This is a genomic window from Bacillus sp. EU63, from assembly GCF_038592915.1.
Taxonomy (GTDB): Bacteria; Bacillota; Bacilli; order Bacillales; family Bacillaceae; genus Bacillus; species Bacillus velezensis.
On the sequence record NZ_CP151944.1, the window covers coordinates 2,126,832 to 2,181,538 of the forward strand.

Here is a 54,707-nt window from a genome sequence, read left to right on the forward strand (position 1 = left end):
CTTTTTTAAAAAACATGAGCCACCATCCCTTTCCTTATTTTTATAAGCGATCCTAAATGAAAAGCCGGACAGTCACCTCCTTCCCGCTTGAATGAATACGCTTTCAAAATTACTGATAAAAAGCCGGCTTCACACAACGGTGAAGCCTTCCCTTTTTACACCTTTAGGATACATATGAGCCGTTTGTTTCAATCACTTTTTTATACCATTCAAATGAGTCTTTCTTAAGCCGCCTCATTGAACCGTTGCCTTCATTATCCCGATCAACATAAATCATGCCGTAGCGTTTTTTCATTTCTCCGGTTGTAAATGACACGATATCAATAATTCCCCATGGTGTATAGCCCATTACATCCACACCATCATATGTAATTGCTTTTTTCAAAGCTTTTATATGTGACGATAAATATTCAATTCTTGAAGTGTCATGAATTGAACCGTCCTCTTCTAATGTGTCAATGGCGCCAAATCCGTTTTCCACGATAAATAATGGAATCTGGTAGCGGTCGTATAAGCGGTTTAATGTGTACCGTAAACCGGTCGGGTCAATCGCCCAGCCCCAATCACTCGCTGTAATATAAGGATTTTCCACGCCGTTTGGCAATCCTCCGTTTACGACATCTCCGGTATTATCGTTTGATACATCACTTTTTACGGTTGTAGACATGTAATAGCTGAATCCGAGGTAGTCCACCCGGCCGTTTTTCAAAATCTCTTCATCACCGTCTTCAAAGTGTATCTGATAGCCTTCTCTTTCAAATTCTTTTAACGCATAGCTTGGATAATATCCGCGAACCTGCACGTCCGGGAAGAAAAAACGCTGTCTCATCGTTTCTTCAGCCAGCATCACATCATCGGGGTGAGATGAGTACGGGTAAATCGGAACATGTGATACCATCGCGCCGATCCTGAACTCGGGATTGATTTCTCTTCCCTTCGAAACAGCCAATGCGCTTGCCAGCAGTTCGTGTGATGGCCGGCCTGATACATGACTTCTTTTGCGTTTTCGTTTTCTTTGACGGCGACGCCCGAGTTCGTCCATAAAAAGATCGGATTATTCACATCCATCTTATTATTGATTTCGTTAAACGTCATCCAATACTTCACCTTATGTTTATAGCGTTCAAAACACACTTCAGCGAATTTCACAAAAAATCCGACTGTTTTTCTGTTTCTGAAACCGCCGTATTCCCTCGCCAAATGCAGCGGCATCTCAAAATGTGACAGCGTGATTACCGGTTCAATCCCATGTTTCAGCAATTCATCAAACACCCGGTCGTAAAAAGCCAATCCTTCCTCATTGGGCTCCGCTTCATCACCTTTAGGAAAAATTCTGCTCCAGCCGATGGACGTTCTTAAACATTTCAGACCCAGCTCGCTGAATAATGCGATGTCCTCTTTATAACGATGATAAAAATCGATCGCTTCATGATTCGGATAAAATTCCCGCTCTTCAATTGTATCTGTTATTTTCCGGGGCACACCATGCGCGCCTGCCGTCATGACGTCCACTACACTCGGCCCCTTGCCGCCTTTATTCCATCCCCCTTCAAATTGGTGGGCGGCGAGAGCGCCTCCCCATAAAAAATCTTTTGGCAATGTCCCCATCGTTTATATCCTCCTTTATTTGACTGCCGCTTGCAAGCCGAATAAATGCACTGCATCCGCTTCGATAGTGTAGAAGAATTCCTGCCTTTATTTTCATATTATACGTTTACATTATAATTGTACCGGTATAATTTATCAATGCATAAACAATTATAGTTAATTTACGAAATGGCTTTTAAAAACGATTATGCTATAATTCTGAAAGAAGCGGGACAATAAATGAATGAGGAATGTATATGTTAAAATACCAGCAAATCGCGATAGATATTGAAAAATACATAGAAGAACATCAGCTGCAGCAAGGGGATAAACTGCCTGTGCTGCAAACCTTAATGACCCGGTTTAACGTGAGCAAAAGCACGATCACCAAGTCCTTGGATTTATTAGAAAAAAAGGGGATTGTGTTTCAAGTGAGGGGAAGCGGCATTTTTGTCAGACGGAATAAAAGAAAAGGGTATATCAGTCTGCTTTCTAATCAGGGATTTAAAGAATCACTTGAAGATTTTAATGTCACTTCCAAATTATTAGCTCTGGAAGTGAGAAAACCCACGCCTGAGGCTGCCCAAAATCTGAATATGCCGCCTGACGGCGACGTGTATTATGTTAAGCGAATCAGATATATTGACGGGCTGACATTGTGTATCGAAGAGTCATTTTACAACAAATCGATTATTACGTATTTGAATAAAGAGATCGTGGCAGAATCAATATTTGATTATATTAGAGAAGGTCTCGGGTTAAAGCGCGGTTTTTCAGATTTATATCTGTACGCGGGGATGTTAAATGAGGAAGAAGCGGAGTACTTAGGTCTGTTTACAGGAGCGCCTAAGCTTTGCGTTGAAACGATTTTTCATTTAACCAACGGCCAGCCGTTTGACTACTCAAAAGTCACCTATCACTATGAGCAATCACAGTTTTTCATTCAGGCGAACAGCCACCTTTTTGAACAGGAAACGACATAAGACGGGCTTTTCGCAAACAAAAAACACCCAATGCGCGAGCGACGCATCGGGTGTTTTTTACTATTTCATATTCTTATTTAATGTTTCAACGGCTTTTTTCATTTGTGTATCGTTGTCCGCAAGCTGTTTTTGCAGATCCGTCATCAATTTTGCCGTTGTGTCTCCCGTTACAATGCCTGTTTGTTTCAGTTTCTCTTTTGCTTGGAATTGTTTAACGGCTTGTTCAAATGCTTTATCATACGTGCCGTTTACTTTCACGCTGTACCCCAGCGCTTTCATCATTTTTTGCGCATTGGTGACGGTGGCTCCGGAATCCCCGTATTTGTATGTTTTTTTCGCATCTAAATACGGCAGGTTCGCATATTCAGGAAGCTTAACCTGATATTGCGGTTTGATGCCTTTTTTATGAATCCACTCTCCGTCCGCTGTCAGCCATTTAGCGATTGTCAGTTTAACGGTAGAACCGTCGCTGTAATCTTTTGCCGTCTGCACGGTTCCTTTTCCGAACGTTTTCTCGCCGATCAGCGGAATGCCCGATGATTCATGCAGCGCAGCCGACATGATTTCCGCGGCGCTCGCGGTGCCGTCATTGACGAGGACGACTGTCGGTTTTGTCACTTTGCGCTCTTTCGTCGCTTTCATGACCTCTTTCGTGCCGTCTTTGTATTCGACCTGCATGATATTTTTCCCTTTATCGATAAACATGTTGCTCATTTTGATGGCTTCATCCATCAGTCCGCCCGGGTTGCCCCTTAAATCGAGAATGTATCCTTTCGCTCCTTGTTTTTCGAGGCTGTCAATGGCTGAATTCAGCTCTTTTGCCGTCGATTCGGAGAAGGATGTGATTTGGATTTCGCCGATGTCTCCTTTTTTCATTTCAGAGTACACCGTTTCAACCGGGATGGTGTCACGTTTGATCGACAGGTTCAGATCGCCGACACCCGCTCTGTGCAGCACGAGCTTGACGTTTGTTCCCTTTTTGCCGCGGATTAATGCGACGGCTTCGTTTACATTAAGGCCTTTAACGCTTTTGCCGTTGACCTTCAAGATCTGGTCATTCGGTTTAACCCCCGCTTTTTCCGCGGGTGACCCTTTAATCGGCGATACGATCAGGATGCTGCCGTCCTTTTCTTCCACTTGTGCGCCGATGCCTTCAAACGAAGCGGAAATTGTTTCTTCAAAAGACTTTCCTTCCTGCGGGTCCATATAAGAAGAATATGGATCATCCAGGGAACTGATCATGCCTTTTATCGCTCCGTCTACTAATTTGCTGTCATCTGTTTTTTGATAGTAATCACTTTTAATCTGCTCGTAGGCTTTATTGAATTTCTCAAATTTGCTGTTCGTCAAAGCAGCCGAGCCTTGTCCGAAAATGGTCGTATTGCCCGTGATAAACAGCGTAAGCGCCGAGGCTGCGACCGCGGTGATCAATATAATAAAAAACAGTTTAAATTGCCGCTTCAAGAAAACACCACCTTTTTATTCTTACATTATTATCATAGACGAACGCTCATTCGTCAACTTCAAACGTGAGGCGCCCTTCTTTCCCGTTTACCCAAACCTATGCTTTTCTCTCAACATATGCTGAGGAAAAAAGGAGGATTCGGCCTTTGAGCAAATATTTAGATATGCTGTCCTTATTCGGAGTCGGAGGGGCTCACCCCGGCGGACTCGCTTTTTCCAAAGCCGTTCTCACAAAAGCGGCTCCTCCTCCTGGCGAACCGATTCTTGACGCCGGCTGCGGAACGGGACAGACGGCCGCTTATCTCGGCCACCTGCTGTATCCCGTCACCTGTGTTGATAAGGACCCCCTTATGCTTGAAAAAGCAGCAAAACGATTTGCCGCTGAAGGCTTAACCATTCCGGGCTATTTGGCGGAGCTTGAGCGGCTTCCGTTTGCTGAAAATCAATTTTCCGCCGTTCTTTCCGAATCAGTTCTCACCTTTTCAAATCTTGATTCATCGCTGTCTGAAATCCTGCGGGTCCTTAAACCCGGGGGTATGCTGATCGGCATTGAAGCTGCTTTACAAAAGCCCATGCCGGAAAACGCCATCACGCAGATAAAAGACTTCTACGGTTTTACCGTATTGCAGGATGAAACGGCATGGAAACAGAGATTGCTTCAGCAAGGCTTTCAGAAAGCGGATTTCATTCCCGCTGTCTATGAAAACAATGCGCAGGAGCCGACTACAGAAATGGATTTATCGCCCGTTATTCAGCCGGTTCACTACGATACGCTGACGGCTCATTACGAGCTTATGCAGACGTACCGTGAATATATGGGACACTGCGCTTTTGTCGCTTACAAGTAAAACGGCGATTGTCCTCCTGTTTTCGTCCAACCTTTTTACCGCACTCTATCATAAGCTGACATAGAAAGATAGGTTGGATAGGAGGAGAAAAGATGCAAAACTATTATCATCTTTGCCGGCAGCACCAGGGAAAAGTAGCAAGAATTACAGAACGAAACGGCAGAGTCCACGTCGGAAGAATCGTACGGGTGACTAACAGCAAAGTGTATATCGCCCCTGTCGGCGGCCGTCACAGAGGATACGGGTTCGGCTATTGGGGAGGCTGGGGAGGCTGGGGAGCAGCCTACGGTATCGGCCTTGGTTTAATTACCGGATTTGCGCTTGGAGGTTTACTCTTCTGGTAATAAAGAAAGCCCGCTTTCTATTTTTCAAGCGGGCTTCTTCTCATTACACTTTCTTTACTTCATTAAAATATTCTTCAAGCGTTAATTGATGGTCATGGATGGCTTTTGCCGCTTTTTTGCCTACATAGCGTAAATGCCATGGTTCATACTCATACTTTGTGACATTTTCTTTGCCTTTAGGATAGCGGATGATAAAGCCGTATTCATACGCATGGTCTTTCACCCATTTGCCGTCCGCCGTGTTTCCGAACGCTTCATTCAGCTCATATCCGTTGCTTTTGCTGGAAATGTCCATGGCAAGCCCCGTCTGGTGTTCGCTTTGCCCCGGATATGCGACGGCTTCTTTCGCCTTTTTTTCACCTTTCAGACTGACTTCATTATCGAAAATAACTTTCTGTCTGTCATAAGAGCGGTATCCTGAAACGGCAACCAGGTCATAACCTTCTTTTTTCCCGGCGCTGAATAGTTCCGCCAAAGCATCGGCGGCAGGTTTGCGGATATATCGTTTCTCGATTTTCTCAGTAAAAGAAAATTCGACTTTCGGGATCACGAGATCATTCGGTTTATAATCTCCCGGCAGCGTGTATGTCTTATTCACGAGCGCAAGTGTATTTGTCGGGTTTTGAATGGTCTCAAGCCCGTTCACTTCTTTAACATCATTAAAATATTTGCTCTCCAATACAAAATCGCTGTTTTCTGTCTTCGTTGTTTTTTTGCTTGATGTGTCATCGGATTGTTTTGTTTCAGCTGCTGTTTTTGTGTCCTTGTGGCTGTCGCCGCCTGAAATGCTGCAGCCGGTTCCCACGATTGCGGTTACGCTGAGAGCGGCAGCGAGCGAGAACCATTTAGTGGATTTCTTCATTTTACCCTTACCTTTCTTTTTTTGAATCAGGGCGATGCATAAAGAAGAGGGCTGCTTTAATCAGCATAACCCTCATCTCAAGTTTACGATACAGTATGCAGCGCCAGTTTAATCATATCATGAAAAGTCGTTTGACGCTCTTCTGCCGTTGTTTCTTCTCCCGTTAATACGTGATCGCTTACAGTCAGGATAGACAGCGCTTTTTTGCCGTATTTAGCGGCAAGCGTATATAAAGCAGTCGTTTCCATCTCTACGCCGAGCACGCCGTATCTGGCAAGCTTTTCGATTTGGGAGTCTTCATTGTAAAACTGATCGGCGGTGAATACGCTCCCGACCGCTACGGGAAGATTGTTTTTTTGCGCTTCCTGGTACGCTTTATGAAGCAGTTCGAAGTCTGCGCAAGGAGCATAATCTACACTGCCGAAGGCGACACGGTTCATCTGTGAATCCGTTGAAGACGTCATAGCCAAAATCACGTCACGCACCTTCACGTCATTACGGATGGCTCCGCATGAGCCGACTCTGATTAAGTTTTGAACATCATAGCTTTGAATCAGTTCATTCACATAAATAGAGATAGACGGAACACCCATGCCTGTGCCTTGGACTGATACTTTTTTGCCGTTATATGTACCCGTAAATCCGTACATTCCTCTGACTTCATTATAGCATTCCACATTTTCAAGATAAGTTTCCGCAATAAATTTCGCTCGGAGCGGATCTCCCGGCAAAAGCACTGTATCCGCAATTTGGCCTTTTTCTGCGTTTATATGTACACTCATTTCCTTTTCCTCCTGCCTATTCAAACTCCCACCCATTGTACACTGAATAACGGTAAGAGACAATCATCAGCATGATCAGGGCGATCTTGGGCAGAATATGCGGGATGACAAGCCTAAAGAAAAAGGAGTGAACATAATGGGCAAAAAACAGCGCAACCGGGTGACCGGCCAGAAAAAAAACAATCATGTGCCCGTTTCAGACGTCATTGCAGCTGATGAAGCGCATGGAAAAGAGCATTCCGCCGCTAAACGGAAGCCTTAACACTGTCTTTCCCAGACAATACGGAAGCCGGCTGAAGATTCAGCCGGCCCCGTCTTACCTCGGCTGGACGAGCAGCCGGTTAATTTTGCTCCATCCCGCAGGGTTAAGCCTGTAATAGGTCTTTCCTTTTCTTCCTTCGTCTATGAGTATGACATCTCCGGTCGCTATGAATCTGGCTTGATAGTCGTTTGGGACCGTATCAGGCACATTAAAAACAGAAAATGCCCTTTCCAGTGCGTCTTGATGATTGTCAGCGGCCAGCTCTGTCCGATAGACGACCCTGTATCCCTTTTTCTCGCCGTAGCGGGGTGTTTGAAAAATCGTCACATCATAGGCGCAAGTCTTTTTTTTAAACACGGGCAGCGATAACAGCATCAAGATCCCTCCCTCTTATTTCTTAATAGTATTAGCGTTTTTTCTCATTTTTCCTGTCTCTATTTTTGTCGAAACGGATGATACTTTTCGTCAAAGAGCGCAAAAAGCGAAACGAGGCAAAGTCCGAGACTGAATCCGGCAAGGACATCCGTCGGAAAATGCGCGCCTAAATAAATTCTGCTGAGTCCGATCAGAATGACGAGAACTCCGGTAAAGACGGTGACGGCCCGTTTTCTTTTCGTAAAAAACGGAACATGCTTAATCAAAAAGTAAGCGATGACGGGATACATCACTGCCGAATTCATGGAGTGGCCGCTCGGAAAACTGTATGAGGTTTCATGGACGAGCGGTTCAAAAGCGGGTCTGGCTCTTTCAATCAATTCTTTTATTTTTATGTTTACAATCCGTTCAATGAGAAAGAGAAGCGGCAAAAAAACAACATCCGGCGTTTTTTTGTACATATACAGAGCCGCGCCTGTCAAAAGAAGAAGCGGTAAAAGCACCGCGGTCGTGCCGAGCTCCGTTATCCATAACATCAATTCATTCAGCCAGGCAGCCCTGATCCTGACAGCCGCTTCTATCACACGCTCATCAAAAGCCCGGACGGCTTCTATCCGGATCGCTGCTGCGAGCAGAATAAACAATGCGAAAAGACTTGCTGGCTTGTACAACGTTTTCCCCCCATGTTTCATTCTCCCGAGCCGATTGAAAAAACCGAAGCTTTTTCACTTCGGTTCCGCAGTTTCAGTCTTCATCAAGCTCTTCGTCTATCATACATTTTTCTAATAAATAATCAAAGGTGATGTCGGCTATTTCGAAGATTTCCTCTTCACTCGGTATGTACCCGCGCATAGCAAGCTGACTGTAAAAATAATCAGCTATTTCTTCTGTGTCAATCACAAGATCTATTTCTTTCATGCAAACACCGCCTCCTTTTTTATGTTTTATGAAAAAACCGTTCAAATTATACCCGAAAGTTCTAAACGTTTTGTCCGCTCATATACTTTTAAAAAACAAGCCCCGGAGGGAGAAAAGATGATGACGAAAATGATGGCTTTTTTGGACGGAGATGGATTTGATATCGTATTGGAAAAAGTGCTGAAAGGAATGTCGTTTGTAATCTTTGCCGGCTGTCTGCCCTGGTTTTTATATGTCACCGTCCGTTTTTTTGCCGGCTAGCTGAAATGCTCCCGCAGGCTTTCCAACACAAAATTCATCATATCTTTATATTCTTCGTCACCGAACAAATGATAAAGAATCTTATAATCGTTATAAATATCAAGCAGCTCATCTACAATCGATACCGCCAGCACATGCAGGGTATCGGGATCATCAGCATCGCCTTCAAACTGAAGAAGAGCAGACGCGACGGTATCCTCGCCGATCTCATGAGATGCTTCCCCAACATAGTGGACAAACAGCAGCTGATGCACAAACTGATCCATTTCATATTTTCTCAGAACCAGCGTGAGATCCTCTTCCTCCGTTTCAAGCCACTCTCCGTCTTTCAGCCGAGTCAGCTCATAAATAATATCCTCCCAGCCATCCTCTAAATATCTCCATATTTCAGTTCTGTGGCCGATGACACGGAATAATTCCTTTCCGTAGTCCTTTACATATACGACGTCGCCGATCAGAAATTCATATTCAATATCCAATTTCTCCATATCGACGATCACGCCCTCATAATCTTTATAAAGCTGGATGGACGATTCAAAATAAAGCACTTCATTATGATTGACTTCGTAAAGATAATGTTTATCAATTTGATGAACCTTCGTAATGGTGCCGACGGTTCCGTACATCACGACGACCACGATGTCTCCCACTTGAAATTTCGGTTTATCTGGCTTCATGCTGTCTCCCCCTTGCCGCGGACTGTCATACGCTATCGTATGCCGGCCGCCATAATTTCGCATGGGCATGAAAACCACAGGAAATATCTATTTCTGCACCTGTTCAAAATGTCAAAAACCGCAACATGCTTGTGCGTTTTTTCACTTATCGTAAACAGAAGCGTCCGATGACATTCCGCTCTCGATCGAATGAGCAGTAACAATGCTGAGACAAAAAGCTTCTATTTTTTATGAGTTTTTGTTTTTTTCTCTATGACGCAAAGGAAAATACCCGGCCCGAAGGCATGTTGACACACCGCCGTGATGTTCAAGATTCGTAGGAGTATGGAACTCCCATTCCGGCTGCATATTTGCAATGGCTTGTGTATCATGAAGAACCAAACTCATTTCGGCTTTCAATGAAGGCACAACTTCAATCCGCTTCAACCTTGTCACATAAAATCCCTTTTCCGTCCAAACGTCAGTGGCTCATCAGTCTTACCTAATCACTTCATTTAAATGTTTGATTATTTCTCCGTGAAAAGAGGCTCCTTACACGGGACCCCACCGGCAGCAGGCCTGATCCGGTGAACTCTGCAGCTATACATTCTACTGCCTTAAGATACGTGCCGTCAGGAAGATTTGTTTACGTGCTGATCAAAACGGACGGCGTTGCGGGATTTGATCATACGGCACCTCATAAGCGAGTGATTTCAACAGAAAAAAACCGCACAATGTGCGGTTTTTCGTCAGGCGTGATGCACCTCGGTCTCATATTTTTCCCAAGCTTCATCAAATGTCGCCATCGTTTCTAAATAGTCGGCGCTCAGTTCTAAATAAGAACTGAGCTCGTGATAATCGCTTGACGTTTTCGGAAAGCCGTGATCTTCGTATGCCTGATTCGCAAACCGGCTGATTGCGTCCTGCGGTTTGGGATGCCTGTATTTCATCAAATAGTGATAAAAGGATTTCATGGGTTTCCCCTCCTGATGACTGTCTTTTGTTGTACTATTATACAATTCAAGTGTGAAATTACAACAAAAGAAGACTAGGAGAAGTCAAAATAATTCCGTTTCAAGATCCGTTCTGTCTCCATCAGCTCTTGATATGTGAGTGTTTCCGGTAATTTTTTTGCATTGACTAAAAAGAGCTGATTTTCGATTTCTGCTATGACCGCTTCCTCCTGATAAGTCATACCGCAGGAGGAACAGGCGAATGCAGGTGTTTCTGTAATTTCTATGGCCCTCGTACCGTCAGGAAGCTCCCAGTACACAGCCGCCTGACAAGCTGACGCCTTCTGATTGCCGCACCACTCGCATGGCTTCACGGCGATTCACCTCCGACTTCCGATCCTGCTTTTTGCTCTTTCTTTTGCTGTGCAATAAATTTCTTTTCTTTCAATTCATCTCTCTTTTCCCTGCGGTCTTTCAGCGTTTCATGATCAGGGTTTGATGTAAACGTTTTCCTCCTGTCGATCCTCGATACATTTTCCGGTGTGAACGAAACCTCTTTGTCCGCGAAAATGGCGCTCAGTCCGACCGGCTCTTGTTTGGCCATCGTTCCCGGAAAAACAGATTCAAAATAGTCGTCGGCTTGATTCGGGATATAGTTTTCCGGCTCGGGATAAGATGTAATCACCCCTTCGAAGTTTCTGATCACAACTTTCTCCGGACTTTGGGAGAGCAAGTAGTTCGGCTGCAGGGCGATTTTACCGCCTCCGCCCGGGGCGTCGACGACAAAGGTCGGCACGGCAAAGCCCGTTGTGTGGCCCCTCAGTCCTTCAATGATTTCCAGCCCTTTCGACACAGGCGCTCTGAAATGGCCGATTCCCTCTGACAAATCACATTGGTAAATATAATACGGACGCACGCGGATTTTCACTAAATCATGCATGAGTTTTTTCATAATCGGCACCGAATCGTTAATGCCTGCTAAAATAACGGCCTGGTTACCGACCGGAACACCTGCGTTAACGAGCTTTTCACACGCCGCAACCGATTCTTCCGTCAGTTCGATGCTCGTATTAAAATGAGTGTTCAGCCAGACCGGATGATATTTTTTCAAAATCTGACAAAGGTTATCCGTTATCCGCTGCGGAAATACGACGGGCGCTCTCGTTCCGATCCGGATAATTTCAAGGTGGGGAATGTCACGCAGGTTTTTCAAAATATATTCCAGAATCTGATCGTTGATTAAAAGCCCGTCTCCGCCGGAAATCAGGCAGTCACGGATTTCCGGCGTTTCCCGGATGTAAGCGATTGCCGCATCAAGCTGTTTTTTCGGCACCCCCATTCCGATCTGTCCGGAAAAACGCCTTCTTGTGCAGTATCGGCAATACATCGAGCATTGATTTGTCACCAGAAAAAGAACGCGGTCGGGATAGCGGTGCGTAAGACCGGGAACCGGTGAATCTTCATCTTCAAACAGCGGATCTTCAAGGTCATATTTCGTTTTGTGCATTTCTTCTGACAGCGGCACGGACTGCATGCGGATCGGACATCTCGGGTTATCGGGATCCATTAAAGAAGCATAATAAGGCGTAATGTTCAGGGGAATGGTTTTTACAGACATCCTGACGCCTTCTTCTTCCTCTTCGGTCAAATGAATGACTTTTTTCAGGTCATCGACGGTTCTTACAGTATGGGTGAGCTGCCACAGCCAATCATTCCACTTTTCTTCCGGCACATCTTTCCACAATTCAATCTCCTTCCAATGACGCTTTGGCTGAAACCATTTGTTTGTCAAACGAATTCCTCCTTATGAATGGCCAAACGTAAAGTCTTGCACCATATATTCATATTTTCGAGCCCTTCTGAAATGCGGCAGTTGTTCACAAGCCTGCCTCTGTAGCCGTATCCCGCATGGTACAAAACGGCATTCATCCCGTAAGACGCTGCACGGGCCAAGGAAAAAAGATGAATGATTCCCCGGCCAGCGAGTTCCTGCTCCAACGCTTTAAACAAGTGTGCTGTTACGGAGTTCCCCCTGTAATCTGACAGAACCGCGCAATCGGTCATTTCAGCGTGCCCCAATACCGGATTGATATCTGCGCTTGCCGCCCCAATGAGACGATCCTGATCAAATGCGGCATAATAGATGGTGTTTTCTCTCATTGTTTTTTTAATATAAAGGGGATTAAAGACAGGAGTCGGATAGGTAAGAAAAACATGTTTATATAAGTGCGATAAGCGGTCTGCATCATCTTCGTCCGCTTTTCTGAACATTAGCGCGCTTTCAGTCTGAGTCAGTCCCCGCTGCGGTGTCTCATATAAACGGTCAACAGTCGAATCTTCTGATACATATGAATCTGACCGTCTCCGTTCCTCTGATAAATAGCGCACCATCACAACAGCCTCATGCCCGTTGTAATACCCGTCTATGACACCCTCAACAATAAAAAGATGCTTGACAAATTCCGGCTCATCGCCGCGCTTAGCAAAGAAAATTACCTTTTGGGCTCCTTCTTGCTTTGCTTCTGCCAAAACGGCCGGAATAAGCGCCGTAATCTGCCCGTCATAACGAATGACTCTGAGCCGCTCATTGAAACGGTCTGCATCAATCTCAGCCGCCCCCTTTTCAGCCCTCAGTTCCTTTATCAGCTCCGTCACCCCCATCTGCCACCCCGCACCATTCCATCATAAAAAGAGAAATGATTTTGACGGCATCGATTAACGCCCGGATTTCAATGTATTCATTCGCCTGATGCGCCGCCTTGACTTCTCCCGGACCGAAGACGATGACCGGCGTCTGTCCCGCGTGCTGCAAAAGCCCTCCGTCCGTTCCCCACGGGGACGCTTCACGAACCGGTTTTGCCCCTTTCATTTTCTCAAAAGAAGATTCCAGAGCGGAAATCAGCGGATGCTCATCCGGGAGATCATTCGGAAGCCACTGAGCCCCAAACCATTCTATTTCCGCCGGGTGGTGTTTAAACCATTCATCCCGGTACTCCAAATCTTTCAGCCAGCTTGCCAATTCTTCTTTTACTGCTTCCGGCGTTTCATTCGGCGCTATTCCGCACCTGCCTTCTATCACCACACGGTCAGCTACCGATGATGGCCACGTTCCCCCTTGGACGGTGCCGATATTAATGGGAACCGGAATCGGAACGTCCCGATAAAGCGGGTCTGTGATACGGGCGTTGCGGACGTGTTCAAGCTCTTTAAGGGCTGTGATGACATGCAGGCTTTTTTCAATGGCGCTCACCCCTTCATAGCGGGTGCCGCCGTGTGCGGACAATCCTCTTACCGTAATGCGGAACCACATAGATCCTTGCTGCTTAACAAACAGCTTTAAATTAGTCGGTTCCGGAATAAGCGCCCCGTCAGCCTTGTAGCCCCTCATAACAGCCGACAGCGTTCCCGCGCCGCCGCACTCTTCATCTACGACACTTTGAAACAGAACATCTCCTTTTAACGTAATCCCGCAGGCTTCAAGCGCTTCTAACGCAAACAAGAGGGCTGTATTGCCGCCCTTCATATCCGTTGAACCGCGGCCGTAAACTTTGCCGTCTTTTTCAACAGCGGTAAACGGTTCATACGTCCATGCGGCGGGATTTCCTTCCGGGACAACATCAATATGTCCGTTCAGTATCAGTGATCTTCCGCCCCCGGCCCCTTTTTTTACGGCTGTGATATTCGGGCTTTCATGGAAATTTTCGCGTTCCGATACAAAATAAGGATGCTCTTTCAAATGTTTGACACTCGGCTCCCATACATCAATATCCATGTCAAACTGTCTCAGTTTTTCTAAAACGACTGCCTGTGCGTTAAATTCATGGCCGAACGTGCTTTTTTCCCCGATCAGCCGTTTCAGCAAGCTTACCGCTTTTGCTGTGTTTTCTTCCGCCCACTCAGTGACTTTCTTTTCTAATTGATCCATGGACAGACCCCCTTTTAAGAAAACATTCTCCCAATCTGATTTCGGCATCCGTTGTTTGAATGACATCGTCTATGGTCGTGCCATTCAGCAGTTCCTCAAGAACAAAAGCCCCATCATCTATGCTGATGACGGCTTTCTCTGTAATGATGAGATCTGCACAGCTCGCTGCTGTAAGCGGCAACGAACAGCTTTCGACCAGCTTCGGCCGGCCTTTCTGATCGGTGTGGCTCATGACGACAACCACTTTTTTCGCGCCTTGGGCAAGCTCCATCGCCCCGCCCATTCCGGGCACTTTTTTCCCCGGCACGAGCCAATTGGCGAGATCACCTGTCCTGCTGACTTGGAGCGCGCCTAAAATGGTAATATCTATCAGCCCTTTTCTGATCATGGCAAAAGACAGAGCTGAATCAAAATAGGAAGCACCCTTAACTGTACTGACAGGAAATCCGGCCGCATTGCATAAAAGCTCATCCTCTTCTCCGCGCTCCGGACTTCCGCCGATCCCCAGGACGCCGTTTTCCGCCTGCAGCATTACCTCCATGCCGTCCGGCAGAAAATTCGGCACTAAAGAAGGAATGCCGATCCCCAAGTTGACGATCATTCCTGAGGTAACTTCACTGGCGGCCCGCCTCGCAATACTCTCTCTTCCCGCTATTCCCAAGCCCATCTCCACTTCACTCCTTCACTTTGCACGACACCCTCCACGAAAACGCCCGGCGTTACAATATGCTCGCTGTCAAGTTCGCCGGCAGGCACAATCTCTGCAGCCTCAGCAAATGTTCTTTCGGCCGCCGCAGCCATCAGAGGGTTCATGTTGCGCGCCGTTTTGTCAAACGTCAGATTCCCAAATTCATCAGCAGTATGTGCGGACACAAAAGCGAAATCAGCCGTCAGCGCTTTTTCAACTAAATAGGACTTTCCGTCAATCGTTACGGTTTCTTTGTTTTCACAAACGGTTGCGTTATCAATGCCGATATCAGTTAAAATACCGCCTAGCCCCGCTCCGCCTGCGCGAATCCGTTCAGCAAGCGTCCCTTGCGGCGAAAATTCCACCTCAAGCGCTCCGTCAGTCATTTGCCTGCCCGCGACAGGATTTGAGCCGATATGGGAAGCGATCAGCCTTTTTACCCGTTTATGAACGATAAGCGGGCCGATGCCGATTTCCGGAAATCCGGCATCATTGCAGATGACGGTCAGCTCTTTAACGCCGCTTTCCAAAATCGCTTCGATTAATGACGGAGGTGAACCCACTCCCCCAAAACCGCCGAACATGATGACAGATTCGTCCTTGACATCGGCAATTGCTTCATGAATATCGGTTTTTTTATGAAAAATAGACATATCAGCTCAATCCTTCTTCATCATTTTTTCAACTTCTTCTGCGGCCTGGGAAAATAGATCTGACAGCTCATCCAGCTCAGCATATGAAATCGTGAACGGCGGGGCGATGATGACGGCGTCTCCTTCCCCGCTGTCAATACCGGGCTTTGCAGGGTAAATAAGCAGGCCCCGTTTTTTTGCCGCTTTAATGATTTTTTCGGTGAAGGCCTGTTTTTTCGAAAAAACGTCCTTCGTCGTTTTATCCTTAACGAATTCAACCCCGATCAGGAGGCCTTTACCGCGGACATCCCCAATCACCCCGCTGCGCTCTTTGATTTCTTCTAATTTCCGTTTCAGCATTACGCCTTTCTCCTCTGACTGCCGAAGCAGCTCGTATTTCTTAACATAGCGAAGCACTTCAAGCGCCGCTCTTGCACAGTATGGGTTGGCACTGTACGTATGTCCGCTCATAATGACCCCGGAGCCCCGCTTGATCGTTTCAACGATGTCATCAGACGCAACAGCTGCCGCTATCGGAGCGTAACCGGCGCCTAACCCTTTTCCGAGCACCGCGATATCAGGTGCGATCCTCCAATGCTCAGAAGCAAGCATCCGCCCTGTTCTCCCGAGCCCCGTCATGACTTCATCCGCGATAAACAAAATACCGTGCCTGCGGCAGACATCCTCAAGCGCTTCATAATAATCTGCCGGCGGAGTGATGGCCGCCCCGGCTGCTCCGACAATCGGTTCTGCGACAAATCCCGCGATAAATGAGGAACCGACCCGCTGAACAGCCGTTTCCAGTTCAGCCGCCGCAGCCTTCACAAATTCCTCTCCCTGCAGCTCAGAACGATACATATTAGGCGCTGAAACGGCCGGAAACCGTTCAAGCAGTTGGGTGAAGCGGTATCTCCGTTCGTAGAATCCTGATAATGAAAGCGCTCCCAAAGTAATACCGTGATAACTGCCCCATCTTGATAGAAAGACGGATTTTTGGTATTGCCCTTTTTCCTGCCAATATTGAACGGCTATTTTCATCGCTGTTTCGACTGCCTCTGAGCCGCTGTTTACAAAAAATGACCAATTCAGCCCGCCCGGCAGATGATCGGCCAGGAATAAAGCCAGTTCTTCTGCCGGAGTACTGGTGAATTGCGAGCGATACACAAACGAAACGGAGTCAAGCTGCTCTTTTAAAGCTTGTATAATATCCTCCGTGCCGTGGCCGATATTGCAAGTGACCGCCCCCGATGCTCCGTCAAGATACTTGTTCCCCTCCTGATCATACACATATGATCCCTTTCCATGACTGACTGACGGATAATTCCCGTCAAGCTCCGGTTTGATTAAATAGCTCCCCATATCTTTCCACCTCGAAAACCCATTTGCTTCATTGTATGAACAGATGAATAACCGCATTCTTATCCTTCAGAAAGTTTTTTGCAGAAAATACCTTTCTGTAAAACAGGCTGCCGGAGATGTCCGACAGCCTGAAGAGCGTTCTGGAAATTCTATTCCTATTGTTGATTTTATTCTTTGCTCAGCTCATCATCACATCATTTTTGATCTGAATCAGTATAAGCAGAAAGCGGAAAATTCCCGTCTTCTTTACTGTATGGGAATCAATATTTCACACAAATGATGATTCACCTTTTGTAAAGTATACCTTTCGATAATGGGCTGTTCTCTGATTGATAAATTATTTTTTTCGATCTCAGAAAAAACAGTGTTCCAAAATCCGCTGACTTCCTCTTTTGTATGACTAAGCAAGAAAACAGCGTACTTCCCTCCGGAAAATGTACCGATCCGGGCTGGTTCAGGCACATGGTCTTGATTGGTAACAAGACAAACATCATAGCGGCATTTCTCTTTAGGAATACGATTCGGATGATTTTGCGGAATTCCTAAAATGACAGAATGATCAAGCAGGCCATTCAATTGTGTCCAGTTTTTAAATGACTCCATCAGTTCTTTGTTTTGCTTTCCGCCATACTCTCCGACGTTTCGGAAATAAGCAATTCTTGATTCAGGTAATTCTTCAATCGTTATGTCCACATTTTCGCCCCCTCCTCCAGAAAGGTAATATGTATTAAAATGTTTTTCAAGCTGATTTTTCAGCATGGAAATAACAAAAAGCCTGCAGAAAGTGATGTTCTCTGCAGGCTGATTTTCATTATAGGATTTTTTTCAGTCTAACAAATAAAAGCCGCACCGACGATGATTAATAAAATAAACAATACCACAATCAGCACAAAAGTGCTGGTTCCGCCTCCGCAGCCGCCGTGCCCGTAACCATAGCCAAAACTGCCGCAGCCGTAGCCATATCCGTATCCGTACATACGCAGATCATCCTTTCTTCTTACGATATACGGCATTGTATGCGGGCCAACTCCCAATTGGTTTATGCGAATGCCCAACTATGTAAGAAAATAATGAAAAATTGTATGCACGCGCCGAAATCTTTTGAAGCCGAGTTTTTCATAAAAGCGGTTTACACCGTCCATCCCGGACGTCACAAGGTATACGGTTTCCATGCCGTTCAGCTTTGCCGCCGCCATCAGCTCATTCATCAATATCGATCCGTAGCCTTTTCGTTGGAATTGATCCAGAATTGCGACTTCTTCTATTTTTGCGGTTTTATCTGCTTTGTTGATGAAAAGCTCTCCGCAGCCGATCGGAATCGTTTGTGAGGCATCGCTGTAGCACACGACAAGCATAACCGTTCCGTCCTTATACAAAGGATATTTCCGCTCAAGCTTTTGTTCGGCCGCCGCCTCGCCAATGTAAAGGGCATCATAGATGTTCATAATAGACGACCCGTCGGCGAGGCTTTTTTCCGTTCCCCAAGCAGTGAGCGGGTGTCCGGCCTGCAGGTCCCCATTTTCCAGTTTCCTTGCAAAAAACAGCTCATCTTCCACTACGCAGCCCTGCTTTACCAGAGTTTGTTTCAGAAGAAGCGGAAACGTGTGCTCCGGAGCCGCTTTCACATGAATATAATTGGCTTGAAGCATGCCCGGAACGGACGAAAAAAACGGCAGGAGTTTGTCTAACGGAAATGTATGGTGCAGCTGAATAAAGTTATGCGAAAAAATCTGCGGCAAAAAAGGGTCCGTATATACACTGAAATGCTCGAACCTCTGAATGCCGGAAGTAAGCTCTATATACTGCTTCTCGGTTTTATCAAATTGATCGGTCATAAAAGCTCTCCTTTTCCTTACACATCCAACTGCATCTCTCAACCTTTTGTTATATTGAGATTTCTCATAATTTCATCGTACACCGGATAGAACGGCATTCCAATTGGTAATTGTTTAATTTGCTGAAAGGAAATGGGTATCGCCTTCTGATTCGCAAAAAAGCGTTTCGCTACGTCATGACTGATCGGATGGAGAACCCCTCTCAAATAAACATAAAATTCCCGTTCAATGCGAAACAGCATTCTCCCGGGCAGATGTTGAATACAGCCCGATGTCCCCCGGCTGATCGGCGGACCGTCCGGAAACGCTTGTATTTCGTCCCGTTCTAAAGCCGGGATGTCATGCCGTTTAAATCGGTAAAAGCGAAATGCGCTATGATCAACCAGCCTTTTCTCCCCGTCTTCTATAAAATAAACATGAAACTGATCCCTGACGAGCTGAAAATTCGGAATACTGACGGAGTTCTCTTCCTCATATTGAAATAAAAACGGATCCGGAATGACGACGGTTCGCCCTTCATATAACGTATGCCAGCGCTCGTTTACAGGCTTCCTTTTATTTCGGTCAAGCTGATATACTTTCTGATCCGTCCCCTTTACAAAGGACCCGTCGATCAGGACAGACGGAAGCGATTGATACGTGTTCTGAAATGAGTGGGGTGTTTTATAGGTCGTATCCAACACTTCTTTTATCGGCAGAAATGATGTAAATGTGTTGAGCCTGCTCCAAAAAACAGAGTCTCCGTGATTCCAATGCATAACATCTTCGTCCCAAAAGCTGCCGAACTTCTCTTTCACACGCTCAAGCAATGATCTCCGGTGCATCACCGAACAGTGATCAACGAGAAAAGCGGCCTGATCAAGCACCTCTTCAGCAAAACGATAGAAGTGGAATTGTTCTGTTCCGCGCCCGTTTACATGTATCACCTTCTGGCTGGAATAGACGGCATCAAACCCGCTGCATTGATTAAGAACTTCCGCCATGCGGCTGAGCCTATCCGGATGAAATACGGTGTCGTCTGTCAAATAAGTGATGTATTCGCCTTTAGCCCGTGAAAGCGCATCATTAATCAAAACGGCATACCGGGTCGACTTCAGCCGTTCGGCAGGATTGATAAAACTGTTGTCATAATATATGCGAGGATCTTTTATATACGTACTGATGGCAGCCGAAGTTTCTTCATTTGAATGATCATCCATCACAAACAGCTCCCAATTGCTGTAGGTCTGATGCAAAACACTTTCAATCGCCTGTTTCACAAGATCCGGTTTGTTGTAACTCGTTAAGATAATTGAGATCTTCTTTTCCATCCCATCACCCCTTCTGTAAAACGTAAAAAACGGCTCCGAAAGAGACAGAGCCTGATATCCGTTATTAAAAAGCACCCCAGCTGACGATGCTTGAAATCGCGACGTTTGATCTCGTATTATTGAGCGGATTTTGAAAAACGGCCAAATCTGACAGCACTTCTTTGACAATTACGTTTTGCAGTGTGCTGCCGTTAATCAGATTGACGCGTGATACAGGAACCCCAAGCTCTTTTGCCATTACAAGCTGACGCCGCAAATCTGAATGATCTCCGGACGGCTGACGGGATAACAAAAGAAGAAGAAGCAGTACGAGCTGAAATTCCTCCTCAAAACCCCCGTGTTTTACAGTTTCTTCTGAATCCAAAGTATTCCTCTCCTTCATTTTTTAATCTATACAACGTATGTCATTCTCTTACAATCCGCATAGGCAAACAAAGCCTGATTCGAAAATTCAGCTGTTTGATTAAATATTGAAAAAAACACAAGCAAAACGGCATTCGACTTATACCAATCTCTTCAATCAGGAATATGAATAAACGTGAGGTTGAAATTGTTAAAGGAGGTGTATGTCCGCATGAGCGAGGATCGTTTGGAGCTTAAAAAGAACTTATTGAAAACTCTTTTAGCCCCTGTATTTGACAACAGCGCTTTATCTGGCGGCACAGATGGAGGAGATAACGTGAAAAACAGCGTAAAAGAATTATTGGAATCGGCAATTGATGCAAAAGTAGATGAAGCAGCGGCGAAAGACAGTCTCAGCGCACAATCAGTATTGGGAAGCGGTATTTCATTAGCGGCGAGATGGATTTTTGCAAGAATTCAGCCCGGCACTGTCATCAGCATTGTATTGGATTCAGGAGACATGATCGGCCCGGTTCAATTTGTTTCCTTTGACGAAATTCACGGAATCGTTTTTGTTACGCAGGAAAATTCCGTTACACCGGCAGGCTCTGCTACAACATTGCTTGACGTCGACAAAGTTGAAAGTGTCACGTTCACTTCGTAACAGCATATGAACGTTTTATATATCCGTTCAGGATATAAAGGCATATACACGTATTTTGACCGCTGGATCGAGGAAGGCTTTTTACGGTCTTCCGTCCGCTTTTTTTCTGTTTCTGAGTTTGAGGAAGATACCATCCGCAGTATACGGGCATTCAAACCAGACATCAGTCTGATGATGACGGGAGACCGTATTCCGTCTGAATGGCTTCAATGGCTGAAGACAGAACAGATTCCCGTTTATCTATGGATGACGGAGGATCCTTTTTATTTCGATGTGAGCATGACAATCGCCCCGCTTGCCGATGCCGTTTTAACGATAGAACAAAACGCGCTTGATGCTTACCGGCAAATGGGCTTACAGCACGTATATTATGTCCCGATCCCCGTTAATCAGCGGCTTTTTAAGAAACAACCTGCTGAAGCCTCTCTTCACACAAATCTGCTTCTGATCGGATACCCGTATCCGAACCGCGTTGAACTGGTGAAAGCAGCGGCGAAGCTTCCGTATACGCTTCGTATTATCGGGAAGGGATGGCGCAGACATCTGCCTAAAAAAATCGCCAGGCAGCAAAATGTGCTCGTAATGGATGAATGGATTGAACCCGAACATGCCGCATTATATTACAACAGCGCAGACGTGGTCTTAAACCCTCACCGTTCTTATCGGTTTGCGCTCAATCAGAACGGACGCGGCATCGAAAATACCAGTTTAAATACGAGAAGCTTAGACATTGCGGCTTGTCAGGCCTTTCAGCTGACAGACCTTTCTCCCGCGCCCCCGTTTTCATCATTTGTTTCTTACAGCGGGTTTGCGGATTTTGCGGATAAGATCCATTTTTATATGACAAACCCGGGTGAACGTAAACAAATCGCGGCGCTTAATTACCAAGAGACAGTACCGGCGTACACGTATGACCGGCTGCCGGCTGTGCTTGCGGCTATCCGTTCCAGGACTTTCTCATGAAACGCTCTTCACATCAAAAAAAGCAGCTTTGATAAGCTGCTTTTTTCATGTTTATTTTCCGCTTCTGTCAGTCAGTTTTCTCGGGTCAACCTGTTTATTGACCTGCGGGTGAAAGCCGATTTTATCAGCGATTCTTTCCCAAGGCACCATTTTAAAATTTTGATTCACTTTTTGGCCGTGATCTATATTTTCTCCATCTTGTGCGACAAAAAGGCCGAACGGATATTCAGGCCCCAGCCCGAAACCCAGAACGTCAATTCCGTCTGTATCGCTTGTGCCGTCTGTTTCAGGCCCGTCTGTTATCTGAAAGTCCGCAACATATTTGTTCTGTCCCTGTCTTTCATAAATCGCATAGCTGCTGTTACCCTGGCTTGAGGCAAGCAGATAACCTTTCCCGTCAGCAGCGTAGTAAATCGTCAGTCCTTCAATATCAGGGGTTAAATGCCTGCCGTCGGCACGATCGATCACCGTTCCGTTACTGCCGCCGTCCGGCTCAGCGCTGAACTTCCAGATGGCCTCATCTTCTTCTGCGATATAAAGACTGCCGTATTCATCGTCTGCTGCCATCCCTTCTGTCTGAGAATTCATTTTAAACGCCCTTACCTTTTTGCCGGATATGTATCCATTTTTATCCGCATTTAATTCGTATTGTTCAAATTCGCCTTCTTTCCCTGTCACCATCGCGTAATATTTTCCTGTTTTTTGACTGTGGTACAAGCTGAAACCGTATACTTCATCAATTGCTGATGCAATCGGGCGGTCTGGATCTGTAATGCTTTGTAATGTGCCGTTTTTCCCGTCAATGGCGTAAATCTCAATGGTATTCTTTCCTTCAGACCGATTGGATGCCGCCGCAATATCGACTTTTTTTCCGTTCAACGGAAAATCATAGCGGATATCAACATTGTTCAGCTTCCCGGTATGATAGGAATGAAGCGTCTTTCCCTCTAGGCTGTACACGACTAAGCCTGATTTTTTATTGGTTGTGATCAATTTGCTGTTCTGAGGATTCTTGGGGTCCAGCCAAATCGCAGGATCATCAGCTGCATCACCGGCTGTATCAACCGGCTCCGTTTCCGCCGCCGCATTCACGGTAAAGTGATAAGGATCAGACAGCTTATGCTTGGCCTGGGAAGAAACCGCACCGCATGTGAGCATCAATCCGGCTGCCGCGGTTAACAAAAGTGTTTTTGAATGATTCATTTTCCTTCCTCCTTTTAATGAACGTTCACTTTAATTGTAAAATACATACAGGAAGTTCAGTGTTAAGTTTTTGTGAAGATTGTCCGCATGTGAGAATTTATGGAGAGAAAAAATTGACATGAGCAAATATTTAAAATGAATATTTAGTACAATGTTTTATTTGTATTTCTATTCTATTAATCGGATAAAGCGATATGAAAGCGCATCAGATTAATGTTTTTCTCTAATTTTTGATTTATTGGTTTCTTTCATTAACTCGCTGAAATTGTTCAACATATGATGCATGGTAGAGAAACGAGAGTTGGAGGATAAGCCATGCCTAAACAGCAAGCAGTAGAGCTACAACCGTTTTTTCACGATAAAACTGTTCTCGTCACCGGCGGGACAGGGTCAATCGGAAGCCAAATTGTAAAACGCCTTTTGCTCTTAACCCCTAAAGAAGTCATTGTGTTCAGTAAAGATGACAGCAAACAATATGTGATGAAACAAAAATACGCGGATGAACAAAGACTGTCGTTTGTGCTCGGCGATGTTCGTGACTACAGAAGAGTCAACCAAGTGATGAAAGGTGTTGATATTGTCTTTCACACAGCTGCGCTGAAGCAGGTTCCGACATGTGAGGATAATCCCTTTGAAGCCATTCAAACCAACCTTATCGGCGGACAAAATGTCGCAGAAGCCGCTTTGCTGCAAGAGGTGACGCATGTGATTAATATCAGTACCGATAAAGCCGTTTCCCCGGTAAACACAATGGGAGCTACGAAGCTGTTGTCCGAAAAGCTGTTTCATCAGGCAAATCATCATGTTCAAAACCGCGGTACGGTGTTTTGTTCGGTCCGCTTCGGCAATGTGCTCGGTTCACGCGGTTCCGTTATTCCTATTTTATTTGAGCAGTTGATGGCAGGCGGTCCGCTCACCATTACGGATAAAAACATGACGAGGTTTTTTATGTCGATTGATGACGCCGCAACGCTCACCCTGCAATCTGCGGCGATCACAAAGGGCGGAGAAACGTTTATTTTTAAAATGGAGTCCCTGAGGCTCGAAGAACTGCTTCACGGGTTTGAAGAATATGCGTTCCGGCACGGGCTGCCGCGCCCCGCCGCTGTTGAAGTGGGAAAACGCCCCGGTGAGAAGCTTCATGAAGAACTGACCTCTCCTCATGAGACGGAATCTTTATATGAATGGGGCAATCTGTACGCAATATTGCCGGAACCCGCCAAACATCCGGAATTTCGGAAGGTCAATCTCCCCAGATATCAATCCGATCAGGCGCCGCTCATCACAAAAGACACAATCGTAAAGATTATTGAACGATTACATGAAGAAAAAAAAACATAGAAAAAAGGCCTGTCTGATAGGCAGGCCTCATTGCTGAGCTCTATTTTTCAAATAAATGCAGACAGGCTTCATAGCCCTCTTCCTTCAGCTTGTCTTTCGGAATAAACCGGAGTGCCGCAGAGTTAATGCAATAACGGAGACCGCTTGGCCCCGGACCGTCATTAAATACGTGGCCTAAGTGGGAATCAGCTGTTTTGCTTCTCACTTCCGTCCGGATCATCCCGTGGCTTGTGTCCAGTTTTTCGTCAACCTCTTCTTCTTCAATTGGTTTTGTAAAACTGGGCCAGCCGCAATGAGAATCGAATTTATCCAGAGAAGTAAACAAGGGCTTTCCCGATACGATATCAACATACAGCCCCTCTTCTTTGTGATCCCAGAATTCATTTTGAAACGGCGGCTCCGTTCCGTTATTTTGCGTGACTTCATATTGCATGCGGTTTAATGATTTGATTTTTTCTTCTTTATTAAAAGCCATCTTATCTGTCCCTCCAATGCTCATCCAGAAAGCCTTGACGTCCGGAACCTACACGGTAGCGCCCGTAGTGATCAGGATTTTTCTTATAAAAGTGCTGATGATAGCCTTCCGCTTCATAAAAAGGCTCAGCCTTTAAAATGTCTGTCACGATCGGCTTTTTAAATATGCCGCTTTCTTCAAGCTGTTTTTTTGAGGCTTCAGCGATTTGTTTTTGTTCATCGTTATGGTAATATATCGCCGCCCGATATGAACTTCCGCGGTCTGCAAACTGGCCGCCTGCATCAGTCGGGTCGATCTGCTGCCAAAACAGCTCGACAAGCTTTTCATACGGATAAATGTCAGGTTGAAATGTGATTTGAACGGCTTCTCTGTGTCCGGTCGTTTCACTGCACACTTCTTCGTAAGTCGGATTCTCAGTATGGCCTCCTGTATAGCCGGACACCACCTTTTCAATTCCGGGCTGTTCGTCAAACGGCTTCACCATGCACCAAAAACAGCCGCCTGCAAATGTGGCGATTTCTTTTTTTTCTGACATACGGGTGCCCTCCTTTGTTCATACGTGGTATTATTATATTATAGCATGTATAAACAGAATAAAAATAATTCTGCTTTCAGGGGAAGCTAAACGAATGCCACGCTGACTACATATTGGAGGTTCATGATTTGAAAGTAAGGACACAAATGATGTATGATATGGAAGCTTTGCTTCGAAAAGTGTTTAAACAAATCAGAAATGAAGTTAATGAAATTCTAGATAAAGAGCTGTCCAGGAACGAATTCACCATTTTGCGGATTCTCAGTGAACAAGGGCCTAAAAAAGTAACGGAATTCGCCCCCATTCTTGAGGTCTCCGCAAGCCACATTACCGCAGTGACCGACGCTTTAGTAGAAAAGGAATGGATCACCCGCATCCGTTCCAAAGAGGACAGGCGAATTATCAGAATCCATATTACGGAAGCCGGGGAGAAAATTGTCGATCATTTCAACCAGAAAAAAACAGAATACTTTTTTAAACGGTTTGACTGCTACTCTGATGAAGAGCTCGCAACGTTAATCAAACTGTTCAGCAAGCTGGACAAAAAACGCTGACACGAAAAAACACAAATCCCTGAAAGGATCTGTGTTTTTTTTATGAAAACTTATTGTTTCGGATGATAATAGGAAAATTCAATTTCATCCGTGTCGAGATTGATTTTATCCGCTTTTACATACATGCCGTTGTCTAAAGGCATTTCCGACAGACGGATCTCGATGCTTTTATCCCCGGAATGAACGTGCACAAATGACGGGAGTTCATAAAAGCTGTCCATATAATTCAGCACAAAGCTGATCGGCAGACTTAATTCGCCTAATGAAAATTTCGTCACTTTCAAAATCACATCTCCGTTCTCCTGTACGGACGGTTCAAAAGTGACGACCGCGTTAATGGAGGTTGAGAATGCTTTGATTTTACCTGCCACGTGCACATCGTTATTGATGTCCACTTTGTAGTCAAGCTGATTCGATGCCTTCTCTTTTAAGTACGCATTCACAAACCTGGCAAGAGATTCTTTGGAGCTTGTGATATGAAAGCCGTACTCACTTTTTGTCTGATCTTGTATTTTCGCCTGCTCTCCCGGCATAACCAATAATGTCACAATTACCGCGGCGGCAATCACATTGAGTGCGAGAAGAACAAAAAACAGCGATTTCCACTTTTTCATCATTTCACCCTATTCTGCTGGTAACCCTTGTTTTTCAATGATGCCGTACAATCGATCGGCGATGAGTGCATACCCTTTTGCGTTCGGATGAAAATCATCATCCTTTGAAATCTGTCTGCTGCCGCTTTTTTGACTGAACAAGTCTTCAACATTCACCGCGGCGGCGTGGGGATCTTTTTCCAGCTCTTTTGCGGCGATCTTGTTCCAATCCGTTACAACCCCATTAATTTCTTTTAATTCAGGCAGCGTAAACGTGAATGGGTTATACATGCTGACATACACCAGCTCTGCGTTTTCATTATATTTGCGGATTTTTGAAACGATCGCCTTGAATCGTTTCTCAAAAGGTTTCTCTTCCTTTTGGAACGGCTGAACCGTCAGCTGCATCATATTCTGGCGGAGCACCTTCATTAAGTCATTGCCGCCGATGGTAAAAAAGATATAGTCGGCGCTCTTTAATGATTTCTGAACTTTTTTATTATCAAGCTTTTCCAGCAGGTCCGACGTTTTGTCCCCCTGCACCGCATAATTTTTAATATCTACCGTTTTCACATGTCCCTTTTTCTTAAGAGACTCCGCTGCCCTGCCGACGTATCCTGAACCGTCAGGATCTCCTACTCCTTCAGTCAATGAATCACCGACCGCAGCTATGACAATATGATCTTTCGTTTTCGGTTCTTCAGTGTCAGAACCGGTGCGCTGGACAGAACATGCTGATAAAAGCAAAGCCAGTCCGGCGATCAATGAGAACATTCGCAGCTTCAATCTGGTTGCTCCTTCCCCGTCTTACTAGTGGAAAGTGTAACATGTTTTTTCAGATTTGAAAATGTCTAATCTGCCAGTTTACTTGAGCTCCTCAGCCGCTTTGACATCTGACAGGATATCATCATACGGAACTTTCTGCACGCCGTCATAATCTTTAAGCACCTTCCCGTCAGGTCCGACTAAATAAAAAGAGGTTTTATGTATGACCTGGTCCTCTCCCTCCGGCTTTTTGACGATTGATTTAAAGCTGTTCAGCGCAAAATCTTCAATGTCCTTTTGGCTGTAACCGGTCAGAAAATCCCAGTTGCGAAGCGAAAGCGGATATTTGGAAGCAAATGCTTTCAGCTGTTTCGGCGTATCATTTTCAGGATCTACACTGAACGACACAATCCGCACGTCCAGGTTCTCAGCCTTCAGTTTTTTTTGCAGTTCGGTCATGTGAGCCGTCATCGGCGGACAGACTGAATTACAGTTTGTAAACATAAAATCGGCAATCCAGACATGCCCCTTCAGGCTTTTCAGTGACACTGTTTTTCCGTCTTGGTTTTGATATGAAAACGGTTCAATCTGATAGTTCAGCGGGTCTTTTATCGTTTTTCCCCCGCAGGCGCACAAGAGCAGCAAACAAAAGACGGCAGCGAAGATTTTCATTTTTTTCATTTCCATTCCTCCCATGGATAAAACGCTTACAGCATTCATCATAAAAAAATTCCCGCACCCTCCCTTATCAAAAGGAAGGCGCTAAGGAATATGCACCGTTAAGCGTTATGTTTTAAAATCTCTTGGTTGAAAACGGCCTCGTAATCTTTCCACTTCATACGGCGCTTGACATATTGTCGGAATGAATACACTGTTCTCACACTTTGTGAAGCAAAAACTTCTCTCAAATAAAGCTCAAGGTGCTGATGAATTTGAAAAAAATAATGTTCACCTTCCGTGACAACCGGTATTTCTGTCACTTTTACCTGAATCCCGTCCTGTCGTTTGAACTCTAGGCTTTTGAGTAACAAGATATCAATCCTTCTTTTTCGATTGTTTTCTTTTTATTATATACAATCTGAGAAAGCGTGTCTGTCATTTTGCGCGGCCGTTCTAAAAAAAGTCAGATTAACAGGTGGAACAGATCCTGATCTTTATTCACCTCTACGTAATGAAATCCTTTTTGATTCATCCGGGCAATGAGCGCGCCGTAATCTTCCCGATGCTTGAGCTCAATGCCGACCAATGCGGGGCCGCTGCTTTTGTTATTTTTTTTCGTGTATTCAAACCGGGTGATGTCATCATCAGGCCCGAGCACTTCATCAAGGTATTCGCGAAGCGCTCCCGCCCTTTGCGGGAAATTAACGATAAAATAATGCTGCAGCCCCTCATAAATCATCGAGCGCTCCTTCATCTCCTGCATTCTGCCGATGTCGTTATTCCCTCCGCTGACCATGCAGATGACGTTTTTTCCTTTAATCTCTTCCTTGTACAGATCAAGTGCTGATACGGACAATGCACCCGCCGGCTCCGCTACGATGGCGCATTGATTATATAATTCGAGAATCGTGCTGCACACTTTTCCTTCCGGGACAAGCACAACGTCATCGACGACGGTTTCGAGCGTTTGAAAGGTTTCGGCGCCGATTTTTTTTACGGCCGCCCCATCGACAAATTTATCAATTTTCTCAAGTTCAACCACTTGTCCGGCTTTTTTCGATTCAAAATAGGAGGCTGCGCCCTTCGGCTCTACCGCTATGATTTTTGTATCCGGCGAGATGTTTTTCATGTACGTGCCGAGCCCGGACAGGAGTCCTCCTCCCCCTACGCTTGCAAAAAGAAAATGCGGTTCAACGTCAATGTCATTTAAAATTTCGATGGCAGCCGTTCCCTGTCCGGCCATGACATCGGGATCGTCAAACGGATGGATAAACGTGCGGTTTTCTTTTTCACAGCATTCCGCAGAACTCTTATACGCATCATCGAAAGTGTCACCCGTCAATATGATTTCAACAAATTCTTTTCCGAACAGTTCCACTTGGGATACTTTCTGTCTCGGTGTGGTTGACGGCATAAAAATCTTGCCGTGAATGCCGAGGTGTTTGCATGAAAACGCAACCCCCTGCGCATGGTTTCCCGCACTTGCGCATACAATTCCGTTTTCAGTCTGCTCTTTTGAGAGCTGCCTCATTTTATTATAAGCCCCTCTGAGCTTAAATGACCTGACCACCTGCAGGTCTTCTCTTTTCAAATAGATATTGCAGCCATACCTCTCAGAAAGTCTGTCATTCCTCTGCAAAGGCGTATGGATCACAACGTCCTTTACGTTTTGGTGCGCTTTTAAAATGTCTTTTACCTGGATGAGAGAGTCTTCTTTAAGCAACGGTTTCATTTACAGAGTCCTTTCTTATTTAAATCCCTATTTAATATGCCATTATAACATGAATATTCAAACAATAAGATAATTATTTTAATTTCGTAAATAAAAATAAATAAACCGATACAAGAGAAAAAGATATTTTCGATCGCACAAACGTGTTATACTTAAACCAATTAGAACCAAAAGGAGCCAATTCATGAGTGTAATTGAACAAACTGATCCTTTTTATCAACTAGCCGGCGAACATCACACCTTTTCACAAGCGAAACGATTGGCCTCGCAATTTGCCTTATCTGATTTTCCGGTCTTCATAACAGGTGAAGTCGGAACCGGAAAAAAACAAATGGCCAGAGCGATCCACCATAAATCCCGCAGAAACAGCGAACTATTTATTACCGTTCACTGCAGCCAAAGCGAAGAGCGGCTCGAGTATGAACTGTTCGGCGCTGAAGGCGCATTAAACAGGGCCCGCCGCGGAACATTATTCTTATATGAAATCGGAGACATGCCGCTTTCGGTACAGGCCCGCCTTCTTTCCGAGCTGGACGCCGGGCTTTCCGCCCGCATCATTGCAAGCAGCACGGCGGATCTTGGCGATACCGGCGCAGAAAATACGTTCAGCCAAGATTTATTTTACAGGCTTCACGTGTTATGCCTTCCGCTCCCTGCTTTATCTGAACGAAAAAGCGATATACCGCTTCTTTTGCAGCATATGCTGACAGCCACGGGGCAGCATGTTCATATCGATCCGTCCGTTTATCCGCTGTTTGAGCGGCACACCTTTAACGGCAACATCAGAGAACTTCAAAATGCGGCGTACTATATGGCCGCGGCAGCATCCGGCAGCACGATTTATCCCGATGATGTCCCGCTGTATATCAAAAACAGCCAGAAAGCGAAAACAGCTAAGAAAAAAGAAAAACGGCTGACATTGATGGAGAAAGAAGAGTTTTTGTTTATTTTGGAATCAATTAAAGACTTAAATACAAAGGGCGAACCCGCCAGCAGACGGAGCATATCCGAATTAAGCGAAAACAGCACAATGACATTATCGCCCCAGCAGGTCAGAAACAGGCTTGATTACTTAGAAAAGATGAACTATGTGACAAAAGGCCGAGGACGCGCAGGAACAAAAATTACATTAGAAGGGTTGAGCTTTTTGCAGTCACTGCAAAAACAAATCCTTTAAAAAGGAGGACATTTGATTGTTCACAATAAAAGAAGAAATCGCAAATGCCGTCACACACGGAATCGGTGTATTGCTGTCGATTCCGGCGCTTATTTTTCTCATTATCTTCGCGGTGAAATACGGCTCGCCGACAGACATCGTCAGCTTTTCAATCTTCGGCGCTTCAATGCTGCTGCTGTATCTCAGCTCGACTCTTTTGCACAGCATTCAGCACAAAAAAACGAAAGACATTCTTGAGATTGTGGATCATTCCGCGATATACGTATTAATAGCCGGAACATATACGCCATTTTTATTAGGACCCCTTAAAGGGGCGCTCGGTCTGACCCTTTTAATTATTGTTTGGTCGCTTGCCATCGGAGGCATCGTGTTTAAAATCTTTTTCGTAAAGCGGTTTATCATTTTTTCAACGCTTGTCTATTTAATGATGGGCTGGCTGATCATCATCGCCATTAAACCGCTGTACGCTTCGCTGTCAGGCCCCGGTTTCGGCCTTCTTCTTTTCGGCGGCTTATTGTATTCAGCCGGCACAATATTTTATATTTGGAGAAAGGTTCCGTATCATCACGCCATTTGGCACAGTTTTGTTTTAGGCGGCAGCGCCTCGATGTTTTTCTGTATTTTGTTTTATTGCGTCAAAGTTCCCTTTATCTGAAATAAAAAAGCACAGCCTCTCGTATAGAGACTGTGCTTTTTTTATGCACGGAGCCGTTTCTGACCGGCCGGATAATAAGCAGGCTTTATATGTAATTCAATGTCAGCCGGTTTCAGCCGTTTCAGTAATCTGCCCCGCAGCAGCTGGTCTGTTCCCGAAGTGCTGACAGGCACAATCGGGAGATCGAAACGAAGGGCCAGTTCCTCCGGATTGATTTTGCCGTCTTCGGACAGAATCAGACTTTGCCCTTTTTGCAGACGGACTTCCGCCTCCTGAAACACGGCATCCTGGCTGTCTCCGTCACAAATGACACCCATCAGCCGCAGCCAATTTCCGAGAAACGGCATCCGGAAAGCTTTCTCGCCAGCGATAAAACCAGCCGGCTCTTCAAGATGTCCCGCAAGCAGAAGAAGATCAGCCGGGCGCAATCTGGGATGCACATACAATACGGGGCCGTCCGGTATCGGCTGATCATGATGAATGCCGATTGCCGATCCCGACACGTCAATGCAGCCTCTCATAAAGGCTTTCGGCCGCTCATACACCAGCCTCATCTGTTTTTGAAAAGAAAGCCGCGGGTCAAGCTCTTTTTGATTGATATATTCCTGAATATTTTTCATGAACATAAATACAACGTACATCACAAGGCAGCCGTAACGAATCAATTCTTGTCCCCCTGCTTAAACTCAATTCTTTTTCTCGTATACAAGGTACTCATAATCGTAAGGGTTTTTTTCATCTTTTACTCCCTGTTTGCGGGATGTCAATTCCCATTCAGCTTCATTAAATTCCGGAAAAAAACGGTCTCCTTCAAAGACATGGTGAATTTTTGTCATGTAAAGTCTGTCCGCATAAGGAAAGAGCGCACTGTACAGCTGGGCGCCGCCGATCACAAAGCATTCTTCATCGGCCGGGATCAGCTTGAGCACTTCCTCAGCCGAGTCGGCGGTAATACAGCCCGGGAATGAAGATTCGTCCCGTGAGGTTACAACGATGTTACGCCGGTTCGGAAGCGGGCGTCCGATTGATTCAAACGTTTTCCGCCCCATTACAATGGTGTGACCCGTCGTCACTTTTTTGAAATATGCGAGATCATCGGGAAGGTGCCAAGGCAGATCGTTATCTTTTCCGATCAGCCGGTTTTCATCCATCGCAAAAATAAACGAAATCATACGCTGACAGCTCCTTTGATGTGCGGATGCGGGTCATAATCCTCAATGATAAAGTCTTCAAACGTAAAATCAAAAATAGAATCAACATTTCGCGCAAACCGCAGTTTCGGCAGCGGACGGACATCCCTTGTCAGCTGCAAATTCACCTGCTCCACATGGTTTTGGTAAATGTGGACGTCTCCGAATGTATGAACAAACTCACCCGGTTCAAGTCCCGTCACATGCGCGATCATCATTGTTAAAAGCGCATAAGACGCAATATTAAACGGCACACCGAGAAAGACATCCGCTGAGCGCTGATAAAGCTGACACGACAGTTTTCCGTCCGCGACATAAAACTGAAACAGGCAGTGGCAAGGCGGAAGCGCCATATGATCAATTTCGCCGACATTCCAAGCGCTGACGATTAAACGTCTGGAATTCGGGTTTGTCTTGATGTCGTGAATCAGCCGGGAGATTTGATCAATGGTCTCGCCGTCCGCTCCGCGCCATGAACGCCATTGAGAGCCGTAAACCGGTCCGAGTTCTCCGTTTTCATCCGCCCATTCGTTCCAGATGCGGACTCCGTTTTCCTGAAGGTAGCGGACATTCGTATCTCCTTTTAAAAACCAAAGCAGCTCATGCGCGATGGATTTAAAATGGAGCTTTTTCGTCGTAAGCATCGGGAAACCTTCCTGAAGGTTAAACCGCATTTGGTAGCCGAACGTGCTGATCGTACCCGTTCCCGTACGGTCTCCTTTTTTTTCTCCGTTTTCTAACACATGACGGCACAAATCTTTATATTGTTTCATTTTTTTCATCCTTTTAAAGTAGTCTTTTAGTAGTGTAACACAATAAAAAATCATTTCTGCAAAATTTCTCAGAAATGATTTTTTTATTTCTTCTCGCTATTACACGCTCATCCAGTCAGGCGGCGTATTGCGGTCCCAGTAAATGCTACCGAGCTCATGATGTGATTGAAATCCGTCTTCAGCGGTATGGTAATGAAAATTAAACCAGTAGCCGTCTTGCGGAGGATGGTCCCGGCGGACGTGAAACCTTAAAAGGTCTTCACCCGTCAGCCTGTTATACACATGAAAAATTTTTTCGGTTTTTCCGGCCGACGGTTTACTGGAAATAACCACATCCTGATACGCTTCATCATCTTGAAACTTGGCTAAATGTCCTGTGATCACATCTTCGATTTTCGGCAGAATTTCACTTCTGTAATCATCTTCAATGACCGGAGAGATTTTGCTGCCGAATTTTAAAAATGATTGATTTTCAGCATCACCGAGAAGCTGCTGCTGATACGATTGAAACAGTAATTCAGGCTCCCGCCCTGCCTTCTCTTCTCCCGGCAGGGCATGTTCATCATAAAAAGCGGTGTAATCATTCTGCTCAAGACTGCTCGACTGTCCTGAAGGCTTGTCTGTCATCAAAGCAGCCGGAGGAGACACGAGACCGAACGTTACAATGGTAAACAGAACCACAAGGGTCTTTTTCATCCACAATTTCATGACAGATTGTTCCCCTCTGTTTTATTGTCCTCTTTTCCTTTATTTTAGCATAGATGAAAGCGCGGCGTCATGTCCGGCAGCGTATTATCATGCAATATGGGAAATTGGTAACTGTGACCGAGCGGATAAACCGCTTACAATAAGAAGGAGAAAAAGGAGGGGATGAGATGATTAACGCTTTATTTGCGACTGTATCACTTCTCACGCTGCTTTATTTTGTCGTTATGGAAATCACTGATTAACGAAAAAGAAGCCCATGATATCATGAGCTTACATGGATGACACCGAAGTGGAAAAGCGCCGTCTTTCTTTTCAGCACCTTGAAGCCGTATCGTTCAAACCGCGGGCTTTTCCAATGGTCTTTAAGCACTACGCATTTTTTCGCCGCCCGGACGGCTTGCGTGATGCACTCTTCGTTAAAACCCTCTTCTGCCAGCGCGCGGAGCGGTGCAATGCCGTCTGACGTTTCAACAGGTTCGTGAAACATCGGGTCAAAATAAATGACATCTACCGATGAATCAGGAAGCTCCCGCAAATAATCGGCGCAGTCGGCATGTTTGACCTGAATGCGTTTCATGGCGGTTTGGAGCTGCTCCATTCCGGTTTCCCACGTTTGAAGTCCTGTTTCAACAAGCAATGAGACAAGCTTGTTTTTCTCCAGGCCGATAACTTGTCCGCTTTTTCCGACTGCCAGGCTTGCCAAAATCGCATCAGATGCCAGGCCGAGCGTACAATCTAAAAAGGAATCCCCCTCGCGTAATCCGGCTGCTTTTAACAACGGCTCGGCTTCCCCTCTCAAAAACCGCTTTGCACGGAACATCGCTGTATTCGGGTGAAAAAAGAACTTCTTCCCTTGCTTCGTGTAAAGTTCGAACCGTTCCTTTCCGATGACTAAAAGATCACCAGCCGCTCGTTCCAGCATTTTTTCAATGGGCTGTTTATTGCGGCTGCAGTAAGTGTCACCCAGCCTGACACTGAGTGACTGCGCTGTGTGTATCGTATATTCGCTTGGTCTGTAACTCGTTGTGATCATTTTTTTCTCCAAAAAGAAAATGCCCGGAAATCGGGCATTTCAGCAGTGCGCATCGAAGGCATCCGTCAGATTTTTCATAATTTCCTCCATGTCATGCCCTTCAATTTCGTGGCGGGGAATAAAATGAACGACCTCTTTCCCTTTTAACAGCGCCATTGATGGCGATGAAGGTTCCTGCCCCGTAAAATATTCACGCATTTTTGCAGTTGCGTCTTTATCTTGACCGGCAAATACGGTAACCGTATGATCAGGCGCTTTTTCATGCTGTAAAACAGCCTGAGTCGCAGCCGGACGGGCAAGACCGGCTGCACAGCCGCACACGGAGTTGACAACGACCAATGTCGTGCCCTCTGCCTGTTCCATAAAACTTTCTACTTCTTCAGCAGTCGTTAATTCCTGAAAACCCGCACCCGTCAGCTCACGGCGCATCGGCACGACCAGCTGGCGCATATATTCTTCATAAGCCATTGACATAAAAAAGCCCCCTCTAAAATCCTTATATGAAGTCAAGGATACTATAGAGGGGGCCGGAATTCAATTGTTCAGGCCTCTGTTTTATATTTTCATGATTCCGCCTGTATTGGCGCTTGTTACGAGTTTGGAATACCGGGCCAGATATCCTGTTTTTACTTTCGGCTCGAAGCCTTTCCATTCGGCCTTGCGTTTTTCCCATTCTTCTTCAGGCACTTGTACGTCCAAAATCCGTTTTTCTATGTCAACGATGACATGGTCGCCGTTTTCTACGAATGCGAGCGGGCCGCCTTCAGCCGCTTCAGGCGATACGTGCCCGATTGAAAGGCCCCGGGACGCTCCTGAAAAACGGCCGTCTGTAATAAGCGCCACTTTCGGGCCAAGCCCCATTCCGACAATCTGAGACGTCGGAGCAAGCATCTCCGGCATGCCCGGGCCGCCCTTTGGCCCTTCATAACGGATAATGACAACATCTCCTTCTTTTACTTTGCGGTTTATAATGCCTTCAAGCGCGGCATCCTGAGAATCAAAGACGACAGCGGGACCTTCATGTCTTGTAATCCCGTCCTGTACGCCGCCTGTTTTGATAATGGCGCCGTCCGGAGCCAGATTCCCAAACAGGACGGCCAAACCGCCTTTTTCGGTAAACGGATTGTCAAGCGGATGAATCACGTCATAATCCTTTACTTCATGACCCGCAATTGTTTCTCCGAGTGTGCGGCCTGTTACAGTCAGCGCGTCAAGATGAAGCGCCCCTTCTTTTTTCGCCAATTCATTAAGGGCCGCCGAGACTCCGCCCGCTTCGTGCAGATCTTCAATGAAGACGTCCGAGGCCGGCGCTAATTTCGATAAGTGAGGCACTCGTTCAGCCACTTCGTTAATGCGTTCTAAAGAGTACTCAACCCCAGCTTCATTGGCAAGCGCAAGCGTATGTAGCACTGTGTTGGTTGAGCCGCCGAGAGCCATGTCTAACGCAAACGCGTTGTCAATCGCTTTTTCGGTGACAATATCACGCGGCTTAATGTCTTTTTTGATGGTCTCCATCAATTGGGCCGCTGATTTTCTCACAAACTCTCTTCTCTCCGGTGAAGTTGCCAGAATTGTTCCGTTTCCCGGAAGCGCCAGACCGAGCGCTTCAGACAGACAGTTCATGGAGTTTGCTGTAAACATGCCTGAACAAGATCCGCACGTCGGACAGCCGAACTGTTCCAGCTCCTGCAGGTCGCTTTCACCGATTTTCCCGGCTTGATATGCGCCGACGCCTTCAAATACTGAAGAAAGCGAAATTTTGCGGCCGTCGCTTGTACGGCCGGCTGCCATCGGCCCCCCGCTGACAAAAATGGTCGGAATATTAATCCGCATAGCCGCCATCAGCATCCCCGGCGTAATTTTGTCGCAGTTCGGAATGCAGACCATTCCGTCAAACCAGTGCGCCGAGACGACCGTTTCAACTGAATCGGCAATGATTTCACGGCTCGGCAGCGAATATCTCATGCCGATATGTCCCATCGCGATTCCGTCATCTACTCCGATCGTATTAAATTCAAAAGGCACACCGCCCGCTTCCCTGATTGCTTCTTTTACGATTTTTCCAAATTCCTGCAGGTGAACATGCCCGGGAACGATATCGATGTATGAATTACAGACCGCGATAAACGGCTTGCCGAAGTCTTCTTCTTTTACGCCGGCAGCGCGAAGAAGGCTGCGGTGCGGCGCTCTGTCAATTCCCTGTGTGATCATGTTGCTGCGTAATTCTGCCATGGTGATCCCCCTACTGTTTTTAGACTGTGCATTATTTTTAAAATTTTCAGTTTATTATAGGGTGCGTTCTGCAAATTACCTGTTTACAGTGTCTTTGCCCTGTCTCGCTTTTCTATTCTTTCTGTATTTCGATAAAAACCCTCCAACAATTAATATTGTACTTACTATATAGAGTTTTGAATCATTTTTCAACAATATTCTAAATAATTTTTATAAAAAGTGAATTCAAATAAAAAAGGTGCATGGCGCACCTTTTTGTTATAACTGTTCTTTTTTTCTGCTTTCAGTCATCTGTTTCCAGACTGAACCTTTCGCCTCTTCTCCGTGCTCAATCCGTTCAATCGCCATTTTGACTTGCAGGCTGACTTCGAATTCCGGATCGTCTTCCGCCGCTTTTAATGCTTCCAGCGCGCTTTCATCGCCGACTTCATATAAAAACATGGCCGCGCGCCAGCGCACGAGCTTGCTTGAGTCACTGAGCGATTTCATCATAGCCGGGATGGCGCTCGCATCGCCGAGATCCGACAGACAGTCACCCGCCGTCCTTCTGACCGTCACCGTTTTGTCTTCAAGCGCTTTGTATAACAGCGGAAGCACAGACGGCTTTTCGATCATTCCCAAATAAACGACGGCTTGTCTTCTGATCGAAGTCTTCGGATCATGCAGCGCCTTTTCCAATACTGGTAAATCGTCTTCATCCGGATCCATTTGCTCAAGATGGGCATAGCGCTGTTTCCAGTCTTCATCATCGAGCATTTCCAAAGTCACTTTATAAGCTTTCCGCTGCACTGCCGGTTTGGCCTCACCCTTTTGCTGTGCGGCTGCTTCTGTCAGGCGTTTGAGCCGCTCATCACTGTAGGCGGCCTGAAGCTCTTCTGTGACATCGTGTCCGATTTCGGTAAAATCCCCGAAGCGCACGCCTTGTTCTTTCCAAGCCCGCTCAAATACAACATTTGAAGCTTCGGAACGCAGCTTTAAGATGGCTTCTTGGAAACGTTCCGGAAGGCCGAAGCGCTCTTCACGTTCGCCGTCCGTCAATTTGACCTGCATCGGGATTCCGCTGAACATTTGTACGAAAACCTTCACTTCACCGAACGATTCCTGTTCAGAACGGCTCTCAGACTGCTCCGTATGTTCCATTCCGAAAGCGGAACGGACCTGAGGCAGAATGTCCTTCCAGTCAAAACGGGCGTTTCTCTCCACAGCCAGGAAATCGGCAACGTGATAAACGCCCTTTACTCCTTCAATGTTTAAAATATCACGTACGACGGCCGGAGCATCATCTGCCTGATCGGGCTTGTAATTGTTGCTTTTCCCCGCCGGAAGCTCTTCAGTCAAAATCACTTTCATCGTGTTCGGACTCGGCGTCGGTTCTATTGATTTAATCTTCATATTGGTCCTCCTATGCGCAATCTGACACTTATTCTAACATAGTCGGCACAAGCGTTCTATTGCGCCGCTTAGCTTTTGCCGATGCCGGCCTCTTTTTGGATACGGGCGGCGAACTGCAAAAGAAATTGATGCCGCTCCTCTGCTAAACCGGCCCCCGCTTTTGTATTCATTAAGCCTTTAAGCTTGATTAATTTATCCTCTATATGGGCCAGCACACTTGTTTGAGTTCCGTACATCGGGTGACCCTTCGCGCCGGCAAACATAAAAGCCCTGCCGATGCCCGCTGCGCCGATCGCATCAAGCATGTCTGCATCCTGAACAACTTTCCCCTCCAATGAAAGCGGCCGCTTTTTCAGCAGTTCCCTGTGTCTGAATGACATTCTCGTGATAATATCCGTGATCTCCTGAATGGGGCCATCCGCGATGTTGAAAGCAGCCAGCCGTTCTGTCACTTCGCCTGCCGTCAGCCTTTCGCTTTTTTCGAGCTTGGCGTCAATCAGATCATGAACCAGCGCGGCCGTCTCAGTGACAAATAAGTCGGCGCCTTCTTCTTTTGCCATATAAACAGAAAGTGTTGCGACCCGGGAAATATGAAGCCAGTCATGGCCCGTTCGTTCATTGATAAGCTTGTCTCTGACCCAATTCCTGACGCTTTCCAGCTGCTCTTTTTCGTTCACCGTATCACCTCTTATCGGGCCAAAAGCCTCTGCACCGTATCTTCAAGCTCTTTTGGGTTGACGTTCGGTGAAAAACGCCCGGTGACTTCACCGTTTCGGTCCACGATAAACTTAGTGAAATTCCATTTGACCGCTTTTGTGCCGAGCATCCCCTTCGCCTGTTCCGTCAGATATGTGAAGAGAGGATGAGCGTCTGCTCCATTGACATCAACTTTCGCAAACATCGGGAATGTGACTCCGTAGTTTTTCACACAGAACTCTTGAATTTCCGCTTCGTTTCCAGGTTCTTGGTTCATGAATTGGTTGCAGGGAAATCCTAATATTTCAAGACCTTCCTCCCGATATGTATCATAGAGCTCCTGAAGCTGCTTGAGCTGGGATGTGAACCCGCATTTGCTTGCTGTATTCACAATGATCATCACCTTGCCTCTGTAAGCCGATAGTGTCATGTCTTCGCCTGTTATGGTCCGTACGTTTATATCGTAAATTGTCATCTGCGGCCCTCCTTTTTACATTCTTCATTTATTTTACCTGTTTTACACTGCAAAACAAACGGTAACCGCTTTTTCCTTCCACTTAACGGAAAACGTTTTTTTCGAGGAACCAAACGGCTCTTTACCCGTCATAATAAAGAGCCGCTCCGAATTTATGCCCATTTGCCGCTTTTATCCCTGTCATTATGCGTTAAATACGGTTTATTACGCCGGGATGGATTGAAAAATGGCTTAAAAATTTCTATAATGAAGAAAATTAACGGGGAATAACGGAGGTGGCATGTTGCCTATTAATATACCAAATCACCTGCCCGCTAAGCAGGTGCTTGAAAGTGAACACATCTTTGTAATGGATGAAAGCCGGGCTTTTCATCAGGATATCCGGCCGCAGAAGATCGTGATTTTAAATCTGATGCCGAAAAAAATCCAAACGGAAACCCAGCTCCTCAGGATGCTTGGGAATTCACCTTTACAAGTTCACTTTACGTTCTTAATTCCGAGCACACATACTCCAAAAAATACGGCAAGGCAGCATCTGGATGAATTTTATACGGATTTTTCCAGCATCCGCCACAAACGGTTTGACGGAATGATTATTACCGGGGCTCCGATTGAGCACCTGCCGTTTGAAGATGTTTCTTACTGGGAAGAATTGAAGGAAATCATGGAATGGAGCAAAACGAACGTCACTTCAACACTCCATATCTGCTGGGGCGCTCAAGCCGGTTTATACTATCATTACGGCATTGAGAAAGTGGAGCTGCCGAAAAAAATCTTCGGTGTGTTTGAGCATACCGTTCTTAAAAAACATGAGAGATTGGTAAGAGGATTTGACGAGCTATACTATGTGCCCCACTCACGGCATACAGATATTAATACGGAGCAGCTGCAATCGGCTTCGGATCTGGATGTGCTCAGCGTTTCAGAGGAAGCGGGGGTCTGTTTAATCGTTTCAAAAGACGAAAAACAGATTTTCTTAACGGGTCATCCGGAATATGATACCGATACGCTGCTTCAGGAGTATGAGAGAGACATAGAGAGAAATCTTTCAAACGTAGAAGCTCCTAAGCACTATTTTGCGCCCGGCGGGAAAGAACCTGTTAACCGCTGGAAAGCTCATGCAACGTTATTGTTTATGAATTGGCTGAATTATTACGTATATCAGGAAACTCCGTATGAATGGGATTAATTTTTGTTTTGAGTGATACGGTGACAAAAATATGATAAAATACTCTTGATTCAGTATGCGTATAACAAAACTTTAAAATAATGGAACATATCAATTAAATTTAGTTTAAATATGTTGCCGCGCTTATTATAAAATGATGCACTTGTGTTATGTTTATCTATAGACAATAACTCCTTACGATGCATGAAGCTTGCTTGTTGTTGATTACATTGAGGTGAATTTACTTGAATACCAATAAAAAAGTATTAATTTTGACTGCAAATTACGGAAACGGGCATGTTCAAGTGGCCAAAACGCTCTACGAACAATGTCTGCGTCTCGGCTTAGATGTGACGGTTTCCAATTTGTATCAAGAGTCAAATCCGATTGTTTCAGAGGTTACTCAATACCTTTATTTAAAAAGCTTCTCAATCGGAAAACAGTTTTATCGTTTGTTTTATTACGGAGTTGACAAAATCTATAATAAACGCAAATTCAATATTTATTTTAAAATGGGAAATAAACGTTTAGGCCAGCTCGTCGAAGAGCATAAGCCGGACATTATTATCAATACATTTCCGATGATTGTCGTACCGGAATACAGACGGAGAACCGGAAAAGTGATCCCGACGTTCAACGTTATGACCGATTTCTGCCTTCACAAAATCTGGGTTCATGAAAATGTTGATAAATATTATGTCGCCACAGATTACGTGAAGGAAAAACTGATTGAAATCGGCACTCACCCGAACAACGTAAAGATTACGGGCATTCCCATCAGGCCTCAATTCGAGGAATCGATGCCGAAAGAGCCGATTTATAAAAAATACAATCTCTCTCCCGACAAAAAAGTTCTTCTTATTATGGCGGGAGCGCATGGTGTGCTGAAAAACGTAAAAGAACTGTGCGAAAATCTCGTTCATGACGATCAGGTGCAGGTTGTGGTGGTATGCGGCAAAAACAGCTCGCTGAAAGAATCCCTCAGCAGCTTGGAAGGTGACAATGCCGACCGGCTGAAAGTGCTGGGCTATGTAGAAAGAATTGACGAGCTGTTCCGTATTACGGACTGCATGATCACGAAACCGGGCGGCATCACACTGACGGAAGCGACGGCGATCGGAGTACCCGTTATTTTGTACAAACCGGTTCCCGGACAGGAAAAAGAAAATGCCATTTTCTTTGAAGATCGCGGTGCGGCTGTCGTGGTCAACCGCCACGAAGAAATTTTAGAGTCTGTCACCTCCCTTCTTGCGGATGAGGAGAAGCTGAACCGGATGAAGGACAATATTAAAAGCCTTCACCTCCCCAACTCTTCTGAAGTCATTTTGCAGGACATTATAAAAGAATCTGAAATGATGGCCGGGAAGGCGGATATGGCATTATCGTAAAAGAAAAGCACACGAACGATTCGTGTGCTTTTTGTTTTTTTCCGGTTAAGCTTTGTTACTGGAAAAATAAAGATAAAAAATAGGGAGCTGCCGCTTGACGCCCGCTCCCATATGGTGTATAGTTGAACCATCATTTAACAACGTTTACATACGTACGGTTGGATGATGACAAAATTTTTTTTAGCACGAAGGTGCTACAGTACTAGGAGGAATTAAGCAATATGCAAAACGGTAAAGTAAAATGGTTCAACAACGAAAAAGGATTCGGCTTCATCGAAGTTGAAGGCGGAGACGACGTATTTGTTCACTTCACTGCTATCGAAGGAGAAGGATACAAATCATTAGAAGAAGGACAAGAAGTTTCTTTTGAAATTGTCGAAGGTAATCGTGGACCTCAAGCTTCTAATGTTGTAAAACTCTAAACTCAATACATGTTGATCAGATGACAAATAGAGGAGAGGCGTATGCCTCTCCTATTTGATTGCCGTCTGAATCTCAATGGCGACAAGATTCTGCTTGCAGCGCTGCTCGATTTCTTCAATTTGTTTCTCCATTGACGGCATTCCTTTTTTTGCCATTTCCGCTAAACTTCCCAAATCACCGTATATTTCTTTAAATGTCTGCTGAAGGATTGTTTTTAAATCTTTATCATTCACGGCTGGTTTTTCCCTTCTCTCCCAAGATACCCTGAATAATAGTAAATTAGCCCTAATTAATCAGGTTCAATAGTTATATCGGCTTATTTTCTATATTTTTTTCTATTTTCCGTACATATTTCAAAAAAAAATCTCCAAACTATTTGCGGAGGTGTTTTTTAATGGACTCTGAATTTTTTCCAAACGGACTGACGGATAAACGCCAGCTTGAATTAGCGGTGGAAACGGCCCAGAAAACAACGGGAGCGGCTACCCGGGGCCAAAATTCAACTTTGGTGGAATCTGCGCACCAGGCGATTCAGGATGCCAGAACGATGTCACAATCCAGTGAACTGCAGGCTCTCGACCAGGATTTTCTGCAAAAGCAGCGAATGCTTCTCGACGATTGCCAGCATCAGCTCGATGAATTCGAAAAATAAAACCGCAGAAGCTGCGGTTTTATTTTTTATTGATTTGTCAGCACCTTGCCGTAGGCTTTCAGCTTCTCCCCCACCGTGCATTGGTTGATGCAGAAAGAATGAGCGTGCGTTTTTCCAAACTCTTTGCGGAAATGCTTTTTTACGAAACAGTCTTTGCAATATTCATCCTGAAGCTCTGTCAATTCTTTATAAATGCTTTTTTTATCCAATATCAGTCATCTCCGTTACCTTCTAATGTTATGCGGCTTTCAATCTGCCGGTCCGAGAGAATTTTTCTGGCAAGGTCATCCGCTTCTTGATTTTCCTTTCTGTTTACGGCTTCATATGTCGGTGTCAGCTTTAAGGATTCGAGCAGCGCTTCAATTTTATCCAGCCATTCGTTTTGCGTTTCATCATAACACGGCCAGCTGCCGTCAAGCTGATGTAAAACGACGAGGGAATCCCCTCTTATCGTGATTGAATTTCTGCTTGCGCCAAGTTCCTGCACTTCCTTAAGCGCTTCGTACAAAGCGGCATATTCAGCCTCATTGTTCGTCTGAAGCGTTAAGCTTTTGTTTTTCCGTATGCGGTGCCGCTTGCCGCCGAGAGAATAATACACGACAATTCCGAGTCCGGCGCGTCCGCTTGTTTTGTCAAAGCCGCCGTCGAAATACACTGTAATGTCGTCGGGTTCGTGCGCAAGTTCTTCAGTAAGCTTTTCTAATTCTTTAAGCGTCCAGCTCGCGCCTTTTTCATCCTCAAAATAAATGTCTTTTATATAAGGAAAGCGGCTGACTTCTCTTGCAAGCATGCGCGCTTTCGGAACGGTCAGCCAATCTTCGGAAAAAAACGCGACGGGGCCTGTTCCTTTTGCTTCTATTTCGATATACGGCTTAAGATTCATTGAAATCACCTTACCATTCATTAGTTGACGGGCGTGTGCTATAATCAAACCATTCTCAAATTGAAAGGAAGTCAGCAGGTTTTGTTTAACGATGTGTTATGGATCTTATTTGCGGTCATTCATTTTATCATTGTTCTTCTGTTTTATAAAGGATTTGGCAAAACGGGCCTATTCGTATGGATCGGTTTCGCCACGGTGTGCGCCAACTTGCAGGTTGTCAAAACAGTCGAGCTGTTCGGGCTTACGGCGACACTGGGAAATATCATGTACGGCACCGTTTTCTTCGCAACGGATGTGCTGAATGAAAAATACGGTCCCAGGGAAGCGCGCAAAGCCGTCTGGCTCGGGTTTTCCACTCTGCTCGCTTTGACATGCGCCATGCAGGGGGCTCTTTTATATAAACCGGCTGCGTCAGATATCGCACAGCCGGCCCTTGAGACGATTTTCGGTTTTCTGCCGCGTGTTGCGCTCGGAAGCCTCTTGGCTTTTATTTTCAGCCAAACGATAGATGTTTATGTATATTCAGCCATTCGGAGAATCTTTCCTTCAGACAGGCTTCTCTGGCTCAGAAACAGCGGAAGCACGGCGCTCAGCCAGCTCCTGGATACATTTATCTTCACTGCCGTGGCCTTTATCGGCGTTTATTCCGCGGGAGTATGGTTCAGCATCTTCATTTCAACTTACCTGATTAAATTTGCGGTATCACTCATTTCTGTCCCTTATGCGTATGCGGCAAAACGAATGACACCGAATGGAGAGTGACGGATGATGCCCGCTGAAATTTATGTAGACGGTGCAAGCGCCGGAAACCCGGGCCCGTCCGGTATCGGTATTTTTATTAAACATGACGGGAAAACAGAATCTTTCTCAATTCCGATCGGCGACCATTCAAATCAGGAAGCTGAATTTCTCGCTTTAATTGAAGGAATGAAGCTGTGTGCCGCCCGCGGATTTGAGTCCGTGTCATTTCGGACGGATTCGGATATCGTGGAGCGGGCCGCAGATCTTGAAGCGGTTAAAAACAAGGCTTTCCAGCCGTTTGTGGACGAAATCATCCGCTTAAAGGCCGGATTTCCATTGTTTTTCATTAAGTGGATTCCCGGCAGACAAAACCAAACAGCCGATCAGCTCGCAAAAAAAGCGATTCGGCTGAATAAATAACCGGAATGAAATTGCGTCTCACTGTTCATCCTATAAATGAGGTGAACAGCTATGAGAAAAGAAAATAAAGGCCGGCTGACCGGGGGCGTGAATCCTCAGGGAAATATGGAAGGAAACGCGCATAAAGACCCGAAATCAGCCCTTGAAAACAACGCAAAAAAAAGCAATACAAAACGCTAGAGGGATCAGCTGATCTCTCTGGCGTTCAGCTTTTCGAGCATTCTTTCAATTCCTTTTATCTGATGGCGTCTGAGCATTAAGGATGCTTCTTCCATCTTCAATGAAAAAAGTGCTTCTTCAAGCGTACAGACTAACGGCACCTCGCAATGTATTTCAGCAAGCTGCCTTGACAGCTCCAATTCTTTCAAGCTTTGCTGAATTTTCGTTTGCTGGCCCTTCGGCAAGAGAGCGAGGCTTTCTAATAACCGGTCTATGTTTTGATATTCACGGATCAGCTTGTACGCCGTTTTTTCCCCGATCCCTTTAACGCCGGGATAGTTATCGCTCGTGTCTCCCATCAGCGCCTTAATGTCAATCAGCGCTTTTGCCGGAACTCCCGTTTCTTCTCTGAATATCTCATCTGTATATACCTTATAATTGCCGATACCCTTTTGCAGCAGCGCTACTTGAACTTGATGATTCAGCAGTTGAAGCAGATCTTTATCACCCGTTACAATCGTAATTTCCGCTTCCCCGGAAAATAGGGCAGAAAGCGTACCGATACAGTCATCCGCTTCATAGCCTTTTATGCCGATGTTTAAAAAACCGAGCTCTCGCGCTGCTTCTTTCGCCAGATCAAATTGCGGAATCAGCTCTAGCGGCGGTTCGCTTCTGTTGGCCTTATAATCTTGAAACAAATCATTGCGGTACGTTTTGCTTCCCATATCCCAGCAGCAGACGACATGTGTGGGCTGAAACGTATCAACCGCCGTAATAAGATGCTTTAAAAAACCGTTGACGCCGTTTGTGGGAATTCCGTTTTCATTTATCATAAAATTGCGATGAACGGCCGTCGCGAAAAACGAGCGGAATAAAAGCGCCATGCCGTCAACGAGCAGTAATTTGTTATTCATATATCGAAACTCCTTTTTATTCAATGTTCCTATTTTACCAAAGAAGGCGGTAAAAAAACAGCATCCCCCCATTTGGAAGATGCTGCCGTCACGTTACTCACCGTGTCTTTTATTGCTTGCCATCAGCTTTTCAGCTTCACGGCCGGCATAAGAATCAAATTTCTGTCCGAAGCCGTTTTTCTTTTTGGCATTGTTGTTCTGCTGAGCATTTCTGTTTCCCAGTTTTGTTCTGCCCATGGTCATATCCCCCTTTAGAGAAGATACGGATAGTATGTACAGCAAGCGCTGATGACACACGCGGCAGGTTCATCCATTACTGTCTGCTGACGAATTCTTTCACCATCTCTTCACTTACGAATCGTCTTTGCGGCACGATGCCCTTTTTCGCCAGCTGGTTCATTTTTGCGGTGATGCCATTGATGGCATCTGTCGTGAACGGTTTATTCTGTCTGCATTTTACAACGGCTTCTTCAATGGCCTGTTCACGCTCATAATCAAGCTGTACAAATGTTTTGACGTGCTGATGCTGTTTTGCGGAATGTGCTGAAATTGCTTTATGGACTTCTGACATAAAAGGTTTCATCTCGCTTTTTTTCATTTTAGTCTACCACGACTGATATCTGCCCGCCAACCGGATTTTTAAATTTTCAGCATTTCATCTTTCTTTTTCCATGCTTTTTCGGCTTCGTAAAGGTGTTCAATCTCCCTCGCACTCGTATTTTCCGCAAGACCTTGTAAATAAGTGTCCCGCTGCTCGCGGATCTGGGACAGGCTTTTATCCGCCATGTCTTCTTGCAGACGGCGCACCTGCTCAGTATATCGCTCTGAAAGGCTTTCTTTCTCCTGCTCAAGCCACTTTTCTGTGACTTTTTGCAGGCTGAGCCTGAGCCCTTCCACAAACGCTGCTTTTCCGTTCTGTTCAAAAAACTGCTTCGGCGATTTAACTTCTTTTATGTGATGTGTGAATACCGAGACGTCAATGACCGGAGCGACCTCTTTCAGCTGAACGGCAAATTCGTTTTCACCGCTGACATAAATGGAGAAATCTCCGTCTTCCATAAGCTTCTTCTGACAGTTTTCCATCCATTCCTCAGTCATATGGCGCTCAATAAAACCGGTCATCCGGATATCGAGCGTTTTCAGCTCTTGAATATATTCAAAACGGAATTCCTTGAGCGCTTCATTCAGCGCCGCTGATATATTTTGTTTCCAATCACCGTTTTGAAGACCCGGATGGAAGGCAGTTTTCAGCATATCATTCGCATAAAACGTCAGGCGATGTTTAATGTGATAGAGCTGTTCTTCCGTATCTTTCATCACTTTTCGAATGATGACCTCAGACGTACGGCGCTTTGAAATGTCACCGAGAGCTTTTTCATAGGAAGACTCCAGACGCTGTTTCTTTTTCTCTTTTTCTTCTGCCGACTGGTGAAGAGATTCGTGAAGCTGTTCCACCATACCGCACAATTTGTCCGCCTCTGTTTTCAGCTGGGCGCAGCTGGCCCTCATTACATCTTCCTCAATAAAGTGCTCAAGCCCGGTTCTTACATCAGAGAACCTGTTATAAAAAGCTTCTTTTTTACCCGCAAGCTCTTCTTTACTTGAGACATGATATAATTTCGGCCGGTTAATTCCCTCTTTTGAGAGTTCTGAGCGGACATAGTCTTTGACGGTTTCCAGCTCGCTTTCGGTTTTGGCCAGATCGGCGGCGTTAATGACAAAAAACATTTTATCCATGCCGAATGCTTCTTTGACGAGGCCGAGTTTCTTCAGAAAAGACCTGTCTCCTTTTGAAAAAGAATGCTGATAGTACGTCATATAAAAGAACGCGTCAGCATCTTTTATATATTGAAAGGCAAGTTCCGTATGGCGCTTATTGATACTGCTTGCTCCCGGCGTATCAACAATGGTGATGCCTTTTTGCGTGAGAGGCGAATCATAATAGACGGTGACTTCTTTTACGCAGCAGGCCGTTTTTTCTTCGGCTGCGTACGGTTTTACATCTTCAACCGGCACCGTCAGTGTCAGCCTTTGACGGATCTGTTCTTCATACGTATCAAACGCCTGCAGCATCGTCTGAATCACAGGAATAAGTTCACCCGGAACTTTTCCCTTTTTAATGGCATAATTCCATCTCTCTTTCAGTGAACGCCCCTTTACGTCAGCGTCTTTCAGCTCAGTCAGCTGAAGCATTTCAGCGTCCAGCTCCTCCTCCGTTTTAAAAACGATCTCCGCAGATTTATGCGGTTTGCCGTCTTGCGGTTTCGTTATTTTGTTGATCGTAGCCGTTGTGGGCGTCGGAGATGACGGAAGCACGTATTCACCGACAAGCGCATTTGCAAATGATGATTTACCGGAACTGAATCCGCCGAATAACGCCAAGGTAAACTGGCGGTTTTCAAGCCGCTCAATCCTGCTTCGAAAGGCTTCTGCCTGTTTTCCTAATATGCTTGAGGATTCAAGAATCCCGGCAAGCTCATAGAACCGATCAGTCTGCTCTTTTATAGGAAGTTCCTTCATCGCATTTTTTTCGGGCTTGCTTACTTCATGCCGTCCAGCCTCTTTTGGTTTCTCTTTTTGGACGGGCGCTTTTGCAAGGCGTTTTTTTCGCGTATACCAGTCGCCGTTTCCCGTATCACAGGTCAATTCTTCTTCCCACAAAGCGCGGACTCGGGCTGCTTTTTCCAAGGCATTGCGTTCTTCTTTTGCCGATTGCGCGAGCTCATCCCTTATTTTCTTTTCTTTTTCGAGCCGGTTTTTCAAGTTCTCAATGAGCGGTCCGTTTTTTGTCTGAACATAAGCGGTCAGCTCCTCAATGAGTTCCGCTGTCTGTCTTTTGGCTTCCCTTCTGATCATTTCAGCGAGGTCTTTCGTATAAGTTAATACGTATTCAGATGAAAAGGCCGCTCCCTGCTTAAGGGCCTGAGCGGTGATATCATCAGAAAGCGGTGTGCGGTACGCCTGGATTTTCCTGATCAGTTCGTCCGAATCCGCTTCATACCGCTTGGCCGCTTTCGTAAATGTGTCGATAATATGCCAATCCGCTTCCCCTTCCGTTCTTTTTTTAATATCGGCAAAAAATTCAGCATGCCTTCTTTCTTTTTCCGAAGCCGTTTTCGCTTTTGAAAAGAATAACCCGGTTTTAAATGAGGGCTGCTGTGATTCAATATAAGCAGATGCAAGCTCCCTCATCTCAAAGGGTGTCAGATTAGCGTTTTGCAATATGTTCTGCACGTCTTTTCTGATGTCTTTCTCTGCTGTTTCAGCCTGTTGAACGGCTTTTTTAAGCTCATCTTCAACAGAACGGACAAGTGCTTCTTGTTTGTCAAACTGCTCTCCGCTGCCGTTTTTATCATCTTTTATGAGCATCTCTGTATGCTCTTTGACTAAGTGTGCGACTTTTCTCTCCGTTAAGGACCATAAATTTGTTTTTGCCTGCTGTTTCAGCTTCTGCAGATGTTTTTTCAGCTGTTCCATGCCGTTTAAAGGATGGTCAGGCTCAGTGACAGACGTAAAGAAAAGCGATTCTTTCGGTATTCCCGCGCCTTCAAGCATATCTTCCACCTGCCTGCGGTACTCTTCAAACTTCGTTTCAGTTTCATCATGTCTGTCAATTTGGTTGACGATCAGAAACAAATTCGGAATACGGTCCTTGATGGAGCTGAGAAACAGCATATTTTCTTCTGAATGAACGTGATTATAATGAACGACGTAAAATAAAGCGTCAGCCTGATGCAGAACCGAAGCGGCAGATAAAAAATGCGCTTCGTCCGTCGAATCAATTCCCGGTGTGTCAATGTAGGCCGCGTAAGGCTCTGACTCCTTAAAGCCGGCATAGACTTCCACCGTCTCAATTTGCTCACCATCTTTACAGAATTGCTGCACTTGTTCTTTATCGTAACTTCCTTTGATCTCTGCATAAGCCCCGTCCGTCGTATGAAGCACGACTTTATCTTCACCGTGCCGGATGACAACGAGGTTGGCGCTTGTAGGAATCGGGCTTGTCGGCAGTATGTCTTCACCGAGCAATGTGTTTAATAAAGAGGACTTTCCGGCCGAATAATGCCCGGTAAACGCGATATAAACCTCTTCATCAGCCGCTTTTTTCATAATGGCCGCGAGCTGATCGGCCCGTTTTTTATCCTGATGATCCAAAAATTGTGCGTATAAGGCACCCGTTCTGCTGAAAATCTCCCTGTTATGGCGTTCTTCTTCTGTCATGTGTCTTTACCCCTTTGTGTCTGTCGCATCAAATGACGTTTTCATTTTTAGAAAGCTCTGAAAAAAACCTCTCCCCCATTTTACACAAGAATGGCACACTTTTCTTCAGGAAACGCAAAAAAGCCGCCGATATCGGCAGCTGATAAAGAAAAAACACCCGCGGCAGGAAAAACCGCAGATGTTTAAGAAGACATCGATTTATTCGAAACTTTTTTCAATACGAAACCAATTAAAACACTGTATGTACAAACGGCTGCAAATAAAAATAACATTGTCATTTTCGGCACCACCTTGAATGAGAATCATTTTCATATTTACATCTTATCATGAGTGAGAATGATTTTCAATCTCTATTTTGCGGTGTTTTCTTCTAGCGCTTTCTCTTCGGCGCGAATCCTCACAGTGAGCATGCAGGCATTGAGAATCGAAAAGAGAAACAGTGTCCAATACGCTCCGTATAACAGCGGCAGAAAAATAAATTCTAAGATGACGACCGCGTAGTTCGGGTGTTTCATCCACCTGTACGGCCCCTTTCTGACAAGCTCCGCATCCGGCACGACAAGGATTTTCGTATTCCAATACCGTCCTAATGATAATAGCGCCCAATACCTGATCCCCTGTACAAATAAAATGATACATATAATTACAATTGTATTAAAAAAGAAAAGGAGTGTTTACAATGAAAATGAAAAAAACTTTAGCCGGCTCAGCCCTATCACTCGCTTTACTCTGTTCTGCCGCCCCTGCTTTTGCCGCAGGTCCTGCTGATACACCTTCTGCAGAAAGTAAAACGAAGGAAGTATCTGCTTTGGCGACGTTCATACTTAATGGTTCTGGCCCTGATTATCCTACTTCAATTTATCGGAATGGAATCACCTATAATTTAGACAACATCACCTTCCATGGTGCTGATGGCACTTGGACAGCCGTCTACAAAAGCTGATTTTTCATGACGCGGAATGTTTGTTCTAAGTAACAACTAAAAATAATCCGTATGTTACCGTGCAGATGAGAGAATAAATGATTGCTAACATGTATCTAAGAAGTGTCAAAATTGAAAATTATGACAGATTCTGTATTATCTCTTGCTCTACTTGTATCAGCATCTCCTGCTTTTGCAACTGCTGGACGGTATCAACAATTGGTATCTAAAAGGAGTTTCTTTCTGGAACGGAATCTGGTATGGGAATGATGAGCGCTGTTACGAATATGAAGGGGGCTCTGTCCCCTTTTTCTAGTTTCACTGACCTTAATAATTGATCCGATATATATGCCACTTTAGAAACTAATGGACAATTAGGCTACGAATTAAAAGATGACTGTAAACCATCAAAGATCTTAAAAATGTGATCGATCCAAAATGTCTTAACAAAGAGCCTCGGCCTCAAAAAGATGATCAAGCCAATATATTCGAGGAAATCAAAAAACACCAGACTCAGCACAAGCCAAAAAATCTTGAATAATTCGCTGATTAGTAAGCCTTTTGTTATTCAAAACCGAAGCCGAATCAGACCGTTAACCGCCGATCATTTTTTACCAAACCGGTTTACAAGAAACAAAAAAAGCATCTGAAGCAGATGCCTTTTTTCAATCGATATTGCGATGATGAAAAGAGTCGGTAATCCCCGTATTTTCCGACGAGGTCCTTGTATGCGCCTGAATATGCTTTTCAGCCGGCTATAAAATCATTGATTAATTGATCAGTCGTTAATATTGTGGCGAATTCATCATGCAATGTTGCCAGAGATATATTGTGAATAGTCTCTGCATCATAATATGTATCATTTTGGTCTCTCATTCCAAAGGCTGCTGTTGCATCTGAAATCAGGTATGTATCAAATCCTAAATTACCGCTCATCCTTGTGGTTGTTGAAACACAGTGCGGCGTAGTCAAGCCAGTGATTACGACAGTTGTTATATCATTTGCTTCTAAAAGCTCTTCCAGATTAGTACCAATAAAGCTGCTGTTTACTTTCTTGGTTATAATGACTTCTTTATCCATAGGTTTAACGATTTCCTTTATAGCAACCCCCTCATTTTTTGGATAAAATAAAGAACCAGGTTTATCAGAAATATGTTGTATGTATATGACTATCCATCCTTTTTCTCTCCATAATTTCAGTATTTTGCTGATATTTTCTTCCGCCTTTACGTTATTTCGTTCTCCCCACTTTTTATCATCAAAGGCTTTTTGTACATCCACAATGATTAAAGCTTTTTTCTTTTCTGCCATCAGATAACCTCCTATATTGAAAATTCTTATTTATAACATTTTAAATAAAGATTTTACTTTTGTACAATTGTTTCAGTGTTAAATTTCATATCGCACCTTCCCCGTTGGAAAAGCATTGAAATATCTAAAGCAAGCACTCACTCAAAAGCTGCAGATCACCAGAGGCCAGTAATATTCAACAGGGATATCCCAAATACAACTGTTAAGAATGGTGTTACTTATTACCTTAAGAAAGTAGAGATAATCGAAGGGTTCTATCGCGCAACTTTTGAAGGATGGATTAATTAAAAGAAGGGGCTTTCCCTTCTTTTCACTCTCATTTGTAAGGATCCGTGCACAAAATACTCGTTCACGTACATATAGTCCGGGACGGTTTTTCGGTGAAATAAGGCGGATGCCGCATCACTCAATTTAGTTTCTTTTCAAACAATGAAAATAATAAATGAAAGAGGATGCCTCACAAAAAGTTCAGCAAACTTTCGGAAGCATCCTCGATCTGGATAAAATAAGATGTTATTTTAAAGAAAAACGGATAACTAACCCTCTTGAACCCTTGTCACATCAAGGGTTTTTTTCGTTTTAGGAATCATATTATAAACAATATTCAAAATCACGGCGGTAAAGCTTCCGGCGACGATTCCGTTTGTGGTCAGCAGATTTAAGTAAGACGGCAGGTGCTTAAACATATCGGGAACGACGGTTACACCGAGTCCCAATCCGACCGAACACGCGACGATCAGAAGATTTTCCTGCTTTTTAAAGTCAATTTGACTGAGCATTTTAATGCCGTAGGAAATGACCATGCCGAACATGGCCACCATCGCGCCTCCCAGCACCGAAGACGGGATGATGGTCGTGAAGGCTGCGATTTTCGGAAAAAGGCCGAAGAGCATTAAAAGTGCGCCCGTGACACCGATGACCGCGTTTTTCTTAATTCCCGTCAGTTGCACGAGGCCGACGTTTTGGGAATAAGCCGTGTACGGAAAAGCATTAAAAATGCCGCTGATGAATACCGCCAGGCCTTCCGCGCGGTAGCCTTTTGCTAAATCACGTTCAGACAGGCGCCGGTTTGTCAGGTCACCGAGAGCGAAATAGACGCCGGTTGACTCAACAAGGCTGACAATGGCAACGATGGACATCGTAATAATCGGTGCCGCATGAAATGTCGGCGTCCCGAAGTAAAACGGTTTAATCATCTGAATTGCGTCAGCATTCGCCACATTGTCAAATTGCACTTTTCCCATAAAATAAGCGATGGCCGTCCCGATGACAATGCCGATTAAAATCGAAATGGATTTCAAAA

Annotated in this window: 68 protein-coding genes and 3 pseudogenes (2 of these 71 cut by a window edge); 20 read left to right on the forward strand and 51 right to left on the reverse strand. The window is 45.2% G+C overall.

The window, feature by feature from the left end; all coding sequences use genetic code 11:
- Positions 1 to 16 carry the 5' end (the start) of a glycoside hydrolase family 30 beta sandwich domain-containing protein gene (locus tag NYE38_RS10390; protein WP_017417979.1) on the reverse strand. The gene continues 1,460 nt to the left of window position 1, outside the view, so only the first 16 of its 1,476 coding nucleotides appear in the window; the start codon lies at positions 14 to 16; its stop codon lies off the left edge, out of view.
- Between the two features lie 147 nt (positions 17 to 163).
- Positions 164 to 1,608 (reverse strand): annotated as a pseudogene (bglA, locus tag NYE38_RS10395) (6-phospho-beta-glucosidase BglA).
- 236 nt (positions 1,609 to 1,844) lie between these two features.
- Here bglA and NYE38_RS10400 point away from each other — a divergent pair.
- Positions 1,845 to 2,570: a GntR family transcriptional regulator gene (locus NYE38_RS10400; protein WP_014418133.1), complete on the forward strand. Its 726-nt coding sequence runs from the start codon at positions 1,845 to 1,847 to the stop codon at positions 2,568 to 2,570.
- Positions 2,571 to 2,630: 60 nt separating this feature from the next.
- Here NYE38_RS10400 and NYE38_RS10405 read toward each other — a convergent pair whose 3' ends face one another.
- A complete protein-coding gene (locus NYE38_RS10405; RefSeq protein ID WP_017417981.1) occupies positions 2,631 to 4,034 on the reverse strand; it encodes a S41 family peptidase in 1,404 nt (467 codons plus the stop codon).
- Positions 4,035 to 4,180: 146 nt separating this feature from the next.
- On the opposite strand from NYE38_RS10405, the gene NYE38_RS10410 reads away from it, so the two are divergent.
- Both NYE38_RS10410 and NYE38_RS10415 read left to right on the forward strand, forming a co-directional pair.
- Positions 4,181 to 4,882, forward strand: coding sequence for a class I SAM-dependent methyltransferase (locus tag NYE38_RS10410; RefSeq protein ID WP_017417982.1), 702 nt, complete (start codon positions 4,181 to 4,183; stop codon positions 4,880 to 4,882).
- A gap of 92 nt (positions 4,883 to 4,974) precedes the next feature.
- On the forward strand, positions 4,975 to 5,226 hold the full coding sequence (locus NYE38_RS10415) for a hypothetical protein (RefSeq protein ID WP_007612011.1): 252 nt from the start codon (positions 4,975 to 4,977) through the stop codon (positions 5,224 to 5,226).
- Positions 5,227 to 5,269: 43 nt separating this feature from the next.
- Here the strand turns inward: NYE38_RS10415 and NYE38_RS10420 are convergent, their stop codons facing one another.
- Complete coding sequence (locus tag NYE38_RS10420; RefSeq protein WP_017417983.1) at positions 5,270 to 6,088, reverse strand: M15 family metallopeptidase; 819 nt, start codon at positions 6,086 to 6,088, stop codon at positions 5,270 to 5,272.
- A gap of 83 nt (positions 6,089 to 6,171) precedes the next feature.
- The gene (gene deoD / locus NYE38_RS10425) at positions 6,172 to 6,870 is read right to left on the reverse strand and encodes a purine-nucleoside phosphorylase (protein WP_003153702.1); all 699 of its coding nucleotides are present in this window, start codon (positions 6,868 to 6,870) and stop codon (positions 6,172 to 6,174) included.
- 136 nt (positions 6,871 to 7,006) lie between these two features.
- On the opposite strand from deoD, the gene NYE38_RS10430 reads away from it, so the two are divergent.
- On the forward strand, positions 7,007 to 7,132 hold the full coding sequence (locus NYE38_RS10430; RefSeq protein ID WP_003153701.1) for a hypothetical protein: 126 nt from the start codon (positions 7,007 to 7,009) through the stop codon (positions 7,130 to 7,132).
- A 54-nt stretch (positions 7,133 to 7,186) separates the two neighbouring features.
- On the opposite strand, the gene NYE38_RS10435 is transcribed toward NYE38_RS10430, so the two are convergent.
- The 3 genes from NYE38_RS10435 to NYE38_RS10445 all read right to left on the reverse strand — a co-directional run bounded on the left by NYE38_RS10435 (position 7,187) and on the right by NYE38_RS10445 (position 8,425).
- Positions 7,187 to 7,507 carry a YodL domain-containing protein gene (locus NYE38_RS10435; protein ID WP_003153700.1) on the reverse strand — a complete coding sequence of 107 codons (321 nt, stop codon included), beginning with the start codon at positions 7,505 to 7,507 and terminating at the stop codon, positions 7,187 to 7,189.
- Positions 7,508 to 7,566: 59 nt separating this feature from the next.
- Entirely contained in the window at positions 7,567 to 8,178 is a 612-nt protein-coding gene (locus NYE38_RS10440) for a phosphatase PAP2 family protein (protein ID WP_017417984.1), read from the reverse strand.
- Between the two features lie 73 nt (positions 8,179 to 8,251).
- Positions 8,252 to 8,425 carry a YozD family protein gene (locus tag NYE38_RS10445; protein WP_003153696.1) on the reverse strand — a complete coding sequence of 58 codons (174 nt, stop codon included), beginning with the start codon at positions 8,423 to 8,425 and terminating at the stop codon, positions 8,252 to 8,254.
- A 117-nt stretch (positions 8,426 to 8,542) separates the two neighbouring features.
- On the opposite strand from NYE38_RS10445, the gene NYE38_RS10450 reads away from it, so the two are divergent.
- A complete protein-coding gene (locus NYE38_RS10450; protein WP_014418137.1) occupies positions 8,543 to 8,686 on the forward strand; it encodes a hypothetical protein in 144 nt (47 codons plus the stop codon).
- Here NYE38_RS10450 and NYE38_RS10455 read toward each other — a convergent pair.
- The 14 genes from NYE38_RS10455 to cgeC all read right to left on the reverse strand — a co-directional run bounded on the left by NYE38_RS10455 (position 8,683) and on the right by cgeC (position 20,408).
- Positions 8,683 to 9,363 carry a hypothetical protein gene (locus tag NYE38_RS10455; protein WP_014418138.1) on the reverse strand — a complete coding sequence of 227 codons (681 nt, stop codon included), beginning with the start codon at positions 9,361 to 9,363 and terminating at the stop codon, positions 8,683 to 8,685. The two genes, NYE38_RS10450 and NYE38_RS10455, sit on opposite strands and share 4 nt — an antisense overlap.
- Before the next feature lie 728 nt (positions 9,364 to 10,091).
- On the reverse strand, positions 10,092 to 10,316 hold the full coding sequence (locus NYE38_RS10460; protein ID WP_003153684.1) for a YozE family protein: 225 nt from the start codon (positions 10,314 to 10,316) through the stop codon (positions 10,092 to 10,094).
- A 74-nt stretch (positions 10,317 to 10,390) separates the two neighbouring features.
- Complete coding sequence (locus NYE38_RS10465; protein WP_012117773.1) at positions 10,391 to 10,669, reverse strand: YokU family protein; 279 nt, start codon at positions 10,667 to 10,669, stop codon at positions 10,391 to 10,393.
- On the reverse strand, positions 10,666 to 12,087 hold the full coding sequence (gene ablA / locus NYE38_RS10470) for a lysine 2,3-aminomutase (protein WP_017417985.1): 1,422 nt from the start codon (positions 12,085 to 12,087) through the stop codon (positions 10,666 to 10,668). Before ablA ends, NYE38_RS10465 begins: the two co-directional genes overlap by 4 nt.
- Positions 12,084 to 12,956: a putative beta-lysine N-acetyltransferase gene (gene ablB, locus NYE38_RS10475; protein WP_014418140.1), complete on the reverse strand. Its 873-nt coding sequence runs from the start codon at positions 12,954 to 12,956 to the stop codon at positions 12,084 to 12,086. The genes ablA and ablB overlap by 4 nt, the downstream gene beginning before the upstream one ends.
- Complete coding sequence (locus NYE38_RS10480; protein ID WP_100262130.1) at positions 12,919 to 14,226, reverse strand: peptidase; 1,308 nt, start codon at positions 14,224 to 14,226, stop codon at positions 12,919 to 12,921. Before NYE38_RS10480 ends, ablB begins: the two co-directional genes overlap by 38 nt.
- Entirely contained in the window at positions 14,192 to 14,887 is a 696-nt protein-coding gene (locus tag NYE38_RS10485) for a 3-oxoacid CoA-transferase subunit B (protein WP_017417987.1), read from the reverse strand. Before NYE38_RS10485 ends, NYE38_RS10480 begins: the two co-directional genes overlap by 35 nt.
- Positions 14,872 to 15,561, reverse strand: coding sequence for a CoA transferase subunit A (locus NYE38_RS10490; protein WP_017417988.1), 690 nt, complete (start codon positions 15,559 to 15,561; stop codon positions 14,872 to 14,874). The genes NYE38_RS10485 and NYE38_RS10490 overlap by 16 nt, the downstream gene beginning before the upstream one ends.
- A gap of 6 nt (positions 15,562 to 15,567) precedes the next feature.
- Positions 15,568 to 16,899, reverse strand: a complete 1,332-nt coding sequence (locus NYE38_RS10495) for an aspartate aminotransferase family protein (RefSeq protein WP_017417989.1) — start codon at positions 16,897 to 16,899, stop codon at positions 15,568 to 15,570.
- Between the two features lie 246 nt (positions 16,900 to 17,145).
- On the reverse strand, positions 17,146 to 17,592 hold the full coding sequence (locus tag NYE38_RS10500) for a GyrI-like domain-containing protein (RefSeq protein WP_017417991.1): 447 nt from the start codon (positions 17,590 to 17,592) through the stop codon (positions 17,146 to 17,148).
- Positions 17,593 to 17,729: 137 nt separating this feature from the next.
- Positions 17,730 to 17,876, reverse strand: a complete 147-nt coding sequence (locus NYE38_RS10505; protein ID WP_014418145.1) for a YjcZ family sporulation protein — start codon at positions 17,874 to 17,876, stop codon at positions 17,730 to 17,732.
- Positions 17,877 to 17,954: 78 nt separating this feature from the next.
- Positions 17,955 to 18,734, reverse strand: coding sequence for a GNAT family N-acetyltransferase (locus tag NYE38_RS10510; protein ID WP_017417993.1), 780 nt, complete (start codon positions 18,732 to 18,734; stop codon positions 17,955 to 17,957).
- Positions 18,735 to 18,772: 38 nt separating this feature from the next.
- Positions 18,773 to 20,044 (reverse strand): glycosyltransferase family 2 protein, encoded by a 1,272-nt coding sequence (locus NYE38_RS10515; RefSeq protein WP_017417994.1) that lies wholly within the window; start codon positions 20,042 to 20,044, stop codon positions 18,773 to 18,775.
- Positions 20,045 to 20,108: 64 nt separating this feature from the next.
- The gene (cgeC, locus tag NYE38_RS10520; RefSeq protein WP_007407929.1) at positions 20,109 to 20,408 is read right to left on the reverse strand and encodes a spore maturation protein CgeC; all 300 of its coding nucleotides are present in this window, start codon (positions 20,406 to 20,408) and stop codon (positions 20,109 to 20,111) included.
- 210 nt (positions 20,409 to 20,618) lie between these two features.
- Between cgeC and NYE38_RS10525 the strand changes: the two genes are divergently transcribed.
- Both NYE38_RS10525 and NYE38_RS10530 read left to right on the forward strand, forming a co-directional pair.
- Positions 20,619 to 21,050, forward strand: a complete 432-nt coding sequence (locus tag NYE38_RS10525; RefSeq protein ID WP_017417995.1) for a hypothetical protein — start codon at positions 20,619 to 20,621, stop codon at positions 21,048 to 21,050.
- Positions 21,051 to 21,056: 6 nt separating this feature from the next.
- Positions 21,057 to 22,013: a DUF3880 domain-containing protein gene (locus NYE38_RS10530; RefSeq protein WP_017417996.1), complete on the forward strand. Its 957-nt coding sequence runs from the start codon at positions 21,057 to 21,059 to the stop codon at positions 22,011 to 22,013.
- A 51-nt stretch (positions 22,014 to 22,064) separates the two neighbouring features.
- Here NYE38_RS10530 and phyC read toward each other — a convergent pair whose 3' ends face one another.
- Positions 22,065 to 23,216 (reverse strand): 3-phytase, encoded by a 1,152-nt coding sequence (phyC, locus tag NYE38_RS10535; protein WP_014418150.1) that lies wholly within the window; start codon positions 23,214 to 23,216, stop codon positions 22,065 to 22,067.
- A gap of 315 nt (positions 23,217 to 23,531) precedes the next feature.
- On the opposite strand from phyC, the gene NYE38_RS10540 reads away from it, so the two are divergent.
- The gene (locus tag NYE38_RS10540; RefSeq protein WP_014418151.1) at positions 23,532 to 24,557 is read left to right on the forward strand and encodes an SDR family NAD(P)-dependent oxidoreductase; all 1,026 of its coding nucleotides are present in this window, start codon (positions 23,532 to 23,534) and stop codon (positions 24,555 to 24,557) included.
- A 40-nt stretch (positions 24,558 to 24,597) separates the two neighbouring features.
- Here the strand turns inward: NYE38_RS10540 and msrB are convergent, their stop codons facing one another.
- Positions 24,598 to 25,032: a peptide-methionine (R)-S-oxide reductase MsrB gene (gene msrB / locus NYE38_RS10545; protein WP_007409536.1), complete on the reverse strand. Its 435-nt coding sequence runs from the start codon at positions 25,030 to 25,032 to the stop codon at positions 24,598 to 24,600.
- A 1-nt stretch (position 25,033) separates the two neighbouring features.
- Positions 25,034 to 25,567 (reverse strand): peptide-methionine (S)-S-oxide reductase MsrA, encoded by a 534-nt coding sequence (gene msrA, locus NYE38_RS10550; RefSeq protein ID WP_003153641.1) that lies wholly within the window; start codon positions 25,565 to 25,567, stop codon positions 25,034 to 25,036.
- A gap of 128 nt (positions 25,568 to 25,695) precedes the next feature.
- Here msrA and NYE38_RS10555 point away from each other — a divergent pair, with 128 nt between their 5' ends.
- The gene (locus tag NYE38_RS10555; RefSeq protein WP_003153639.1) at positions 25,696 to 26,121 is read left to right on the forward strand and encodes a MarR family transcriptional regulator; all 426 of its coding nucleotides are present in this window, start codon (positions 25,696 to 25,698) and stop codon (positions 26,119 to 26,121) included.
- A gap of 50 nt (positions 26,122 to 26,171) precedes the next feature.
- On the opposite strand, the gene NYE38_RS10560 is transcribed toward NYE38_RS10555, so the two are convergent.
- The 5 genes from NYE38_RS10560 to ilvA all read right to left on the reverse strand — a co-directional run bounded on the left by NYE38_RS10560 (position 26,172) and on the right by ilvA (position 29,871).
- Positions 26,172 to 26,735: a DUF2140 family protein gene (locus tag NYE38_RS10560; protein ID WP_017417998.1), complete on the reverse strand. Its 564-nt coding sequence runs from the start codon at positions 26,733 to 26,735 to the stop codon at positions 26,172 to 26,174.
- A 9-nt stretch (positions 26,736 to 26,744) separates the two neighbouring features.
- Positions 26,745 to 27,500 carry an SGNH/GDSL hydrolase family protein gene (locus tag NYE38_RS10565; protein ID WP_017417999.1) on the reverse strand — a complete coding sequence of 252 codons (756 nt, stop codon included), beginning with the start codon at positions 27,498 to 27,500 and terminating at the stop codon, positions 26,745 to 26,747.
- A 78-nt stretch (positions 27,501 to 27,578) separates the two neighbouring features.
- A complete protein-coding gene (locus NYE38_RS10570) occupies positions 27,579 to 28,160 on the reverse strand; it encodes an SCO family protein (protein WP_025649778.1) in 582 nt (193 codons plus the stop codon).
- Between the two features lie 98 nt (positions 28,161 to 28,258).
- The gene (locus NYE38_RS10575) at positions 28,259 to 28,510 is read right to left on the reverse strand and encodes a DUF2535 family protein (RefSeq protein ID WP_007409532.1); all 252 of its coding nucleotides are present in this window, start codon (positions 28,508 to 28,510) and stop codon (positions 28,259 to 28,261) included.
- Between the two features lie 92 nt (positions 28,511 to 28,602).
- Positions 28,603 to 29,871 (reverse strand): threonine ammonia-lyase IlvA, encoded by a 1,269-nt coding sequence (gene ilvA / locus NYE38_RS10580; RefSeq protein ID WP_007612085.1) that lies wholly within the window; start codon positions 29,869 to 29,871, stop codon positions 28,603 to 28,605.
- Positions 29,872 to 30,055: 184 nt separating this feature from the next.
- On the opposite strand from ilvA, the gene NYE38_RS10585 reads away from it, so the two are divergent.
- A complete protein-coding gene (locus NYE38_RS10585; protein ID WP_017418001.1) occupies positions 30,056 to 31,048 on the forward strand; it encodes a sigma 54-interacting transcriptional regulator in 993 nt (330 codons plus the stop codon).
- A 16-nt stretch (positions 31,049 to 31,064) separates the two neighbouring features.
- Positions 31,065 to 31,703, forward strand: coding sequence for a hemolysin III family protein (locus NYE38_RS10590; RefSeq protein ID WP_003153625.1), 639 nt, complete (start codon positions 31,065 to 31,067; stop codon positions 31,701 to 31,703).
- A gap of 41 nt (positions 31,704 to 31,744) precedes the next feature.
- On the opposite strand, the gene NYE38_RS10595 is transcribed toward NYE38_RS10590, so the two are convergent.
- From NYE38_RS10595 to NYE38_RS10640, 10 genes are all read right to left on the reverse strand, one after another.
- Positions 31,745 to 32,368, reverse strand: a complete 624-nt coding sequence (locus NYE38_RS10595; protein WP_017418002.1) for a lysophospholipid acyltransferase family protein — start codon at positions 32,366 to 32,368, stop codon at positions 31,745 to 31,747.
- 21 nt (positions 32,369 to 32,389) lie between these two features.
- Complete coding sequence (locus NYE38_RS10600; RefSeq protein ID WP_012117807.1) at positions 32,390 to 32,875, reverse strand: dihydrofolate reductase; 486 nt, start codon at positions 32,873 to 32,875, stop codon at positions 32,390 to 32,392.
- Positions 32,872 to 33,666 (reverse strand): thymidylate synthase, encoded by a 795-nt coding sequence (locus NYE38_RS10605; protein WP_003153622.1) that lies wholly within the window; start codon positions 33,664 to 33,666, stop codon positions 32,872 to 32,874. Before NYE38_RS10605 ends, NYE38_RS10600 begins: the two co-directional genes overlap by 4 nt.
- A gap of 99 nt (positions 33,667 to 33,765) precedes the next feature.
- Complete coding sequence (locus NYE38_RS10610) at positions 33,766 to 34,374, reverse strand: YpjP family protein (protein WP_007409526.1); 609 nt, start codon at positions 34,372 to 34,374, stop codon at positions 33,766 to 33,768.
- 262 nt (positions 34,375 to 34,636) lie between these two features.
- Entirely contained in the window at positions 34,637 to 35,407 is a 771-nt protein-coding gene (locus NYE38_RS10615; RefSeq protein ID WP_025649780.1) for a class I SAM-dependent methyltransferase, read from the reverse strand.
- A gap of 39 nt (positions 35,408 to 35,446) precedes the next feature.
- The gene (locus tag NYE38_RS10620) at positions 35,447 to 35,881 is read right to left on the reverse strand and encodes a BrxA/BrxB family bacilliredoxin (protein WP_003153619.1); all 435 of its coding nucleotides are present in this window, start codon (positions 35,879 to 35,881) and stop codon (positions 35,447 to 35,449) included.
- Between the two features lie 81 nt (positions 35,882 to 35,962).
- A complete protein-coding gene (gene ilvD / locus NYE38_RS10625) occupies positions 35,963 to 37,639 on the reverse strand; it encodes a dihydroxy-acid dehydratase (protein ID WP_007409524.1) in 1,677 nt (558 codons plus the stop codon).
- A gap of 258 nt (positions 37,640 to 37,897) precedes the next feature.
- Positions 37,898 to 39,031, reverse strand: a complete 1,134-nt coding sequence (locus tag NYE38_RS10630) for a conserved virulence factor C family protein (protein WP_104843501.1) — start codon at positions 39,029 to 39,031, stop codon at positions 37,898 to 37,900.
- A 68-nt stretch (positions 39,032 to 39,099) separates the two neighbouring features.
- Positions 39,100 to 39,708 (reverse strand): HD domain-containing protein, encoded by a 609-nt coding sequence (locus NYE38_RS10635; RefSeq protein WP_104843500.1) that lies wholly within the window; start codon positions 39,706 to 39,708, stop codon positions 39,100 to 39,102.
- Between the two features lie 11 nt (positions 39,709 to 39,719).
- On the reverse strand, positions 39,720 to 40,202 hold the full coding sequence (locus NYE38_RS10640) for a glutathione peroxidase (RefSeq protein WP_007409521.1): 483 nt from the start codon (positions 40,200 to 40,202) through the stop codon (positions 39,720 to 39,722).
- Between the two features lie 283 nt (positions 40,203 to 40,485).
- On the opposite strand from NYE38_RS10640, the gene metA reads away from it, so the two are divergent.
- The 4 genes and pseudogenes from metA (at position 40,486) to cspD (ending at position 43,180) form a co-directional block, all read left to right on the forward strand.
- Positions 40,486 to 41,391, forward strand: coding sequence for a homoserine O-succinyltransferase (gene metA, locus NYE38_RS10645; RefSeq protein ID WP_003153608.1), 906 nt, complete (start codon positions 40,486 to 40,488; stop codon positions 41,389 to 41,391).
- 224 nt (positions 41,392 to 41,615) lie between these two features.
- Positions 41,616 to 42,758 carry a diglucosyl diacylglycerol synthase gene (locus NYE38_RS10650; protein WP_007409520.1) on the forward strand — a complete coding sequence of 381 codons (1,143 nt, stop codon included), beginning with the start codon at positions 41,616 to 41,618 and terminating at the stop codon, positions 42,756 to 42,758.
- A 94-nt stretch (positions 42,759 to 42,852) separates the two neighbouring features.
- Positions 42,853 to 42,964, forward strand: a pseudogene (locus NYE38_RS10655) (hypothetical protein); the annotation flags it as partial.
- 15 nt (positions 42,965 to 42,979) lie between these two features.
- A complete protein-coding gene (gene cspD / locus NYE38_RS10660; RefSeq protein ID WP_003153604.1) occupies positions 42,980 to 43,180 on the forward strand; it encodes a cold-shock protein CspD in 201 nt (66 codons plus the stop codon).
- Between the two features lie 51 nt (positions 43,181 to 43,231).
- On the opposite strand, the gene NYE38_RS10665 is transcribed toward cspD, so the two are convergent.
- Positions 43,232 to 43,414 (reverse strand): hypothetical protein, encoded by a 183-nt coding sequence (locus NYE38_RS10665; protein ID WP_012117812.1) that lies wholly within the window; start codon positions 43,412 to 43,414, stop codon positions 43,232 to 43,234.
- A gap of 161 nt (positions 43,415 to 43,575) precedes the next feature.
- On the opposite strand from NYE38_RS10665, the gene NYE38_RS10670 reads away from it, so the two are divergent.
- On the forward strand, positions 43,576 to 43,833 hold the full coding sequence (locus NYE38_RS10670) for a DUF2564 family protein (protein ID WP_014418165.1): 258 nt from the start codon (positions 43,576 to 43,578) through the stop codon (positions 43,831 to 43,833).
- A 26-nt stretch (positions 43,834 to 43,859) separates the two neighbouring features.
- On the opposite strand, the gene NYE38_RS10675 is transcribed toward NYE38_RS10670, so the two are convergent.
- Positions 43,860 to 44,042 (reverse strand): zinc-finger domain-containing protein, encoded by a 183-nt coding sequence (locus NYE38_RS10675; protein ID WP_003153581.1) that lies wholly within the window; start codon positions 44,040 to 44,042, stop codon positions 43,860 to 43,862.
- A gap of 2 nt (positions 44,043 to 44,044) precedes the next feature.
- A complete protein-coding gene (locus NYE38_RS10680; protein ID WP_014418166.1) occupies positions 44,045 to 44,716 on the reverse strand; it encodes a ribonuclease H family protein in 672 nt (223 codons plus the stop codon).
- A gap of 81 nt (positions 44,717 to 44,797) precedes the next feature.
- On the opposite strand from NYE38_RS10680, the gene NYE38_RS10685 reads away from it, so the two are divergent.
- The 3 genes from NYE38_RS10685 to sspL are packed head-to-tail and all read left to right on the forward strand — an operon-like array spanning position 44,798 to position 46,057.
- A complete protein-coding gene (locus NYE38_RS10685) occupies positions 44,798 to 45,478 on the forward strand; it encodes a queuosine precursor transporter (RefSeq protein WP_012117815.1) in 681 nt (226 codons plus the stop codon).
- 6 nt (positions 45,479 to 45,484) lie between these two features.
- On the forward strand, positions 45,485 to 45,877 hold the full coding sequence (locus tag NYE38_RS10690) for a reverse transcriptase-like protein (RefSeq protein WP_025649782.1): 393 nt from the start codon (positions 45,485 to 45,487) through the stop codon (positions 45,875 to 45,877).
- Between the two features lie 51 nt (positions 45,878 to 45,928).
- On the forward strand, positions 45,929 to 46,057 hold the full coding sequence (gene sspL / locus NYE38_RS10695; RefSeq protein WP_003153575.1) for a small, acid-soluble spore protein L: 129 nt from the start codon (positions 45,929 to 45,931) through the stop codon (positions 46,055 to 46,057).
- 5 nt (positions 46,058 to 46,062) lie between these two features.
- On the opposite strand, the gene NYE38_RS10700 is transcribed toward sspL, so the two are convergent.
- The 6 genes and pseudogenes from NYE38_RS10700 to NYE38_RS10725 all read right to left on the reverse strand — a co-directional run.
- Positions 46,063 to 46,950, reverse strand: coding sequence for a 5'-3' exonuclease (locus NYE38_RS10700; protein ID WP_025649783.1), 888 nt, complete (start codon positions 46,948 to 46,950; stop codon positions 46,063 to 46,065).
- Between the two features lie 93 nt (positions 46,951 to 47,043).
- Complete coding sequence (locus NYE38_RS10705) at positions 47,044 to 47,187, reverse strand: hypothetical protein (protein WP_003153570.1); 144 nt, start codon at positions 47,185 to 47,187, stop codon at positions 47,044 to 47,046.
- A gap of 76 nt (positions 47,188 to 47,263) precedes the next feature.
- Complete coding sequence (locus tag NYE38_RS10710; protein WP_015240067.1) at positions 47,264 to 47,521, reverse strand: YpbS family protein; 258 nt, start codon at positions 47,519 to 47,521, stop codon at positions 47,264 to 47,266.
- Between the two features lie 68 nt (positions 47,522 to 47,589).
- Positions 47,590 to 51,171 carry a dynamin family protein gene (locus tag NYE38_RS10715; RefSeq protein ID WP_339078332.1) on the reverse strand — a complete coding sequence of 1,194 codons (3,582 nt, stop codon included), beginning with the start codon at positions 51,169 to 51,171 and terminating at the stop codon, positions 47,590 to 47,592.
- Between the two features lie 182 nt (positions 51,172 to 51,353).
- Positions 51,354 to 51,449 carry a Fur-regulated basic protein FbpC gene (gene fbpC, locus NYE38_RS10720; protein WP_025284905.1) on the reverse strand — a complete coding sequence of 32 codons (96 nt, stop codon included), beginning with the start codon at positions 51,447 to 51,449 and terminating at the stop codon, positions 51,354 to 51,356.
- A gap of 72 nt (positions 51,450 to 51,521) precedes the next feature.
- Positions 51,522 to 51,815: pseudogene (locus NYE38_RS10725) on the reverse strand (isoprenylcysteine carboxylmethyltransferase family protein); the annotation flags it as partial.
- A 35-nt stretch (positions 51,816 to 51,850) separates the two neighbouring features.
- Between NYE38_RS10725 and NYE38_RS10730 the strand changes: the two are divergent.
- Positions 51,851 to 52,114, forward strand: a complete 264-nt coding sequence (locus NYE38_RS10730; protein WP_340802586.1) for a transcriptional regulator — start codon at positions 51,851 to 51,853, stop codon at positions 52,112 to 52,114.
- Positions 52,115 to 52,840: 726 nt separating this feature from the next.
- Here the strand turns inward: NYE38_RS10730 and NYE38_RS10735 are convergent.
- Together NYE38_RS10735 and pbuX are read right to left on the reverse strand one after the other, a co-directional pair.
- On the reverse strand, positions 52,841 to 53,404 hold the full coding sequence (locus tag NYE38_RS10735) for a cysteine hydrolase family protein (RefSeq protein WP_025649785.1): 564 nt from the start codon (positions 53,402 to 53,404) through the stop codon (positions 52,841 to 52,843).
- Positions 53,405 to 53,940: 536 nt separating this feature from the next.
- A protein-coding gene (gene pbuX, locus NYE38_RS10740; protein WP_340802583.1) for a xanthine permease PbuX crosses the window boundary here: on the reverse strand, positions 53,941 to 54,707 show its 3' portion. Its footprint extends 538 nt past the window's final position; only the last 767 of its 1,305 coding nucleotides appear in the window; the start codon falls outside the window, past its right edge; its stop codon occupies positions 53,941 to 53,943.

Excerpts from the sequence above, each read along its gene's own strand:
- NYE38_RS10485 (WP_017417987.1), bottom strand. The coding sequence starts at position 14,887 with ATGGGCTTGGGAATAGCGGGAAGAGAGAGTATTGCGAGGCGGGCCGCC.
- NYE38_RS10505 (WP_014418145.1), bottom strand. The coding sequence starts at position 17,876 with ATGTACGGATACGGATATGGCTACGGCTGCGGCAGTTTTGGCTATGGT.
- NYE38_RS10540 (WP_014418151.1), top strand. The coding sequence starts at position 23,532 with ATGCCTAAACAGCAAGCAGTAGAGCTACAACCGTTTTTTCACGATAAA.
- NYE38_RS10735 (WP_025649785.1), bottom strand. The coding sequence starts at position 53,404 with ATGGCAGAAAAGAAAAAAGCTTTAATCATTGTGGATGTACAAAAAGCC.
- ablB (WP_014418140.1), bottom strand. The coding sequence starts at position 12,956 with ATGGGGGTGACGGAGCTGATAAAGGAACTGAGGGCTGAAAAGGGGGCG.
- NYE38_RS10445 (WP_003153696.1), bottom strand. The coding sequence starts at position 8,425 with ATGAAAGAAATAGATCTTGTGATTGACACAGAAGAAATAGCTGATTAT.
- phyC (WP_014418150.1), bottom strand. The coding sequence starts at position 23,216 with ATGAATCATTCAAAAACACTTTTGTTAACCGCGGCAGCCGGATTGATG.
- NYE38_RS10600 (WP_012117807.1), bottom strand. The coding sequence starts at position 32,875 with ATGATTTCGTTTATTTTTGCGATGGATGAAAACCGGCTGATCGGAAAA.
- NYE38_RS10490 (WP_017417988.1), bottom strand. The coding sequence starts at position 15,561 with ATGTCTATTTTTCATAAAAAAACCGATATTCATGAAGCAATTGCCGAT.
- NYE38_RS10630 (WP_104843501.1), bottom strand. The coding sequence starts at position 39,031 with ATGAAGATTAAATCAATAGAACCGACGCCGAGTCCGAACACGATGAAA.
- NYE38_RS10460 (WP_003153684.1), bottom strand. The coding sequence starts at position 10,316 with ATGAAATCCTTTTATCACTATTTGATGAAATACAGGCATCCCAAACCG.
- NYE38_RS10730 (WP_340802586.1), top strand. The coding sequence starts at position 51,851 with ATGAAAATGAAAAAAACTTTAGCCGGCTCAGCCCTATCACTCGCTTTA.
- NYE38_RS10420 (WP_017417983.1), bottom strand. The coding sequence starts at position 6,088 with ATGAAGAAATCCACTAAATGGTTCTCGCTCGCTGCCGCTCTCAGCGTA.
- cspD (WP_003153604.1), top strand. The coding sequence starts at position 42,980 with ATGCAAAACGGTAAAGTAAAATGGTTCAACAACGAAAAAGGATTCGGC.
- ilvD (WP_007409524.1), bottom strand. The coding sequence starts at position 37,639 with ATGGCAGAATTACGCAGCAACATGATCACACAGGGAATTGACAGAGCG.
- NYE38_RS10605 (WP_003153622.1), bottom strand. The coding sequence starts at position 33,666 with ATGAAACAATATAAAGATTTGTGCCGTCATGTGTTAGAAAACGGAGAA.
- NYE38_RS10415 (WP_007612011.1), top strand. The coding sequence starts at position 4,975 with ATGCAAAACTATTATCATCTTTGCCGGCAGCACCAGGGAAAAGTAGCA.
- NYE38_RS10670 (WP_014418165.1), top strand. The coding sequence starts at position 43,576 with ATGGACTCTGAATTTTTTCCAAACGGACTGACGGATAAACGCCAGCTT.
- deoD (WP_003153702.1), bottom strand. The coding sequence starts at position 6,870 with ATGAGTGTACATATAAACGCAGAAAAAGGCCAAATTGCGGATACAGTG.
- NYE38_RS10400 (WP_014418133.1), top strand. The coding sequence starts at position 1,845 with ATGTTAAAATACCAGCAAATCGCGATAGATATTGAAAAATACATAGAA.
- NYE38_RS10715 (WP_339078332.1), bottom strand. The coding sequence starts at position 51,171 with ATGACAGAAGAAGAACGCCATAACAGGGAGATTTTCAGCAGAACGGGT.
- NYE38_RS10450 (WP_014418137.1), top strand. The coding sequence starts at position 8,543 with ATGATGACGAAAATGATGGCTTTTTTGGACGGAGATGGATTTGATATC.
- NYE38_RS10700 (WP_025649783.1), bottom strand. The coding sequence starts at position 46,950 with ATGAATAACAAATTACTGCTCGTTGACGGCATGGCGCTTTTATTCCGC.
- NYE38_RS10640 (WP_007409521.1), bottom strand. The coding sequence starts at position 40,202 with ATGACAATTTACGATATAAACGTACGGACCATAACAGGCGAAGACATG.
- NYE38_RS10620 (WP_003153619.1), bottom strand. The coding sequence starts at position 35,881 with ATGTCAATGGCTTATGAAGAATATATGCGCCAGCTGGTCGTGCCGATG.
- NYE38_RS10435 (WP_003153700.1), bottom strand. The coding sequence starts at position 7,507 with ATGCTGTTATCGCTGCCCGTGTTTAAAAAAAAGACTTGCGCCTATGAT.
- NYE38_RS10510 (WP_017417993.1), bottom strand. The coding sequence starts at position 18,734 with ATGACCGATCAATTTGATAAAACCGAGAAGCAGTATATAGAGCTTACT.
- NYE38_RS10455 (WP_014418138.1), bottom strand. The coding sequence starts at position 9,363 with ATGAAGCCAGATAAACCGAAATTTCAAGTGGGAGACATCGTGGTCGTC.
- NYE38_RS10610 (WP_007409526.1), bottom strand. The coding sequence starts at position 34,374 with ATGAAATTGTGGATGAAAAAGACCCTTGTGGTTCTGTTTACCATTGTA.
- NYE38_RS10615 (WP_025649780.1), bottom strand. The coding sequence starts at position 35,407 with ATGATCACAACGAGTTACAGACCAAGCGAATATACGATACACACAGCG.
- NYE38_RS10690 (WP_025649782.1), top strand. The coding sequence starts at position 45,485 with ATGCCCGCTGAAATTTATGTAGACGGTGCAAGCGCCGGAAACCCGGGC.
- NYE38_RS10680 (WP_014418166.1), bottom strand. The coding sequence starts at position 44,716 with ATGAATCTTAAGCCGTATATCGAAATAGAAGCAAAAGGAACAGGCCCC.
- NYE38_RS10570 (WP_025649778.1), bottom strand. The coding sequence starts at position 28,160 with ATGAAAAAAATGAAAATCTTCGCTGCCGTCTTTTGTTTGCTGCTCTTG.
- NYE38_RS10585 (WP_017418001.1), top strand. The coding sequence starts at position 30,056 with ATGAGTGTAATTGAACAAACTGATCCTTTTTATCAACTAGCCGGCGAA.
- NYE38_RS10525 (WP_017417995.1), top strand. The coding sequence starts at position 20,619 with ATGAGCGAGGATCGTTTGGAGCTTAAAAAGAACTTATTGAAAACTCTT.
- NYE38_RS10495 (WP_017417989.1), bottom strand. The coding sequence starts at position 16,899 with ATGGGGAGCTATTTAATCAAACCGGAGCTTGACGGGAATTATCCGTCA.
- msrB (WP_007409536.1), bottom strand. The coding sequence starts at position 25,032 with ATGGCTTTTAATAAAGAAGAAAAAATCAAATCATTAAACCGCATGCAA.
- sspL (WP_003153575.1), top strand. The coding sequence starts at position 45,929 with ATGAGAAAAGAAAATAAAGGCCGGCTGACCGGGGGCGTGAATCCTCAG.
- NYE38_RS10705 (WP_003153570.1), bottom strand. The coding sequence starts at position 47,187 with ATGGGCAGAACAAAACTGGGAAACAGAAATGCTCAGCAGAACAACAAT.
- NYE38_RS10710 (WP_015240067.1), bottom strand. The coding sequence starts at position 47,521 with ATGTCAGAAGTCCATAAAGCAATTTCAGCACATTCCGCAAAACAGCAT.
- NYE38_RS10515 (WP_017417994.1), bottom strand. The coding sequence starts at position 20,044 with ATGGAAAAGAAGATCTCAATTATCTTAACGAGTTACAACAAACCGGAT.
- NYE38_RS10560 (WP_017417998.1), bottom strand. The coding sequence starts at position 26,735 with ATGAAAAAGTGGAAATCGCTGTTTTTTGTTCTTCTCGCACTCAATGTG.
- NYE38_RS10530 (WP_017417996.1), top strand. The coding sequence starts at position 21,057 with ATGAACGTTTTATATATCCGTTCAGGATATAAAGGCATATACACGTAT.
- fbpC (WP_025284905.1), bottom strand. The coding sequence starts at position 51,449 with ATGACAATGTTATTTTTATTTGCAGCCGTTTGTACATACAGTGTTTTA.
- NYE38_RS10430 (WP_003153701.1), top strand. The coding sequence starts at position 7,007 with ATGGGCAAAAAACAGCGCAACCGGGTGACCGGCCAGAAAAAAAACAAT.
- ilvA (WP_007612085.1), bottom strand. The coding sequence starts at position 29,871 with ATGAAACCGTTGCTTAAAGAAGACTCTCTCATCCAGGTAAAAGACATT.
- msrA (WP_003153641.1), bottom strand. The coding sequence starts at position 25,567 with ATGTCAGAAAAAAAAGAAATCGCCACATTTGCAGGCGGCTGTTTTTGG.